Origin of the sequence: Microtetraspora sp. AC03309, from assembly GCF_020826795.1 — a bacterium.
Classification (GTDB): Bacteria; Actinomycetota; Actinomycetes; order Streptosporangiales; family Streptosporangiaceae; genus Microtetraspora; species Microtetraspora glauca.
This window is the reverse complement of sequence record NZ_JADDIL010000062.1, coordinates 1-55963: the sequence shown is the minus strand read 5'-3', so window position 1 is coordinate 55963 and position 55963 is coordinate 1. Positions and strand designations below refer to the sequence as shown.

54 protein-coding genes and 1 riboswitch (1 of these 55 cut by a window edge) are annotated in these 55963 nt (G+C 70.5%); of the genes, 24 read left to right on the top strand and 30 right to left on the bottom strand.

The features are described 5' to 3' along the window. Positions 1–89, top strand: partial view of an RpiB/LacA/LacB family sugar-phosphate isomerase gene (locus IMZ11_RS30550; protein ID WP_308066873.1) — the final stretch only. It extends 418 nt beyond the left edge of the window; only the last 89 of its 507 coding nucleotides appear in the window; its start codon lies beyond the left edge, outside the window; it ends in the stop codon at positions 87–89. Between the two features lie 10 nt (positions 90–99). Beyond that, complete coding sequence (locus IMZ11_RS30545) at positions 100–2163, top strand: molybdopterin-dependent oxidoreductase (RefSeq protein ID WP_228645888.1); 2064 nt, start codon at positions 100–102, stop codon at positions 2161–2163. 92 nt (positions 2164–2255) lie between these two features. Here the strand turns inward: IMZ11_RS30545 and IMZ11_RS30540 are convergent, their stop codons facing one another. Next, a complete protein-coding gene (locus IMZ11_RS30540) occupies positions 2256–2702 on the bottom strand; it encodes a GNAT family N-acetyltransferase (protein ID WP_228645887.1) in 447 nt (148 codons plus the stop codon). A gap of 104 nt (positions 2703–2806) precedes the next feature. Between IMZ11_RS30540 and IMZ11_RS30535 the strand changes: the two genes are divergently transcribed. Next, the gene (locus IMZ11_RS30535; protein ID WP_228645885.1) at positions 2807–3259 is read left to right on the top strand and encodes a hypothetical protein; all 453 of its coding nucleotides are present in this window, start codon (positions 2807–2809) and stop codon (positions 3257–3259) included. A 53-nt stretch (positions 3260–3312) separates the two neighbouring features. Here IMZ11_RS30535 and IMZ11_RS30530 read toward each other — a convergent pair whose 3' ends face one another. The 3 genes from IMZ11_RS30530 to IMZ11_RS30520 all read right to left on the bottom strand — a co-directional run bounded on the left by IMZ11_RS30530 (position 3313) and on the right by IMZ11_RS30520 (position 5091). Further along, positions 3313–3672 carry a VOC family protein gene (locus IMZ11_RS30530; protein WP_228645883.1) on the bottom strand — a complete coding sequence of 120 codons (360 nt, stop codon included), beginning with the start codon at positions 3670–3672 and terminating at the stop codon, positions 3313–3315. A gap of 163 nt (positions 3673–3835) precedes the next feature. Continuing rightward, positions 3836–4162, bottom strand: a complete 327-nt coding sequence (locus IMZ11_RS30525) for a multidrug efflux SMR transporter (RefSeq protein WP_228645882.1) — start codon at positions 4160–4162, stop codon at positions 3836–3838. A gap of 41 nt (positions 4163–4203) precedes the next feature. After that, positions 4204–4266: riboswitch (guanidine-III (ykkC-III) riboswitch) on the bottom strand. A gap of 24 nt (positions 4267–4290) precedes the next feature. After that, positions 4291–5091, bottom strand: coding sequence for a bifunctional 2-polyprenyl-6-hydroxyphenol methylase/3-demethylubiquinol 3-O-methyltransferase UbiG (locus tag IMZ11_RS30520; protein WP_228645880.1), 801 nt, complete (start codon positions 5089–5091; stop codon positions 4291–4293). Positions 5092–5344: 253 nt separating this feature from the next. Here IMZ11_RS30520 and IMZ11_RS30515 point away from each other — a divergent pair, with 253 nt between their 5' ends. Continuing rightward, positions 5345–7180, top strand: a complete 1836-nt coding sequence (locus IMZ11_RS30515; protein WP_228645879.1) for an acyl-CoA dehydrogenase — start codon at positions 5345–5347, stop codon at positions 7178–7180. 164 nt (positions 7181–7344) lie between these two features. Next, positions 7345–7569, top strand: coding sequence for a hypothetical protein (locus IMZ11_RS30510; RefSeq protein ID WP_061260018.1), 225 nt, complete (start codon positions 7345–7347; stop codon positions 7567–7569). Positions 7570–7582: 13 nt separating this feature from the next. Here IMZ11_RS30510 and IMZ11_RS30505 read toward each other — a convergent pair whose 3' ends face one another. The 6 genes from IMZ11_RS30505 to IMZ11_RS30480 all read right to left on the bottom strand — a co-directional run bounded on the left by IMZ11_RS30505 (position 7583) and on the right by IMZ11_RS30480 (position 13151). Continuing rightward, positions 7583–7876 carry a Dabb family protein gene (locus tag IMZ11_RS30505; protein ID WP_061260019.1) on the bottom strand — a complete coding sequence of 98 codons (294 nt, stop codon included), beginning with the start codon at positions 7874–7876 and terminating at the stop codon, positions 7583–7585. 66 nt (positions 7877–7942) lie between these two features. Further along, entirely contained in the window at positions 7943–8953 is a 1011-nt protein-coding gene (locus tag IMZ11_RS30500) for a TIGR04500 family putative peptide maturation system protein (protein WP_228645877.1), read from the bottom strand. 239 nt (positions 8954–9192) lie between these two features. Further along, positions 9193–10566 carry a dihydrolipoamide acetyltransferase family protein gene (locus tag IMZ11_RS30495; protein WP_228645875.1) on the bottom strand — a complete coding sequence of 458 codons (1374 nt, stop codon included), beginning with the start codon at positions 10564–10566 and terminating at the stop codon, positions 9193–9195. A gap of 15 nt (positions 10567–10581) precedes the next feature. Next, positions 10582–11556 carry an alpha-ketoacid dehydrogenase subunit beta gene (locus tag IMZ11_RS30490; protein WP_228645873.1) on the bottom strand — a complete coding sequence of 325 codons (975 nt, stop codon included), beginning with the start codon at positions 11554–11556 and terminating at the stop codon, positions 10582–10584. Further along, a complete protein-coding gene (pdhA, locus tag IMZ11_RS30485; protein ID WP_228645872.1) occupies positions 11553–12656 on the bottom strand; it encodes a pyruvate dehydrogenase (acetyl-transferring) E1 component subunit alpha in 1104 nt (367 codons plus the stop codon). The genes IMZ11_RS30490 and pdhA overlap by 4 nt, the downstream gene beginning before the upstream one ends. Before the next feature lie 342 nt (positions 12657–12998). After that, positions 12999–13151 (bottom strand): hypothetical protein, encoded by a 153-nt coding sequence (locus tag IMZ11_RS30480; RefSeq protein WP_228645870.1) that lies wholly within the window; start codon positions 13149–13151, stop codon positions 12999–13001. Positions 13152–13205: 54 nt separating this feature from the next. On the opposite strand from IMZ11_RS30480, the gene purS reads away from it, so the two are divergent. The 4 genes from purS (at position 13206) to purL (ending at position 17306) form a co-directional block, all read left to right on the top strand. Next, on the top strand, positions 13206–13451 hold the full coding sequence (gene purS, locus IMZ11_RS30475; protein WP_228645868.1) for a phosphoribosylformylglycinamidine synthase subunit PurS: 246 nt from the start codon (positions 13206–13208) through the stop codon (positions 13449–13451). A 122-nt stretch (positions 13452–13573) separates the two neighbouring features. Then, positions 13574–14050, top strand: a complete 477-nt coding sequence (locus IMZ11_RS30470; protein ID WP_228645867.1) for an ATP-binding protein — start codon at positions 13574–13576, stop codon at positions 14048–14050. A gap of 270 nt (positions 14051–14320) precedes the next feature. After that, positions 14321–15004 carry a phosphoribosylformylglycinamidine synthase subunit PurQ gene (gene purQ / locus IMZ11_RS30465; protein WP_061260027.1) on the top strand — a complete coding sequence of 228 codons (684 nt, stop codon included), beginning with the start codon at positions 14321–14323 and terminating at the stop codon, positions 15002–15004. A 49-nt stretch (positions 15005–15053) separates the two neighbouring features. Continuing rightward, positions 15054–17306, top strand: coding sequence for a phosphoribosylformylglycinamidine synthase subunit PurL (gene purL / locus IMZ11_RS30460; protein WP_228645865.1), 2253 nt, complete (start codon positions 15054–15056; stop codon positions 17304–17306). Positions 17307–17377: 71 nt separating this feature from the next. Here the strand turns inward: purL and IMZ11_RS30455 are convergent, their stop codons facing one another. Further along, a complete protein-coding gene (locus IMZ11_RS30455) occupies positions 17378–19486 on the bottom strand; it encodes a M6 family metalloprotease domain-containing protein (RefSeq protein ID WP_228645863.1) in 2109 nt (702 codons plus the stop codon). Positions 19487–19591: 105 nt separating this feature from the next. Between IMZ11_RS30455 and IMZ11_RS30450 the strand changes: the two genes are divergently transcribed. Beyond that, positions 19592–20758, top strand: a complete 1167-nt coding sequence (locus tag IMZ11_RS30450; protein ID WP_228645862.1) for a CdaR family transcriptional regulator — start codon at positions 19592–19594, stop codon at positions 20756–20758. Between the two features lie 221 nt (positions 20759–20979). Here IMZ11_RS30450 and IMZ11_RS30445 read toward each other — a convergent pair whose 3' ends face one another. After that, positions 20980–21774, bottom strand: coding sequence for a collagen-like protein (locus IMZ11_RS30445; protein ID WP_228645861.1), 795 nt, complete (start codon positions 21772–21774; stop codon positions 20980–20982). A gap of 184 nt (positions 21775–21958) precedes the next feature. Between IMZ11_RS30445 and IMZ11_RS30440 the strand changes: the two genes are divergently transcribed. Continuing rightward, complete coding sequence (locus IMZ11_RS30440) at positions 21959–23434, top strand: MFS transporter (RefSeq protein WP_308066872.1); 1476 nt, start codon at positions 21959–21961, stop codon at positions 23432–23434. Between the two features lie 22 nt (positions 23435–23456). Here IMZ11_RS30440 and IMZ11_RS30435 read toward each other — a convergent pair whose 3' ends face one another. Then, on the bottom strand, positions 23457–24119 hold the full coding sequence (locus IMZ11_RS30435; RefSeq protein ID WP_228645859.1) for a TetR family transcriptional regulator: 663 nt from the start codon (positions 24117–24119) through the stop codon (positions 23457–23459). Positions 24120–24198: 79 nt separating this feature from the next. On the opposite strand from IMZ11_RS30435, the gene IMZ11_RS30430 reads away from it, so the two are divergent. Further along, the gene (locus IMZ11_RS30430; RefSeq protein ID WP_228645858.1) at positions 24199–25620 is read left to right on the top strand and encodes an MFS transporter; all 1422 of its coding nucleotides are present in this window, start codon (positions 24199–24201) and stop codon (positions 25618–25620) included. Between the two features lie 70 nt (positions 25621–25690). Here IMZ11_RS30430 and IMZ11_RS30425 read toward each other — a convergent pair whose 3' ends face one another. Beyond that, on the bottom strand, positions 25691–27772 hold the full coding sequence (locus IMZ11_RS30425; RefSeq protein ID WP_228645857.1) for a PhoX family phosphatase: 2082 nt from the start codon (positions 27770–27772) through the stop codon (positions 25691–25693). A 256-nt stretch (positions 27773–28028) separates the two neighbouring features. Between IMZ11_RS30425 and IMZ11_RS30420 the strand changes: the two genes are divergently transcribed. Continuing rightward, complete coding sequence (locus IMZ11_RS30420) at positions 28029–28469, top strand: sterol carrier family protein (RefSeq protein ID WP_228645856.1); 441 nt, start codon at positions 28029–28031, stop codon at positions 28467–28469. 72 nt (positions 28470–28541) lie between these two features. Here IMZ11_RS30420 and IMZ11_RS30415 read toward each other — a convergent pair whose 3' ends face one another. Next, on the bottom strand, positions 28542–30584 hold the full coding sequence (locus tag IMZ11_RS30415) for a DUF4190 domain-containing protein (protein ID WP_228645855.1): 2043 nt from the start codon (positions 30582–30584) through the stop codon (positions 28542–28544). Between the two features lie 165 nt (positions 30585–30749). On the opposite strand from IMZ11_RS30415, the gene purF reads away from it, so the two are divergent. Both purF and purM read left to right on the top strand, forming a co-directional pair. Beyond that, positions 30750–32186 (top strand): amidophosphoribosyltransferase, encoded by a 1437-nt coding sequence (purF, locus tag IMZ11_RS30410; RefSeq protein ID WP_228645854.1) that lies wholly within the window; start codon positions 30750–30752, stop codon positions 32184–32186. A 46-nt stretch (positions 32187–32232) separates the two neighbouring features. After that, positions 32233–33258: a phosphoribosylformylglycinamidine cyclo-ligase gene (gene purM / locus IMZ11_RS30405; RefSeq protein ID WP_228645853.1), complete on the top strand. Its 1026-nt coding sequence runs from the start codon at positions 32233–32235 to the stop codon at positions 33256–33258. A 218-nt stretch (positions 33259–33476) separates the two neighbouring features. Here the strand turns inward: purM and IMZ11_RS30400 are convergent, their stop codons facing one another. After that, a complete protein-coding gene (locus IMZ11_RS30400; protein WP_061260039.1) occupies positions 33477–33707 on the bottom strand; it encodes a DUF3073 domain-containing protein in 231 nt (76 codons plus the stop codon). A 151-nt stretch (positions 33708–33858) separates the two neighbouring features. Beyond that, a complete protein-coding gene (locus IMZ11_RS30395; protein ID WP_308066871.1) occupies positions 33859–35013 on the bottom strand; it encodes a Glu/Leu/Phe/Val dehydrogenase dimerization domain-containing protein in 1155 nt (384 codons plus the stop codon). A gap of 202 nt (positions 35014–35215) precedes the next feature. On the opposite strand from IMZ11_RS30395, the gene IMZ11_RS30390 reads away from it, so the two are divergent. Together IMZ11_RS30390 and bldC are read left to right on the top strand one after the other, a co-directional pair. Continuing rightward, entirely contained in the window at positions 35216–36088 is an 873-nt protein-coding gene (locus IMZ11_RS30390) for a hypothetical protein (RefSeq protein ID WP_228645852.1), read from the top strand. A gap of 321 nt (positions 36089–36409) precedes the next feature. After that, the gene (gene bldC, locus IMZ11_RS30385; protein WP_013133571.1) at positions 36410–36613 is read left to right on the top strand and encodes a developmental transcriptional regulator BldC; all 204 of its coding nucleotides are present in this window, start codon (positions 36410–36412) and stop codon (positions 36611–36613) included. A 179-nt stretch (positions 36614–36792) separates the two neighbouring features. Here the strand turns inward: bldC and IMZ11_RS30380 are convergent, their stop codons facing one another. Continuing rightward, entirely contained in the window at positions 36793–37428 is a 636-nt protein-coding gene (locus IMZ11_RS30380; RefSeq protein ID WP_228645851.1) for a TetR/AcrR family transcriptional regulator, read from the bottom strand. A gap of 248 nt (positions 37429–37676) precedes the next feature. Between IMZ11_RS30380 and IMZ11_RS30375 the strand changes: the two genes are divergently transcribed. The 4 genes from IMZ11_RS30375 to IMZ11_RS30360 all read left to right on the top strand — a co-directional run bounded on the left by IMZ11_RS30375 (position 37677) and on the right by IMZ11_RS30360 (position 41773). Continuing rightward, complete coding sequence (locus IMZ11_RS30375; protein WP_228645850.1) at positions 37677–38780, top strand: LacI family DNA-binding transcriptional regulator; 1104 nt, start codon at positions 37677–37679, stop codon at positions 38778–38780. Between the two features lie 107 nt (positions 38781–38887). Beyond that, on the top strand, positions 38888–39136 hold the full coding sequence (locus tag IMZ11_RS30370; RefSeq protein ID WP_061260042.1) for a hypothetical protein: 249 nt from the start codon (positions 38888–38890) through the stop codon (positions 39134–39136). A gap of 126 nt (positions 39137–39262) precedes the next feature. After that, positions 39263–40087, top strand: a complete 825-nt coding sequence (locus IMZ11_RS30365; RefSeq protein ID WP_228645849.1) for an N-acetylmuramoyl-L-alanine amidase — start codon at positions 39263–39265, stop codon at positions 40085–40087. 54 nt (positions 40088–40141) lie between these two features. Then, on the top strand, positions 40142–41773 hold the full coding sequence (locus IMZ11_RS30360; RefSeq protein WP_228645848.1) for a beta-N-acetylhexosaminidase: 1632 nt from the start codon (positions 40142–40144) through the stop codon (positions 41771–41773). Between the two features lie 111 nt (positions 41774–41884). On the opposite strand, the gene IMZ11_RS30355 is transcribed toward IMZ11_RS30360, so the two are convergent. The 7 genes from IMZ11_RS30355 to IMZ11_RS30330 form a co-directional block, all read right to left on the bottom strand. Next, positions 41885–42946, bottom strand: a complete 1062-nt coding sequence (locus IMZ11_RS30355) for a quinone-dependent dihydroorotate dehydrogenase (RefSeq protein ID WP_228645847.1) — start codon at positions 42944–42946, stop codon at positions 41885–41887. A gap of 190 nt (positions 42947–43136) precedes the next feature. Beyond that, positions 43137–43658: a hypothetical protein gene (locus tag IMZ11_RS30350; RefSeq protein ID WP_228645846.1), complete on the bottom strand. Its 522-nt coding sequence runs from the start codon at positions 43656–43658 to the stop codon at positions 43137–43139. A 35-nt stretch (positions 43659–43693) separates the two neighbouring features. Next, on the bottom strand, positions 43694–44182 hold the full coding sequence (locus IMZ11_RS46790) for a gamma-glutamyltransferase (protein ID WP_374463000.1): 489 nt from the start codon (positions 44180–44182) through the stop codon (positions 43694–43696). A gap of 75 nt (positions 44183–44257) precedes the next feature. Beyond that, positions 44258–45013, bottom strand: a complete 756-nt coding sequence (locus tag IMZ11_RS30345; RefSeq protein WP_228645845.1) for a hypothetical protein — start codon at positions 45011–45013, stop codon at positions 44258–44260. A 147-nt stretch (positions 45014–45160) separates the two neighbouring features. Continuing rightward, positions 45161–45475, bottom strand: coding sequence for a MarR family winged helix-turn-helix transcriptional regulator (locus tag IMZ11_RS30340; RefSeq protein WP_228645844.1), 315 nt, complete (start codon positions 45473–45475; stop codon positions 45161–45163). 283 nt (positions 45476–45758) lie between these two features. Continuing rightward, positions 45759–46628, bottom strand: a complete 870-nt coding sequence (locus tag IMZ11_RS30335; RefSeq protein ID WP_228645843.1) for a DMT family transporter — start codon at positions 46626–46628, stop codon at positions 45759–45761. Between the two features lie 73 nt (positions 46629–46701). Next, the gene (locus IMZ11_RS30330; protein WP_228645842.1) at positions 46702–47679 is read right to left on the bottom strand and encodes a leucine-rich repeat domain-containing protein; all 978 of its coding nucleotides are present in this window, start codon (positions 47677–47679) and stop codon (positions 46702–46704) included. Positions 47680–47735: 56 nt separating this feature from the next. Between IMZ11_RS30330 and IMZ11_RS30325 the strand changes: the two genes are divergently transcribed. Then, on the top strand, positions 47736–48599 hold the full coding sequence (locus tag IMZ11_RS30325) for an SAM-dependent methyltransferase (protein ID WP_308066870.1): 864 nt from the start codon (positions 47736–47738) through the stop codon (positions 48597–48599). Positions 48600–48617: 18 nt separating this feature from the next. Beyond that, entirely contained in the window at positions 48618–49529 is a 912-nt protein-coding gene (locus IMZ11_RS30320) for a LysR family transcriptional regulator (RefSeq protein ID WP_061260046.1), read from the top strand. 37 nt (positions 49530–49566) lie between these two features. Here the strand turns inward: IMZ11_RS30320 and IMZ11_RS30315 are convergent, their stop codons facing one another. Genes IMZ11_RS30315 through IMZ11_RS30295 form a run of 5 tightly spaced genes read right to left on the bottom strand, consistent with a single transcriptional unit; the run spans position 49567 to position 54547 of the window. Continuing rightward, positions 49567–50340 (bottom strand): serine hydrolase, encoded by a 774-nt coding sequence (locus IMZ11_RS30315; protein ID WP_061260047.1) that lies wholly within the window; start codon positions 50338–50340, stop codon positions 49567–49569. Positions 50341–50359: 19 nt separating this feature from the next. Further along, positions 50360–51955: an amidohydrolase family protein gene (locus IMZ11_RS30310; RefSeq protein ID WP_228645840.1), complete on the bottom strand. Its 1596-nt coding sequence runs from the start codon at positions 51953–51955 to the stop codon at positions 50360–50362. Then, a complete protein-coding gene (locus tag IMZ11_RS30305) occupies positions 51952–52728 on the bottom strand; it encodes an amino acid ABC transporter ATP-binding protein (RefSeq protein WP_061260049.1) in 777 nt (258 codons plus the stop codon). The genes IMZ11_RS30310 and IMZ11_RS30305 overlap by 4 nt, the downstream gene beginning before the upstream one ends. Next, positions 52725–53672, bottom strand: coding sequence for an amino acid ABC transporter permease (locus IMZ11_RS30300; protein WP_228645839.1), 948 nt, complete (start codon positions 53670–53672; stop codon positions 52725–52727). Before IMZ11_RS30300 ends, IMZ11_RS30305 begins: the two co-directional genes overlap by 4 nt. Beyond that, on the bottom strand, positions 53663–54547 hold the full coding sequence (locus IMZ11_RS30295) for an ABC transporter substrate-binding protein (RefSeq protein ID WP_228645838.1): 885 nt from the start codon (positions 54545–54547) through the stop codon (positions 53663–53665). Before IMZ11_RS30295 ends, IMZ11_RS30300 begins: the two co-directional genes overlap by 10 nt. 211 nt (positions 54548–54758) lie before the next feature. Between IMZ11_RS30295 and IMZ11_RS30290 the strand changes: the two genes are divergently transcribed. Continuing rightward, the coding region (locus IMZ11_RS30290) for an SLC13 family permease (protein ID WP_228645837.1) at positions 54759–55963 on the top strand (1205 nt) is incomplete at its 3' end.

Genomic DNA, 55963 nt, shown 5'->3' with positions numbered 1-55963 from the left:
TCGACGCGTGGTTCTCCACGGGGCCGAGCACCGCCGAGGACGACCGGGCGAACGTCGACCGGCTGATAGATCTTGAGGGGGGCTCGTAAAGTTACCGCCATGGAATTGCGCGTTCTGGGTGCCTGCCCGCTCGACTGCCCCGACACGTGCTCGTGGGAGGTGACGGTCAGGGACGGCCAGGCGGTCGGCCTGCGAGGAAACCGCGATCATCCGTTCACCCGGGGCGCACTCTGCGTGAAGGTCAACCGCTACCTGGAGCACACGCGAGCGGCCGACCGGATCCTGCACCCGATGAAGCGGGTGGGGCCCAAGGGCTCCGGCCGGTTCGAGCGGATCAGCTGGGACGAGGCGCTCCGAACGATCGCCGACCGGCTGACGGGCATCGTCGCCGAGCACGGCGGCGAAGCCATCTGGCCGTACCAGGGCACCGGCACGCTGGGGTTCATCCAGGGTGAGGGCGGCCTGGCCGGGCGGCGGTTCTGGAACGTCCTCGGCGCGTCCCAGCACGACCTGAACATCTGCTCACGCGCGGGGAACCTCGGCGTCACGTACGTCAACGGCACCCCCGGCGGCATGGACCCCGAGACGTTCGCGCTGTCCAAGCTGATCCTGCTGTGGGGAACCAACACCCTGACCAGCGGTCACCACATGTGGAAGTTCGTCCAGGACGCGAAGGCCAACGGCGCGCACGTCGTGGCGATCGACCCCATCAGGACCCGCACCGCCGACCAGGCCGACGAGCACCTGCCGATCCGGCCGGGGACGGACGGCGCCCTCGCCCTCGGGCTGCTCAACGTGGTCCTGGAAGAGGGGGCCGAAGATCGGGAGTACCTGGAGAATCACACCCTCGGCTGGGACGAGTTCAAGGCAGAGATCCAGAAATATCCTCCGAGCAGGGTGGCCGAGATCACCGGCCTGCCCGAGGCGGACATCCGCGCACTCGGCGTACGGCTCGCGCACACCAGGCCCACCGGCATCCGCGCGACGATGGGCATCCAGCGGCACGAGGGCGGAGGTGCCGCGATGCGCGCGATCGCCTGCATCCCCGGGGTGACGGGCGACTGGCGGCATCCGGGAGGCGGCGTGTCCTATTCCACGTCCGCGCACTTCCCGCTGCGCGTGGACCCGCGCGACGACCTGCTGGAGAAGCCGGTCCGCACGCTGACGATGACCCGACTGGCCGACGGCCTGGACGAGTCCGTGAAGTGCCTGTGGGTCTATGCCGCCAACCCGCTCGGCTCGACCTCCGACCAGAACCGCGTACGCGAGGCGATGCTGCGCGAGGACCTGTTCACGGTCGTGATGGAGCAGTTCCCGACCGACACCGTCGACTACGCCGACATCGTGCTGCCCGCGACCATGCAGACCGAGCACATGGACCTGCACGCGGGCTACGGCCACATGTACGTGATGTGGAACGAGCCCGCCGTCGAGGCCCCCGGCGAGTGCGTGTCCACGACGGAGACCTTCCGCCGGCTGGCCCGGCACATGGGCCTGACGGAGCCCTCGCTGTACGACTCCGACCTGGAGCTGGCCGAGCAGCTCCTCAGCGGGACGCCGGGCATCACGCTGGAGCGGCTGCGCAAGGAGGGCTGGGCGCGGCTCGCGGTCGACGACCCGTTCGTCCCCTTCACCGACGGCTTCCCCACGCCGTCCGGCAGGCTGGAGTTCGTCTCCGAGCGGGCCGAGGCCGACGGTCTGCCCAGGGTCGCGGGATACGTCCCCTCGCTCAGCGCTCGTACGGCGTCGGCGACGAAGCTGACGCTGATCACGCCTGCCTCGCACACCTTCCTCAACACGATCTTCAGCAACAACCCCGAGCTGCTCAGACGGTCCAAGGGGCCGCGGGTCATGATCAATCCGAAGGACGCGGAGGCGCGCGGGCTCACCGACGGGCAACTCGTCAGGGTGTTCAACGACAACGGGGAGTTCTCGGCGTACGCGGAGATCAGCGACCGGGTCAAGCCGGGTGTGGCCGCGGCGCCGAAGGGCCACTGGCCCAAGCTCAGTCCCGGTGGCTCGAACCCCAACTCCGTGGTGGACGAGCGCGACGCCGACATGGGCCGCGGCGCCGTCTACCACGACAACCTCGTCGACATCGCCCCGGCGCCGAAGGGGTCGCGGCCAGGCGATCCGAGCCCACGGCCCGTCTCCGAACGTTGACCGGACATCAGCGCCCAGATGGCGGCTCCTGACATCCCGATTTCCCCATCAAAGGTTGGGCGCGGGGCCGCCAGATCCGAGCGGGAACCACGTCAGAGGCGGAGTTTGAAGCCCTCGTGGGAGGGGGTGAAGCCGAGCGAGGCGTAGAAACGGTGCGCGTCATTCCGCGCCTTGTCGGTCGTGAGCTGGACGAGGCCGCAGCCGCGCTCGCGTGCCCGCTCGACGGCCCACTCCATCATCCGGCGCCCGATCCCCCGGTTCCGGTACGGCACGGCCACCCGGACCGCCTCGACCTGGGCCCGCTCCGCCCCTCGCCGCGACAGCCCCGGGATGAACGTGAGCTGGAACGTCCCGATCACCTGGCCGTCCTCCTCCGCCACGAGCAGCTCGTTGCGCGGATCGGCCTCGATGGCCTCGAAGGCCGCCATGGGGTCGACTCCCTTGCCCGGCTCGCGGGCCGCGGCTATGGGGTCGTCGTCCAACATCGCCAGGATGGCCGGGACGTCGTCGCGCCGGGCCGTACGGAAGGAAACGGACATACGGCCGAGCCTAGCGGCGACGGAGGAGGGCAGAGGGGCGGCTCAGGGTGCGCTCAGGGGCTTCCCCGATGCCACGGAGGCGTGCCGGATTGCAGCCTTGAGATATGAACGAACTGACTCGACGTGACGAGATGTCCCTGGCCGGTGCGGCTCTGCGCGGCGCGCCCTGGAAGGCCGCCGCGGTCTCGGGCGGAGCGGTCGCGGGCACCAGCTTCCTGATGGGCCTCGTCCTGCCGGGACCGCCCGACCTGACGTGGGCCCTGTGCCTCGGCATCAGCGTCTTCACGCTGGTGTCCGCCATCGGCGCGATCTCGAAGCCGGACCAGGGCGATCGGGTCACCCAGCAGGCGCGGCGCTGGTCACTGCGCCACCCGTGGCGCTTCGCGCTCTATCCGGGCGTCGGCGCCGCGGTGCTGATGTATCCGGTGCAGCTCGTCATCGACAGGGAAGGCGTTTTCGGCGCGGCGTGGGACGCGCTCTGGGGTGGCGCGCTCGTGTACCTGGTCACCGGGCTGCTCGCGCTGACCATGCGCGGCCGGGCGCGGGGCAACGGCTGACGCCGGTCCTCGGGCGTCCTCTTTCGATGAGTGACGCCCTCGGGCACGGCGCCTCAGGCGTTGCGCTCCGCCGCGCTCCTGCAGATGCAGAACTCGTTACCCTCCGGGTCGTGCAGCGTGACCCAGCCGGTGCCGTCCGGGTTGCGGTGGTCCTCGTACGGCTTGGCGCCCAGCGCCAACAGACGCTCGACCTCCTGGTCCCGGGTCGCCCCATCCGTACCGGTCACGTCGAAGTGGAGCCGATTCTTGATCGTCTTGCCTTCGGGGACCTGGATGAAGAGCACGTGGGGAGGCCCGTCCGGCCGGCCGAGCATGACCTCGTCGTCACCGGGCTCGGAATCGACCAGCGGCCAGCCGAGCGCCTCGCTCCACCACTGGGCGAGCTCATACGGCCGGGCGCTGTCGACAGTCATCGTGTGGATCTCAATCATGTCGCCCAGCCAAGCGCGACACCACCAAAGCTGTCAAGCCGGTTGGCCGCCGTCGAGACGGGAACACGCCCCGGAGGGTTCCGGCGGGCGGGGGGAACCGGCCGGGCTCGCGGGGGCGGAAGAGCCGCCGCGCGACGGAGCGGGGTCAGTGCGCGGCGCCGCCCGCGAGGTTGAGGCCGATGACCCCGATGAGGATGAACACGATCGAGACGATCTTCAGGAGGGACGCGTTGTCCCCCAGCAGGGCGATTCCCAGGATCGCGGTGCCGATCGCGCCGATCCCGGTCCAGACGGCGTAGGCCGTACCGACCTCGAGGCTCTTGAGCGCGAACGACAGCAGCCCGAAGCTGAGGATGGAGAAGACGAAGAATCCGCCCGACCACCACGCGTGCGAGAAACCGTCGCTCATCTTGAGCGAGTACGCCATGGCGACCTCGAACAGGCCGGCGATGATGAGCAGGATCCAGGCCATGGTTCCCCCTTGGGACGAGACGTGACTTCCTGGTGACAGGGAGTGCGTCGTCTTCGCTTTCCGGGTACGGCGCGTCTCGTCCGGGATGGCCATAAGGCCCATCAGGTGAAAACGTAACACATCTCCGCTTATTTCCCGGTATCCCACCAGATCGTGACGAATCGGCGTGGCGGAAGCGGCCACAGGCCGAATTCCTCGACCATTCTCGCCACCTCCGGAGCCCGCGCCGGGTCCAGGCAGAGCCGGCGGCAGGCACCCGCGGACATCTCCTCGATCGACTCGAAGGGCGCGTCCGGCGCCGTGTGCGCCTCCGACTCCGCCACGAAGCCCATCTCCCTGACGATGGACGAAACGTCGTCCGACGTCGGGCGATCCGGCCTGGTCAGGCCGTGAAAATGCTCCCAGAGCGGGTTCAGCCAGCTCATCGGGTGGACCAGAGGCAGCTCGAGCACCACCCTGCGGCGCGCGTGCGCGTCCAACGCGGCCAGGAAGGGCACCAGATCGGGCACGTTGAAGACGACGTGCGCGCAGACGACCACGTCCGCCGCGGGTGTGCGCTCCGCCACGTCGGGCCAGCGGCCCTCGACCAACCGGATCGTCCCGCATCCCGCCTCGCGCCCGCGCTTCGCCAGCGCGTCCAGCATGGCCCGGTTCTCGTCCACGGCGATCAGCGTCGCCGGGCGCAGCGGAAGGCTCGCCGCGCCGGTCCCCGCGCCGACGTCGAGGACGGATCCCTCGTCGGGCAGCGCCTCACGCGCCCGCTCGTAGGTCGGCCCCTGAGGAGCGGCGAGGAGCGTGTCCGTCCTCCTCGCGAAGCGCGCGACGTGATGGGTCCACGGACTGGCCGGCGCCTTCGCCACGATCTCGTCCGGGATGCCCCAGGAGATCAGATCGGCCCGCCAGCGGGCCGCTCGCTCGTCAAGGCTCACAGCTCCCCACAGTACTGTCGCGCTCTGTTTCCATTGGCGCTCGCTGCGCCCTTGAGACGACTCGTGCCCTCCTCGCCGCGCCCCTCGCTGTGTCTATCGGCGCTCGCTGCGCTCGCGCGGGCTCACGGCCGTCCACGTTGTGGGACATACCACCTCATTGCTTGCATATTGTCTGTTACTGGCGGGTAGCATTCCTCTAGAGTTACTGACCGGTACGTAACCCCGACGGCCTTGGTTTCTAGGAGCGCACGAGATGGGCCACTACAAGAGCAACATCCGCGATCTCGAGTTCAACCTGTTCGAGGTGTTCGGACGCGGGGAGATCCTCGGCGGCGGCCCGTTCCAGGACATCGACCAGGACACCGCACGCAGCATCCTCGACGAGGTGAACCGCCTGGCCACCGGCCCGCTGGCGGAGTCCTTCGAGGACGCCGACCGGCACCCGCCGGTGTTCGACCCGGCCACGCACACCGTCACGATGCCGGAGAGCTTCAAGAAGTCCTACCAGGCCTGGGTGGACGCCGAGTGGTGGCGGATGGAGCTGCAGCCGGAGCTCGGCGGCACCCCCGCCCCGCGCAGCCTCGTGTGGTCGGTGGCCGAGCTCGTGCTGGGCGCCAACCCCGCCGTCTGGATGTTCGGCAGCGGCCCGGCGTTCGCCCGGCTCCTGTTCGAGCTCGGCACCGACGACCAGAAGCGGTTCGCCGAGCTCGCCGTCGAGCGCAACTGGGGTTCGACGATGGTGCTGACCGAGCCGGACGCCGGTTCCGACGTGGGCGCGGGCCGGGCCAAGGCCGTACGTCAGGAGGACGGCACCTGGCACATCGAGGGCGTCAAGCGCTTCATCACCAGCGCCGAGCACGACATGGTGGAGAACATCTTCCACCTCGTGCTGGCCCGTCCCGAGGGTCACGGCCCCGGCACCAAGGGCCTGTCGATGTTCCTCGTGCCCAAGTTCCTGGTCGATCTGCCGACAGGCGAGCTGCGCGAGCGCAACGGCGTCTACGTCACCAACGTCGAGAAGAAGATGGGCCTCAAGGTGTCCACCACCTGCGAGCTCACCTTCGGCGAGAAGCACCCGGCCATCGGCTACCTCGTCGGCGACGCGCACGACGGCATCCGCCAGATGTTCATGGTCATCGAGCACGCCCGCATGATGGTCGGCACCAAGGCCATCGCGACGCTGTCCACGGGCTACCTCAACGCGCTGGACTACGCGAAGAACCGCGTCCAGGGCGCCGACCTGACCAGGTCGGGCGACAAGAGCGCCCCGCGCGTGGCCATCACCCACCACCCCGACGTGCGCCGCGAGCTGATGCTCCAGAAGTCGTACGCCGAGGCCATGCGCGCGCTGGTGATCTACACGGCCACCTTCCAGGACGCCGTCCAGATCGCCGAGGCCGAAGGCCGCAGGGACCACGCCTCCGAGGCGATGAACGACCTGCTGCTCCCCCTGGTCAAGGGCGTCGGCTCCGAGCGGTCGTACGAGCTGCTGGCCCGATCGCTCCAGACGCTGGGCGGCTCCGGGTTCCTGCAGGACTACCCGATCGAGCAGTACATCCGGGACTCCAAGATCGACTCCCTGTACGAGGGCACGACGGCGATCCAGGGCCAGGACCTGTTCTTCCGCAAGGTCCTCAAGAACCAGGGCGCCGCGCTGGGGTCGCTGCTCGGCGACATCGTCGCGTTCGCCGGCTCCGAGGCGGGCAACGGCCGGCTCAAGACCGAGCGCACACTGCTCGGCGAGGCGGCGGCCGACGTCAAGGCCATGGCCGACACGATGGCGGGCTGGGCCATCGCGTCGCTGGAGTCGCCGCAGGAGGTCTACAAGGTCGGCCTCAACACGACCCGCTTCCTGATGGCACTGGGCGACCTGGTCCTGTCCTGGCTCCTGCTGCGCCAGGCGGAGGTGGCCCTTGCGGCCCTCGGCGCTCCTGAGGCGCCCGACCAGGCCGACACCGCCTTCTACACCGGCAAGGTGGCCGCCGCGTCGTTCTTCGCGCAGACCGTCCTGCCCCGGCTGGCCGCCGAGCGCCGCGTGCTCGACGCCACCGCCCAGGACCTCATGGACCTGCCGGAACAGGCCTTCTGAGCCCGTACGGCCGCGCACCCGCGGCCGGTGAGACAGCCGATCGCGCGTCACCTCTCCGAGAGGAGGCGCGCGATCGTCGTGTATCCGCCGACGGGCGTGGTGAGATCACCCGGAGCCGGGTATGACGGATGGCATACGCGTTGTTTACCGTCCGGAGGTCTGCGATGGGCATCGGGGTCAGCCTCTTCTTCCTCACCCTCGGGGCGATCCTGAAGTTCGCCATCGACCCCGATGTGCTCGGGCGATCCGTGCACATCGACGTGATCGGCGTGATCTTCATGGTTGTCGGAGGCGTGGGCCTGCTCCTCAGCATCGTGCTCGGCTCCCGCAGGGGCGCCACGTCCGAGAACCACCTGATGGAGCACGAGAACCACCCGCCGAACCCCTGAGGCCGGCCCGCGGTCAGACCTCGTACTGCACGGCGGCGCGGGAGGCGAGGATCGGCTTGATGTGCTCGGCGATGATCGCCAGATGCGCCGGGTGGTCACGGTAGGCCAGATAGTCGTCGACGGAGTCGAAGTCCGCGACCACGGCGAACTCGTGGTTGCCCGCGTTGATGCCCGCGTCCGGGCCGACGGCGTAGCTTCGGATCTGGGAGATGATCCCGGGCAGGGTGTTCAGCCGCGCGGCGACCTCCGCCTTCTGCTCGCCGGTGGCGTTCTCGGTCCAGGTGAACAACACGACGTGCCGAATCATGATCTCCCCTTCGCGGTGTGACTGCCCGGTCAGCCTAGACCGCCACGCCACGACCGGTTCGTCCGGTCACAACCAGTGCCACTCGATCGACGCCGCCCGCCGGCGCGCGGCCAGCCAGTCGGCGAACGCCGCCGCGCCGGCCTCGGCCATGGTCGCCGCATCGTCCCCGGCCGGCCGGCGTTCCACGACCATGCCGGTGAGATAGCCGTCTCCGTGGCGTACCGGCCCGATCATCGTCTCCTCCGGCGCGTCACGCAGCGGGCCGGGCAGGTCCCTGGCCCGGCGCTCGCCCAGCGTCACCTGGGCCTCGCCGTACCCGAGCAGGCCGCCGAGGCCGCGCAGCAACTCGCCGTTCACCGGCTGGGCGCCGGTCGCCCAGAACGCGCGCACCAGGTCGAAGTCGGGCCGGTGCGTGTCGAGGTAGGCGGGGGCGAGCTCGGCCTCCTTGCGGCGCCGGAACCGCCGTCGCCGGGCGGCCCCGGCGATGAACGCCTCGAACTGGGGTCCCGACATGCCCATCTCGGCGAGCCAGGCGAGCGTGGCCGCGCGGTCGTGGAGCCGCCACGCCCGCCTGATCTCCTCGGCGGCCTCCGCGAGCTCCTCGTCGCCCACCGGTTCGTGGTCGGTGAGCACCTCGTTGTGGACGAGGCACTGGTCGATGATCTCGTCGTGCACCGTCTGGTCGCGCCGCGCGAGCGTACGCGTCATGGCCAGCGCCTCGGCCACGGGGACGTGCACCCGGTCGACGCTGAGCAGGTAACCGGCGGCCCAGTGGGTGGAGTGGTCGATCAGCCAGGGGACGCCGTCGTCCACGGGGACGCTGACCGCGACAGTGCCGCCGCGCGGATGGTTCACCAGGAGGTCGTAGTCCACGACCGGGCTCCCGGGACGTACGTCGACGACGAGCTGCGCCTGCGCCGCCGGGTGCCGGGTCGACCATTCGGCCACGGCGTTCCGGGCCTCCTGTACGGCGGTGCGGCGCCGGTGCAAGCCGCGCAACAGTTCCACGCCTTCGGAGAGGACCTGAGCGAAGTCGTCGACACCTGCTCCCAGCATCAGGGGTAGGGGGATGCTCACGTCTCTCCTCGGATGGGCCGGTGTCGCGCGGCGAGGCCGTCCAAAGGGGGCTGGGTGAAACCCCGCCGCGCGAGTCCGCGTGGCACTCAGGTGGGCGGGCTCTGATCCGCACCGATCCCGTCCACCTGAGCACCTGGCAGAACGCTAGGCCGTCGTGCTTGAGACTCACTGGTTGCGATCTTGGAGGCGACTTGGGGTGCTGGGCGCCCGCTGGACGTCGCCTCCTCACGCACCCGGCGTCAGGCCCAGGCGAGCATGCGCAGCGGGTCCTCCAGCATGGCGCCCACATCGCGCAGCACGTACGACCCCTGCTCACCGTCGATCACGCGATGGTCGAAGGACAACGCCAGCGTCGTGACCTTGCGTACGGCGAGCTGCCCGTCGACCACCCACGGCATGTCCCTGATCTGGCCGATCGCCAGGATCGCGGCCTCGCCGGGGTTGAGGATCGGTGTGCCCGCGTCCACCCCGAACACGCCGATGTTGGTGATCGTGATCGTGCCGCCGGTCAGCTCGGCGGGCGGGCACTTCCCCGCCCGCGCCCGCTCGGTCAGCTCTGTCAGAGCCCGGGCCAGCTCGGGCAGCGACATGGCGTGCGCGTCCTTGACGTTGGGCACGATCAGCCCGCGCTCGGTCGCGGCGGCGATGCCCAGGTTCACGTATCGCTTGACGATGATCGCGTCGTCGGTCCAGGTGGCGTTGGCCATCGGGTGCCGCTTCACAGCGGTGAGGAGGGCCTTCGCGACCAGCAGCAGGGGCGAGACCTTCACCCCGGCGAAGTCCGGCAGCTCGCGCAGCCGGCGGACCGTCGCCATCGTCTCGGTCACGTCCACCTGGAGCCACTCGGTGACGTGGGGGGCGGTGAACGCGCTGGCGACCATGGCCTGCGCGGTCGCCTTCCGCACCCCCTTGACCGGGATGCGTTCCTCCCCACCGGCCGGTACGGCCGCCGCCTGGTACGGCACCGCCGCCGGGGCGGCGACGGCGGCCTGCACGTCCTCACGGGTGATCGATCCCTGGGGGCCGGTGCCCGCCACGGCCGACAGGTCCACGCCGAGGTCCTTGGCCAGCTTGCGTACCGGCGGCTTGGCCAGCACCGACACCCGGCCGACCTGCGGAGGAACCGCGACGGGGGCAGGAGCGGGGGCGGCCACGGGCGCCGGGGTCGGAGCCGGTACGGATGTCGGTACGGACGCGGGGACAGGCGCCGGAGGCTGCTTTCGGGGGCGGCGCGTGGTCGTGCCAGGCTTCACGCCGTATCCGACCAGCACCGGCTTGCGCTCCTCCTTGGGAGCAGGCCCACCGTGCATGCCCGGCTCCACCGCGCCCTCGGGGGGCGGGATGGGCGCCCGGTCCTCGGCCGATCCCTCCTCCGCGGGAACGTCCACGGAGATGATGGGAGTGCCGACGTCGACGGTCTCTCCCTCGGCCACCATCAGCGCGGAGACGGTGCCCTCGTAGGGAGAGGGCAGCTCCACCACGGCCTTGGCCGTCTCGATCTCGACGATCGTCTGGTTGATCGTGACGGTGTCACCGGCCGCGACGTGCCACTTGACGACCTCGGCCTCGGTCAGTCCCTCGCCCACGTCGGGAAGCCTGAACTCACGCAGCATGAGAATCCTCCCTCTCTAGTAGGCGAAGACGCGGTCGATCGCGTCGAGGACACGATCGAGGTCGGGCAGGTAGTGCTCCTCCAGCCGGGAGGGCGGGTAGGGCGTGGAGAATCCGCCGACGCGCAGCACCGGCGCCTCCAGGTTGTAGAAGCAGTGCTCGCTGACGCGGGCCGCCAACTCGGCGCCGAAGCCGCTGAACACCGGGGCCTCGTGGACGACCACGCAGCGGCCGGTACGCCGGACCGACTCGGTGATCACGTCCATGTCGAGCGGGTTGAGCGAGCGCAGGTCGATGACCTCGACGTTCCGCCCGTCCTCCTCGGCCGCGGTCGCGGCGGCGAGGCAGGTCTTCACCATCGGGCCGTAGGCGAGCAGGGTCACGTCGGCGCCCTGCCTGACCGTCCTGGCCTTGTCGAGGGGCAGACCGGGGGCGGCGAGATCCACCTCGGCCTTGTCCCAGTACCGGCGCTTGGGCTCGAAGAAGATGATCGGGTCGTCGCAGCGGACCGCGTCCTGGATCATCGTGTACGCGTCGGCGGGGTTGGAGCAGGCCATCACGCGCAGCCCGGCGGTGTGCGTGAAGTACGCCTCGGGCGACTCGGAGTGGTGCTCCACCGCGCCGATACCGCCGCCGCAGGGGATGCGCACGACGACGGGCAGCTTGATCGCGCCGAGCGAGCGGAGCGGCATCTTGGCGAGCTGCGTGATGATCTGGTCGGCGGCCGGGAACACGAACCCGTCGAACTGGATCTCGCACACCGGGCGGTAGCCGCGCAGCGCCAGCCCGATGGCCGTGCCGATGATGCCGGACTCGGCCAGCGGGGTGTCGATCACCCGGTCCTCGCCGAAGTCCTTCTGCAGGCCGTCGGTCACGCGGAAGACGCCGCCGAGCTTGCCGACGTCCTCTCCCATCACGATGACCTTGCCGTCCGCCTCCATCGCTCGGCGCAGGCCCTCGTTGATCGCCTTGCCCAGGGTCAGTGTGGTCATCGCTCGGCTCCCGTCTCGAAGCCCGCGAGGTAGGCGAGGTACTGCTCGCGCTCCTCGTCCACGAGCGCGTGCGGCGCCCCGTACACGTGATCGAACAACGCCTCCGGGCCGGGATCGGGCAGTTCGAGGCAGCGTCTGCGCACGTCCTTGCCGAGGGCGTCGGCCTCGGCGTCGACCTTGTCGAAGAACTCCTGGTCGGCGAGCTGGTTCTTGAAGAGGTACGCCTTGACCCGCTCGATCGGGTCCTTCAGCTTCCACGCCTCCAGCTCGCCCGCGACGCGGTAGCGGGTGGGGTCGTCGGAGGTGGTGTGCGCGCCCATGCGGTAGGTGAACGCCTCGATCAAGGTGGGCCCCTGGCCGCTCCGCGCGTCCGCCAGCGCCTTGCGGGTCACCGCCAGGCAGGCGAACACGTCGTTGCCGTCCACCCGGATGCCGGGGAAACCGAACCCGGAGGCGCGCTTGTACAGCGGGATGCGCGTCTGCTTCTCCAGCGGCTCCGAGATCGCCCACTGGTTGTTCTGGCAGAAGAACACCACCGGCGCGTTGAACACCGACGCCCAGATGAACGACTCGTTCACGTCGCCCTGGGAGGTGGCGCCGTCACCGAAGTAGACGATCGTGGCGGCCTCCGCCCCGTCCCGCTGGACGCCCATGGCGTAGCCGACCGCGTGCAGCGTCTGGGAGCCGATGACGATCGTGTACAGGTGGAAGTTGTGCTCGTACGGGTCCCATCCACCGTGGTTGACCCCGCGGAACATGCCGAGCAGCTTCACCGGGTCGACGTCGCGGCACCAGGCCACGCCGTGCTCGCGATAGGTGGGGAACGCCATGTCGGCGTCGGTCAGCGCGCGGCCGGAGCCGACCTGCGCGGCCTCCTGCCCGAGCAGGGAGGCCCATAGTCCGAGCTCGCCCTGCCTCTGGAGGGCGACCGCCTCCAGGTCGATGCGCCGCACCAGGACGAGGTCCCGGTAGAGCGAGCGCACTTCCTCGGCGGTCAGGTCGATGTCGTAATCGGGGTGCTCGACCCGCTCGCCCTCGGGGGTGAGCAGTTGGATGAGCTCCGGGGGTGCGTCGGCACCGCGAGGGGCTTCGGCTGTCACGTGCCACTCCTGTGCGTCTAGGGCCATACGCGTGTGGGGTCACCACCCGTCCACGGCCGGGTCCTCACGCGGTCGGCGTCCATGGTGTGAATACCGCTCGCGTATGCGGACATCGTGGCAGAGGCCACTCCCCGCCGCGCAAGCCCCTTCTCGACGCCCACCCTTCCACGTTCCCCGAACCCCTGGGGCGAACCATGGTCATCAGGTGGGCGCGAGAGGAATCCCGGCAGGTCTCAGCCGGCGCGGTACACCACCCGGCCGTCGATCATAGTCAGCCACGCGTCCACACCTGCCAGGTCGTCCGCACCGAGTGAGTCGACGTCCCGGTCGAGGACGACCACGTCAGCCGGCTTTCCGGGCGTGAGGAGAGCCGATCCTGTCCTCCATCCGGAAGGCGTACGCGGCGTCGATCGTGTGCTCGCGCCGGGAGACCTGGCCGCCCGCCCTCGTCGCGGAGGAAGGCGCCGCCCGCCGGGGCGCCGGGGGTGAGACCACGCGCCTGCGGATACGCTTGACCGCGATACCGGACACCAGGCCAGGAGGACATCAGTGGCGCGCGTCATCGTCGACGTCATGCTCAAGCCGGAGATTCTCGACCCGCAGGGCCAGGCCATCGCCGGCGCGCTGCCCCGGCTGGGCTTCTCCGGGGTCCGGGACGTACGTCAGGGCAAGCGGTTCGAGGTGGAGATCGAGGGCGAGGCCGACGAGGCCGCCCTCTCCGAGGTCCGAAAGATGGCCGAAACCCTTTTGGCCAACACCGTGATCGAGGATTTCACCGTTCGCGTCGAGCAGTAAAACAGCACATTTCACACATCAAAAGACCGACAAAGCACCTAAGACGTAACATTGGCGCGACCACTGAATAACAGGCGCGTCATTTTGCGGTTAGCCCGGATTCCTCGGGGAAGCCTTTCACGGTGACCTTCAACACCGGGAGGGGTCCGGTGGACATCGAGTTCTCGCTGGCTTTACCCAGGGATGCGATCGGCATACCCCTGGTCCGCCGCGTGCTCGGCGAGGCGCTGCGGTCGCTGGGCGTGACCGAGAGCTGTGTGTCCGATGTCCTCCTGGCGACCTCGGAGGCGTGCGCCAACGCCGTACGGCACGGCGGGCCCGCGGAGCGTTATCGCGTGACGGTCGCCATCGGCGAGGGCCGTTGCGAAGTGCGGATCATCGACTGCGGCCACGGGCTCAACACCATTCCCCGGCAGTACCCTCCCGGAGACGCGGAGCACGGCCGGGGCATCCTCATCATGCAGTCGGTCGTGGACGAGATCTCCTTCGACATCACGCCGGGCCGCGGCACCACCGTCAGGCTCAGCAAGGAGCTCTCCTGGGACGAGGACGCCGTCGCGCGCTTCCTGACCCTGGACCGCCAGCTCGCCGCCGTCTGACCCCGGACCACTGACCCCGGACCACTGACCCCGGACCGCTGACCCCGGACCGCTGACCCCGGACCGCTGACCCTGGACCGCCGGTTCGCCGCCGTCCGATCGGGCCGTCCGCCCCCGGCTCGGGCCGCTCGCGCGGAGATCGCCCGCCTCAGCTAGGGCGGTTTTGGCTTCACCCGATAACCTGAGGCGTACCGCCACAGACCGCCGCCCGTGAAGAGGCGGTGGCGTGCGCGCGCCCATGCCTTGGAGGGGAACCGTGGGGGACCTGTCATGAACGCTGCCCGAGTGGGCGTCGTCACCTTTCCCGGAACACTCGACGACCAGGACGCGGCCCGTGCCGTACGGCTCGCGGGAGCCGAGGCGGTGCCGCTCTGGCACGCCGACCACGACCTCAAGGGGGTGGACGCGGTCTTCCTTCCCGGCGGGTTCTCCTATGGCGACTACCTCCGCTGCGGGGCGATCTCCCGCTTCGCCCCGCTGATGGACGAGCTGATCCCGGCCGCCCGCGCGGGCCTGCCGGTCCTCGGCACCTGCAACGGCTTCCAGATCCTCTGCGAGGCGCACCTGCTGCCCGGCGCGCTCACCCGCAACGAGGGCCTGCACTACATCTGCCGTGACCAGGGCATCCGCGTGGAGAACACCTCCACCGCCTGGACGTCCGACTTCGAGGCCGGCCAGGAGATCGTGCTGCCGGTCAAGCACGGCGAGGGACGTTACGTCGCCGACGCGGACACCGTCTCGGCCCTGGAGAGCTCCGGGCGGGTCGTGTTCCGGTACGTCGGCGGCAATCCCAACGGCTCCCTCAACGACATCGCGGGGATCGCCAACGAGGCGGGGAACGTCGTGGGCCTCATGCCCCACCCCGAGCACGCGGTCGAGGACCTGACCGGCGCGCCGAGCGTGGACGGCCGGGGCTTCTTCACCTCCATCCTCAAGAAGCTGGTGAACGCGTGACGTCACTCCCCACAGCTGAAGCCCGGGGTCTCCACGCTGGAGGTATTCGATGACTGACTCCGTGAAGCGGGCCGCCGAGACGCCCGACGAGCCCATGCCGTACGCCGAGCTGGGCATGAAGCAGGACGAGTACCAGCGGGTGTGCGAGATCCTCGGCCGCCGGCCGACCGGCTCGGAGCTCGCGATCTACTCCGTCATGTGGAGCGAGCACTGCTCGTACAAGTCGTCCAAGGTGCACCTGCGCCAGTTCGGCACCAAGGCCCCGAAGTCGGATGCCCTGCTGGTCGGCATGGGCGAGAACGCGGGCGTCGTCGACGTCGGCGACGGCTGGGCCGCCACCTTCAAGATCGAGTCACACAACCACCCGTCGTACGTCGAGCCGCACCAGGGCGCGGCCACCGGCGTCGGCGGCATCGTCCGCGACATCATGTCGATGGGCGCCCGGCCGGTCGCGGTCATGGACGCACTGCGTTTCGGCGGCGCGGACCAGCAGGACACGCGGCGGGTGCTGCCGGGCGTCGTCGAGGGCATCAGCCACTACGGCAACTGCCTCGGCCTGCCCAACATCGGCGGCGAGGTCGTCTTCGACCCCTGCTACATCGGCAACCCTCTCGTGAACGCGCTCTGCGTGGGCCTGCTGCGCAAGGACCAGATCAAGCTCGCCACCGCTCCCGGCCCCGGGAACAAGGTCGTGCTGTTCGGCGCGCGTACCGGCGCCGACGGCATCGGCGGCGCGTCCGTGCTGGCGTCCGCGACGTTCGAGGACGAGTCGCAGGCCAAGCGGCCCGCCGTCCAGGTCGGCGACCCGTTCATGGAGAAGCTGCTCATCGAGTGCTGCCTCGAGCTCTACCAGGCCGACGTGGTCGTCGGCATCCAGGACCTCGGCGCGGCCGGCGTGTCCTGCGCGACGACCGAGCTGGCCGCCAAGGGCACCGGCGGCATGACCGTCGACCTCAACCTCGTCCCGCTGCGCGACCCGACGCTGCGGCCCGAGGAGATCCTGATGAGCGAGTCGCAGGAACGCATGATGGCCGTCGTCACGCCCGAGGACATCCCGGCGTTCATGGCGATCTGCCAGAAGTGGGACGTGCCCGCGACGGTCATCGGCGAGGTCACCGACACCGGCAGGCTCGTGATGACGTGGGACGGCGAGACGATCGTCGACATCCCCCCGGGCACCGCCGCCGACGAGGGCCCGGTCTACGAGCGCCCCTTCCACGAGCCCGAGGGCCAGGCCGCGCTCAACGCCGACGGCCCGGAGCGGCTCCCGCGTCCCGAGGACCTGCGCGAGACCCTGCTCCGGCTGCTCGGCTCGCCGAACCTCGGGTCCAAGGAGTGGGTGACCTCCCAGTACGACCGGTATGTCCGGGGCAACACCGTCCTCGCCCAGCCCGCCGACGCCGGCATGCTGCGGATCTCCGAGGTCATGCCCGGCGCCGAGGAGACGACCCGGGGCATCGCACTGGCGACGGACGGGAACGGCCGCTACGCCAGGCTCGACCCCTACGCCGGGGCCCAGCTCGCCCTCGCCGAGGCGTACCGGAACGTGGCCGTCACCGGCGCGGCGCCGCTCGCCGTCACGAACTGCCTCAACTTCGGCTCTCCCGAGGACCCCGAGGTGATGTGGCAGTTCGCGGAGGCCGTGCGCGGCCTCGCGGACGCGTGCAAGACCCTCGGCGTGCCGGTGACCGGTGGGAACGTCTCGTTCTACAACCAGACGGGTTCCACCGCGATCCACCCCACGCCCGTGGTGGGCGTGCTCGGCGTGATCGACGACGTCGCCAAGCGGGTCAGGTCCGGATTCCCGGCCGGGGACCTGCGCGTGGTGCTCCTCGGAGACACGCGCGACGAGTTCGGCGGCTCCGAGTGGGCCCACGTGACGCACGGCCACCTGGGCGGGCTTCCGCCCGCCGTGGACCTGGAGGCCGAACGCGGGCTCGCGTCGGTCCTGGTCGCGGCGGCCGAGCAGGGGCTGTTCGAAGGCTCCCACGACCTGTCCGACGGCGGTCTCGCCATCGCCCTCACCGAGGCGTGCCTCGCGCGGGGCGTCGGCGCCACGGTCTCGCTGCCCGGCGACGACGCGTTCGTCGACCTGTTCAGCGAGTCCGCGTCCCGTGCGCTCGTCTGCGTACGGCCGGAGGCGTTCGAGGCGCTGGCCGAGCTGTGCGGCCGGTACGAGGTCCCCTGCTACGGCCTCGGCACGACCGGCGGCACCTCGCTGGCCGTCGAGGGCGTCTTCGAGATCCCGGTCGCGGAGCTCCGCGAGACCCACGCCGGAGCGCTGCCCGCCATCTTCGGCTGACGCTCACGACATGCGGCGAGAGGCCCTCCCGGACACACCGTCCGGGAGGGCCTCTCGCCGCTCGTGGTTGGTTACAGTCCGACCACCCGGCAGGTGGCGGACATCGTCTTGGTGGGGTCGCTCTCGGAGGTGGCCGTGAGCGTGACGGTGGCGTGGCGGCTGCCCCCGTCGGCCCGCTGGGCGTGAACGGTGACGAACTCGTGGTCGCCGAAGCCGACGGACGCGAGCGCGTTGGGCGTGATCGTGGTCCAGCCCGCCCCCTCGACCTCGGCCTTGAGCCGGTAGACGTCGCTCGTCAGGTACGCGCTGACGTCCTCGGGGTGCTGCCCCTGGGAGGCCGCCGCCTTACCGGTGTTGAACAGCGGGAACCGGCAGGTCGACACGCCCTTCTGGGCGGCGGGGACGCCGGCGCCCGGCAGGAGCTTGACGCCGCGCTTCTGCGGGCCGACGCCGTCCAGCGAGCGGATGGCGACCGTATAGGACAAGATCCCCTTGGCGTCGCGCCGCACGTCGATCACGTAGAAGTGCAGGCGGTTGGCCTGGTCCACATACTCGTACTGGCTGCCCGAGTCGGTGCCCGCGTGGAAGAGCGCGTCGGAGAGCTGGCGGTAGTCGCCGATGGTGATCGGGACCTTGGTGCCGTCCGGCAGCACGTAGTCCGTCATCCCGATGTCCTGCGGGTTGGCGTCGATCACCCACTCGAACGGGGCGCTGTCCTGGTTCTTCGTCTTGGTCAGGAGCACGCCGGCGTCGGGGGTGAAGGAGTCGGTCCCCATGCGGTCGACGACTTCGACGGTGTAGTTGTCGTAGTTGCCGCCGTCGCAGAGCGGGTCGGTCCGCGTGTCGCACGAGCCGGTGGACTTGTCGCCGGTGTCGAAGGAGATGTTGACGCCCATCAGGCCGTTCTTGCCCGGTTCGGCGGCACGGGCCGTCACCGTGGCGACGACGAGACCGGAGTCGTCGAGCGCGTCGCGAGACAGGCGCAGCACGTTCCGCTCGTCCACCATCTGCAGCTTGATCTTGTTGCGCAGCATGTGCTGGGCGCCCATCGACGCGCCGGCCGTGGGCGGGATCAGCCAGCGGCTGTGCGGGCCACCGGGCCCGTTGAAGCTACCGCGGCTGAGCATCTCCCAGATGCCGGTGTACGCCCGGCGCATCGGGGTGCCATAGGGGTTGTTGTAGTTGTCGGCGATGCCCATGATGTGGCTCAGCTCGTGGGCGTAGACCCCCATGCCGGAGCTCTCGGTCTGGACCGAGTCGACGCCGAAGCGGGCGTTGGGCCAGAACGTGGAGCCCGAGGCCCAGGAGGTCCAGTCCACGTAGCGGGTCTTCGACCAGTTGGGCAGGTTCGGATCCGGCGGGCCGAACTCGTCGGTGACGTCCTCCTTGGTGGGGAACTTCATCATGCCGAACTCCTGCCAGGTGGACGACTCGTCCTGCCCGGCGCTGACATAGAAGACGAAGTCGAAGTCGTCGGCCACCCCCTGGCCGACGTCGGCGAGCCAGGCGGCGTTGCCGTCCGTACGCAGGTTCTTGGTGCAGGTGTCCCCCGCCGGGCAGGCGTCGCGCTGGTACTCCATGGCGTACTCGTGCGACTTGCCCGGCATGGTGTACGGCCCGAATCCGGTCAGCTCGACGCCGTAACGGCCGCCGGAGTCCTCCATCCAGTACTCGTGGATGGTGTGTCCCTTGTTGAGCTGGTTGGGGGTGTTCAGGAAGTCCTGGTAGAACCGGGCCACCTGGTCACGGGGAATGTTGTTGGCCTCGGCACTGGGGTTGCCGAAGACCGTCGAGCCCTGGGGCCGGGTGACGACGAACGACTGGTTGGGGTAGTCGAGCAGCACCAGCGCGCCCTTGAAGGTGCGCGCGGACCCCTTGACGGCCGGGTCCGCCCAGTTCGTGCCGGGAACCTTCGTGTAATCCGCCCACGTCATGTGGTCGGGGTTCTTCCAGTTCTGCGGGTCGATGGGCGCGACGACCCGCGAGGGGCGGCCGCGTAGCGCCTGCGACTCGTCGGGCTGGTCCCGCTGCCAGGGCTGGGTCTGGGGCCAGTGGTCACGCCGCCACGGATGCTCGGGATCTTGGGAGGGATCTGCGGACGCGGGCGTCGCCGCCAGGGCCGCCGGGGCCAGCACGATGGCCGCCAGCAGGCACTGGAGCAGCTTCTTGGGGGCTTTCACGATTCAAGACGCTATATACCGCCTTGACGCAGATCATCGGTCACATGTAGGGAAGACCGACGGACACTCCTCCTACAGATGTTGAAATGTCCAGATGGAGGCCAGGTGGCGGATCTGCAGCGCATCGTGGACGAGCTCGCCCTGCGCCTCGGCCGGCCGCTGCTGCTCGAGGACGGCCACCAGCGCGTGATCGCCTACAGCGTGCAGGACGGGCCGATGGACGACGTCCGCCGCGACTCGATCCTGCGCCGCCACACCACCCCGGAGGTGCGCGCCTTCCTGCGGGCGGCCGGCATCCACGAGGCGACCGGCCCGCTGCGCACGCCCGGCGCCGCCGAGCTGGGGCTGCTGCCCCGGATCTGCGTCCCCGTACGGCACGACGGCCGGCCGCTGGGCTTCCTCTGGTTCGTCGACGTCGGCCCCGTCATGACGGAGGCGGAGATCGCCGTCGCCACAGCGGCCGTGCCCGCGCTGGCCCTCGCTCTCTTCCATGAGAGCCTGGCCTCCGGTCTGGCCTCGCGCCGGGAACTCGAAGCCGTCACGGGTCTGCTGCGCGGGGAGGCCGAGGCCGCCCGGACCCTGGTCGAGGCGGGCGCCTTCCCTCCCGCCGCCCCGGTCACGGTGGCGGTCGCCAGGCCCCTGTCCGCCGAAGCCGACGAGGCGCTGCGACTGACGCTGGAGCGCGGGCTGCTTGCCGTACGGCGGCGCCTGTCCGGGCACCATCCCCTGCACCTGGTGCGCTACGACCACGGTGTACTGCTCACCGCGGGCACCACCGCCTTCCCCGAGGAGATGCGCGCGGCTCTGGGGGCGCCGATCCTGATCGGGATCGGCGGGCCGCGCCCCTCGCTCTCGCGTGCGTCCGAGTCGTACGAGGAGGCGTTGCACGCCGCCGAGGTCGCGGCGAAGGTGCCGGAACTCGGGCGCTCGGCGGAGTGGACCCGGCTCGGTGTCTACCGCATGCTCACCGGGATCCCCGGTGGCAACCTTCACCCGGGCCTGGAGAAGCTGCTGGACGACGCCCAGCACCGGCCGCTGCTGGAGACGCTGGAGATCTACCTCGATCTCGCCGGCAACGCGCAGGCCACCTCGCGCCGCCTGCGCCTGCACCGTACGTCGCTCTACTACCGGCTCCAGCGGGTCGAGGAGCTGGCGGAGACCGATTTGAGGGATGGCGTGGAGCGGCTGAGCCTGCATCTCAGCCTCAAGCTGGCCCGGCTGTCCGGCCGCTACCACCCCTCGTCCGTGCTCTCACCGGAGGGGACCGGGTGATCCGGCCGGCGGCAGCGCCCTTCGCGCGCGGAGAGCCCGATCCGGCCCGCCGCCCGAAACCGTCGCCCATGAATGAAGGCCCTTCCGGCACCCGATGTCCGGAAGGGCCTTCACACGTTTCCTGGCTGTGGCGGCGGGCCGCCACCCCGCTCACGTCCGCCGGGGTGAGCGGCGGGGCCTCGTGGTGCCCGCCGCGCTCACTCGCTCAGACGCCGCTCAGGCTAGACGCAGATGGCGTACGCGGTGCCCGTGGCGTTCTTGCCGGAGACTTCCCAGCCGGTCGGCGTGGAACCGCTGGTCGCCGGGGAGGGGGCGCTCTCGTAGATCTGTCCGGAGGCGCTGCCGCTGCTCAACGTGTAGCCACCGCCGGTGGCGACCTTCCCTGTGGGGCAGGAGACGATCTTGGAGTCGCTGTGGCCCCCGAAGGCGAAGGACTGCGCCACGACCTTGGGCGCGACCGATCCGCCGGTGCCGGGGTCGCCCTTCGGACCCTGCGGCCCGGCCGGACCGGTGTCACCCTTCGCGCCCGTGGCGCCGGTCGCGCCCTTCTCGCCCTGCAGACCGCGCGGACCCGTGTCGCCCTTCTCTCCCTTGTCACCCTTCGCGCCCGGGGTGCCGTTCTGGCCGGCCTCGCCCTTCGGCCCCTGGGGACCCGTGGCGCCGGTGTCTCCCTTCGGACCCTGCGGCCCGGCCGGGCCGGTGTCGCCCTTGTCACCCTTCGCGCCCTGGAGACCGCGCGGCCCCTGCGCGCCGGTCGCGCCGGTGCCACCGACGCCCACGGGACCCTCGGGACCCGTCTGGTTCCAGTAGGTCTTGTACTCGGTCGGCTTGCAGGTGGTCGTCGCGTTGACGATCCGCACGTAGCCCGTCTTCTTGTTCACACAGCCGTAGATGACCTTGGAGGCCGAGGACGCGGAGGAGGCGCTGGCCATGCCGCCCACCACGAACAACGATCCGGCGAGTGCGCCGATCGTCAGAACACCGATCGTGCGTCCACCCGGCAACTTGATAGCCACGGAGGCATCCCTTCTGAAAGCAAGAGTGAGTGCTCGAAAACTCTTGGTGCTGAGGGGACGTTTCGAACGTTCCACAGGATGACCGGCCAAACATCACAAGTCTGTTTCAGTCTCTGTCGTACCGGTGGATACCGCCTCCGGTCCCGCCATACGGGATCGCCCTGTCATCACACGTACGCCGTACATGAGAATCGCGGGCATGGTGAGCGTCCCGCTAGAGCCCGATATGCCGGATTACGCCCCTGCTCTTCGGTACGCCTGGCGCGTCTGTTCCGTCACCTCCCTCGGGATGCTGCTCATCGGCATGAGCGGCAGCACCCTGAACGTGGCCCTGCCCGCGGTCGTACGGCACTTCGACGCCGGTCCGCTGGCGTCGAACTGGATCCTGCTGGCGTACATGCTGACCAACACCGCGACGCTGGTGTTCTTCGGCCGGGTTTCCGACCTGCTCGGCAAGCGAGAGGTCTACCTCGTGGGGTTCGCCCTGTTCACGGCCGGCTCGCTACTGTCCGGTCTCGCGCCCGACGTGGGTCTGCTGATCGCGTTGCGCGCGGTGCAGGGCATCGGAGCGGCGATGATCATCGCCAACGGGACCCTCATCCTGACCGACGCCTTTCCTCCGGACCGGCTGAGTCAGGGCATGGGCTTCTACTTCGGCGTGCTTTCGGTGGCCCAGCTCGCGGGGCCGACACTCGGCGGGCTCATCGCCGACACCCTCGGCTGGCGATGGATCTTCTGGATCAACGTGCCGGCCGGGCTGTTCGCCCTGCTCTGGGGGATGTTCACCCTGCGCAGGCTGCCCGTGTCCGGCCCCCGCCAGTCGCTCGACGGGGCGGGCAACCTGATCGTGTTCGCCGCGCTGTCGGCGACGCTGTTCGCGGTCAGCGAGGGCAGCCTGGTCGCCGGGCTGATCGCGCTGGCACTGGTGCCGGTGCTCGTGGCGGCCGAGCGCCGGGCCGTCAACCCGGTGTTGAACTTCCGCCTGCTCAGCGAGCGGGTGCTCCTCATGGCCAACCTCGCGACACTCTGCAACGCCGTGGCGCGGGCGTCGCTCATCCTGCTCGCCGGCCTGTATTTCCAGACCGCGCGGGGAGCCGACGCGCTGGCCGCCGGTCTCGGCGTGCTCCCCGTGGCGCTCGGGATGGGCCTCGGCTCGCCGGTGTCGGGCACGCTCGGCCGCCGGGTCGGCCCGTACGCCCTGGCCCTCGGCGGCAGCGTGCTCTGCGTCGCCGGGCTGCTGATCCTGCTCCTCGGGTCCGGCCCCACCACGCCGTACTGGATCCTGGCGGCGGGGTTGTTCATGACCGGCTGCGGCAGCGGAACGTTCCTCACCGGCAACACCACCCAGGTCATGAGCGGGCTGCCGCCGGAGAACATGGGCGTGGTCAACGCCTTCCGCCTGATGGCCATGAACACGGGGGTCGCGGTCAGCATCGCGCTCACGCTCGGGGTCCTGACCAGCGCGGTCAGCCCGGAGCTCCGCTCCCAGGTGTACGCGGGGACGCTCTCACGGCTGAGCCCCGTGGCGCTGGACCAGCTCATGACGGGCTTCTGGCGCACCTACGCCGTGCTGTTCGGGCTGGCGGTGCTCGGCACGGTGTTCTCCGCGCTCGCCCGCGCGCCCCGCCGCGGCGGGACCGTCGTGCCGGACGTCTCCTGACCCTCCCGCCCGGCCTGATGGCCTAACGCCGCGCGGCGGCCAGCGCCTCGACGCCGCCCAGCAGCAGATCGAGGCCGAACGTGTAGTAACGCTCGACATCGATCTCCTCCTCGACGGTCTTGGCGTACTCGACGATTCGCGGGTACCGGTCGGCGGGCATGGACTCCAGGGCCAGCCGCTTCTGCCGCCGCCACTCGGCCGCCTGCTCCTGCGGCACGCTGGGTGGGCAGCCGGGCTCGTGGTCGACGAGCGTCATCGCCCCGTGCAGCAGGTACGTGGCGACCAGGTATCCCTCCTGGAGGGTGAACCCCGCCTGGCGGAGCAGGTCGAGCGCCGTGTCAGTGGCCCGGGAGAAGCTGGCCAGCTCGTCCTTCACGACCATCCCGAACAGGCCGGGCATGAAGCGGTGCCGCCGCATCACCGCGACCAGCGCCTCGACCATCGCCCGTACGCGCACGTTCCACGGCGCCGCCGGGTCGAACTCCGGCGTGACCTCCGCGAGCAGGTGGTCGGCCAGGCAGTTCAGGAGTTGGTCCTTGTTCTTGACGTGCCAGTACAGCGCCATCGGTGTGACACCGAGCTCCTGGGCCAGGCGCCTGACGGTGACGGCTTCGAGCCCCTCGGCGTCGGCGAGTAGGACGGCCCGCTCGACGAGGGCCTCCCTGGACAGCTTCTCGGATCCCACTTGACAACTATACGACGTACAAGTTCTCCTATGCAATGTACATGTACGCCGTACAAGTACGCCGTATAGGAGAGACAGCATGCAGAGAAGATGGTGGGCATTGGTCACGGTCGCGCTCGCGACCTTCATGACCTACCTCGACAACAACGTGGTCAACGTGGCGCTGCCGACGATCCAGCGCGACCTGGGGCTCACGATCTCCGGACTGGAGTGGATCGTCAGCTCCTACATCCTGGTGTTCGCGGGGCTGCTGCTGGTCGGAGGCCGGCTCGCCGACGTCCTGGGCGTGCGGACCACCTTCTTCGCCGGCCTCGGCGTGTTCACCGTGGCATCCGTGACGGCCGGTCTGGCGGGCAGCCAGGAGACGCTGATCGCGGCCCGCGCGTTCCAGGGGGTCGGCGCGGCCATACTCGCCCCGACCGCGCTCGCCATCCTCCGTGCGATCTTCCCCGATCCGCGCGAGCGCGCCACGGCCGTCGGCATCTGGAGCGCGGTGGGCGCCCTCGCGCTGGCCGTCGGCCCGCTCACCGGCGGCCTGCTCAGCGAGAACGCCCAGTGGGGCTGGATCTTCCTGATCAACGCGCCGATCGGCGCCCTGACCGCGATCCTCGGCTTCCTGACGATCCGCGTGCCGCGGGCCGAGCGTCGCCGTACCGGCCTGGACCTGCCCGGCCTCGTGTCCTCGGCGGTCGGCCTCTTCGCGCTGACCTACGCGCTCATCGAGGGCGAGTCGCGCGGATGGGGTTCGGCGCCGATCCTCGGGGCGTTCGGCCTCGCGGCGGCCGGTGCGATCGCCTTCGTGGTCGCGGAGTCCCGTGCCGGCCAGCCCATGATCGACCTTTCGCTGTTCCGCGTACGCGTCTTCGTCGGAGGCATGCTGTCCCAGGGACTGTGGTCGTTCGGGGTGTTCGGCATCTACTTCTTCACCGCGCTCTACCTGCAGAGCGCCCTCGGGTTCAGCCCCATCGAGGCGGGCGCGGCGTTCGTGCCGATGGCCCTGCTCACGGCGGCCGTCGCGGCCACCTCGCCCCGGATCGCCGCGCGGTTCGGCACCGCGCCCACCGTGGCCACCGGGCTCGGCGTGATGGCCGTCGCGATCGCTTGGTTGTCCAGCGCGGGCGAGAACAGCGGCTACCTCGACCTACTGCCCTGGTTCCTGCTGTACGGCGCGGGCGCGGGGCTGCTCGTGCCGCTGACCAACGTCGTCCTGAACGTCATGCCCGCCGACCGGGCCGGAGTGGCCTCAGGCGTGCTGAACGTCTCCCGCGAGGTGTTCGGGCTGCTCGGCATCACGATCCTCGGGGCGATCATGACCAACCGGCAGAGCTCCCTGACCGGGGCGCCCATGCACACCTTCCTGGAGGCGTACCGTTTCACCCTGCTCATCGCCGCGGCGATCATCCTGGTCGGCGTGCCGGTCAGCCTCTACTCCCTGCGCACCCGCCGTACCGCGCCGGCACCGGCGCCGGTCGAGGCCCCCGTCGCCGAGCCCGTCGGCTGACCCCGTACGAGCGAGCCCGGAAACCCGTACGGCCGGCGCCGCGCCGCGCCGGCCGTACGGAGGACCGCCGTCAGGAACCGATCTTCTTGCCCTGCTTGTGCCAGCTCACCACGACGGACGGACGCGGCTGCGTCCCGTCGGGCCACCTGCTGGACGGGTTGTCCGGAGTCGCGCCGTTGATCTCACCGGGGTGCTGCACGGCGACGAAGACGCTGCGCTGGTCGGGGCTGATCAGCGGGCCGCAGGTCTCCGCGCCGAACGGAACCGTGAGGAACTGCCGCACGTGGCCGCGGTCCGACCCGCGCAGCGGCATCGCGAACAGGCCGTCGTTCGCGGCCAGCGCGTTGCCGTCAGTGGAGATCCAGAGGTTGCCCTCCGCATCGAAGGTGATGTTGTCCGGGCACGAGATCGGCGAGACCTGCGTCTTGTCGAACCCGGCGAAGTACGTCCCCGGGTCCTTGGGGTCGCCGCAGACCAGGGGGACCGACCAGGCGAACGTGGTACGCCCCGCGTCGTCACCCGCCTCCACGATCTCGATGATGTGCCCGTGCTTGTTGCCGATCCGGGGGTTGGCCTCATCGACGTTGGCCGCCGCGCGGTTGCTGTTGTTGGTCAGCACGACGTAGACCGCCCCGGTCACCGGGCTGCGCTCGACGTCCTCCGGCCGGTCCATCTTGGTCGCGCCGACCTTGTCGGCCGCGAGCCGCGTGTAGACGAGCACCTCCTCGGCCGTCATGCCCGGCACGTGCGACGTCGAGCCGGTCACCAGCGGGATCCACGTGCCCGAGCCGTCGAAGGCGCCGTCGGACGGCAGCTTGCCGGAGCCGTCGATCTCGGCCGCGGGGCTGTCCCCCGTGAACTTCGCGACGTAGAGCGTCCCCTCGTCGAGCAGGCTCCGGTTGTGCCGGTCGAAGCCGTGGATGTACCGCTTCGTGGACACGAACTTGTAGAGGTACTCGAAGCGGCCGTCGTCGCCCATGTAGACGACCAGCCGGCCGTCCTTCGCCAGGGTCGTGGTCGCGGCCTCGTGCGCGAAACGTCCCAGGGCGGTCCGCTTCACCGGAGTCGAGTTCGGGTCGAACGGGTCGATCTCCACGACCCAGCCGAACCTGTTGACCTCGTGCGGGTGCTTGGCCAGGTCGAAGCGCTCCTCGACGCGGTCGAACCGCCGGCTGCCGCTGGGGATCGCGCTGGTGGTGCTCAGCCCGTACCTCGTCAGGTACGGCTTCTGCTCCTCGGGCACGCCGTTGGCACCGACGAAGTACTGATTCCAGTTCTCCTCGCAGGTGAGAACGGTGCCCCACGGCGTCGTGCCGCCCGAGCAGTTGTTGAGCATGCCGTACACGGTCTGGCCGGACGGGTCGGCCGCGGTCTTCAGCAGGTCGCCTCCGGCGGCGGGGCCGCTGATGGTGAAGCGCGTCTGGGCGGTGATCCGCCGGTTGTAGCGACGGCGGCCCTTGGTGACCAGTTCCCAGCGTCCGGAGGAGCCGTTCTTGCGGATCTCCACGACCGATCCGCCGTGGGCGGCCAGCGCGATCTTGATCTGCTCGACCGGCGCGGCGCCACCGTCGGTGTAGCCGCGGAACATCAACGCCTCGTTGGTGTACTCGTGGTTCACCCACAGCAGGCCCCGGTTCGGGCCGAGCGGGAAGAACGTCACGTAGTCACAGTTGTAACCGAACTGCCTGGCCTGCGCCTCGGCGGTCTGGTTGTCGAAGTCGAACGCGGGCGCGTCCTCCGTCACCGGGTCTCCCCAGCGCACGACCACGGAGGACTCGTAACCGTCGGCCACGACAAGGGCGTCCTGGGTGTTCGGGACGACGGGGGTGAACGCCAGCCCGCCCTTCCCCGGCTTGCCGTGCTTTCCGAAGGCCGCCGCCGAGGCGTCGGGCTCCGCCGCGGCCGGTACCGCCGCCGCCATGCCGGCCGCGCCCGCCGTGACGACCAGGGCGCCGAGCGCGCCCGCCCTCAGCGCGCCACGGCGCGAGACGGCGGCCGCGGCGAGGTCGCCGAAATATTCGTTGTCGGTGGTGTTCGGCACGTCGTGATCGCAGGCGTTGCCACAACGGAAACGGCAGGTCATCGCGCTGCGGCCACCCTTGTGCGGGGCGTCGAGCAGCGGAAGGACCCGGCGCGGCGACGGATTCGCCACAGCTCCTCCATGGGGGTTTCGAGCGGTAGTCGAGCACTCGGGATGGCTCTCCGTCGGAAGGTACGGCTGCCGCTCGAACCCGAGGTGAACCCCAGTTACCCAACTGATGAACCCCTACGCGCGCGCCCCCATCCGACGACCGACCCAGGGAGGCGGTCACGACCGGTGCGGCAGGACCGGTCGCGGCCAGCGTGGGAAGAGCGGTCACGACCGGTGCAAGGAGGCCGGTCGCAGCCGGTGCGGGGAGAATGGGCGGATGCCGCCGCGCAAACTCGACCCAGCGAAGGTCCGTGCCGCCCTCGACGCCCAGCTCTCGGCCCTGGGGGAGCCTCCGTTCGCCGGACCCGACTCGGCCGCTCCCGGAGCCTGCGTGGCGGCCGTGCTCGGGGCGTACGCGGGCGGCCTCACCCCTCTTCGGGACACCGCGCGCTTCGCCGTACGGCACCTGCTCGACGAGCTGGCCGCGCTCGCTCCGGGCCGAACGGTTGAGGTGCGGGTTCCGCCGTACGCGGCGGTGCAGTGCGTCGAGGGGCCGCGCCACACGCGGGGCACCCCTCCGAACGTCATCGAGACCGATCCGCGCACCTGGCTGGAGCTCGCCACCGGTCGCGTCTCCTGGGACACCGCGCTGGCCTCGGGCCGGATCGCCGCCAGCGGGTCGCGCGCCGACCTGTCCGGTTACCTCCCGCTTCCCTGATCCGGGGGCTCCCCGGGCCCGTGATCGCCCCGGCCCCGCCCGCGATCGACGCCAGGCGGGGTCTTCCGTGTGTCAGGGGCGCGTCAGCGGGGTGACGCCGGAGAGGGCGGACCCGCTCAGCTTCTCCTCGATGCAGCGCTGGGTCGACGCCTGGGTGGGATGCGTCCTGATGTCGAAACACTCGCCAAGCCCCTTGGCCTGGAACCAGTTGTAGAACACGACCCCCAACACGGCGGCGAGGACGAGCGTCACGACGCTGAGGACGATGCCCGTGACGGCGCGGCTCTTGCTGGAGCCGGTCGCGAGCGCGACGACGCCGAGGATCACGCCCACGACCGCGGTGACCGTACCGATGCCGCAGACGAACAGCAGGACGATGCTGACGATGCCGAGCACCATCGCGGCCGTGCCCAGCCCGCCGCCCCGCTTCGGCGGCTGCTGGTAGTACCCGGGGCCGCCGCCGTACCTTCCCGGCTCGCCGGGATAGACCGGCCGGTCGCCCGAGGGCGGCTGCCCGCCCCCGTCAGCCGCGAGGTTCCCGCCGTTGCCGGGAGGGATCCGGTCGCCGAAGCGTTCCGGGGAGGGCCGGCCCTCCTCGGGCTGTCGCGGAGCGCCCGGAACTCCCTCGCCGGGCTCGCCCGGACGGCCCTGCGGCTCTTCCGGGCCCTCAGTGCCCGAGTCCTTTCCGTAGACCCGGACGTAGTCCTCCCCGCCGTCTCCCCAGTTGACCGGCTCGTCCTGGGTGCTCGTCCTGAGCACCTGTACGTGGCCTCCGCCGTTGGAGCCGGCGCCGTTGCCGGTGGCCCGGTCCTCTCCGGCGGACAGCCCCAGTTGGGCGAGGGGCCCGGTCGTCGCGGCGACCTCGGCTGCCCCGGGAGTGACTCCTGGGAACCGCGTGGTCCCTTGCGGCATCCCGCAGTGTTCGCAGATCGCGGAGTCCGCCCCGGTGACGGGGCTCGTCGTCGGCGGCCGCCCCTGGGCGACGCTCTGGAAGGCGTCCGTGTCACGGAGCACCCCGGAGCCGCCCGCGGAGACGATCGGCGACTCCGAGCGCGGCGGAGTCGGTGGTGTCGGCGGCGTGGGAGGCGCCGGGGGCGCCGGGAGCGGCGGCGTGAACGGGCCCGGCGAGACGGGTGGAGCCCATCCGCTCAGAGGCACCGGCGTCGGGATGTCGGACGGATAGGCCACCGTGTAATCGTCGGAGCCGGTGGGGGAAACCCGCTGAGCGTCCATGGGCGCGCTCGCGTACGGACCTGTCTGGGGGCCCGAGTGAGCTCCCGGATAGTGAGTCGTGTGCGCACCGGTCTGGGGTCCCGCGTACGGGTCGCTCCACGATCCCGTGGAGGAGTCGGCCGAGGACTCGGGGTACGCCCCCGGTCCCTGCGGGCCGGCCTGCGACGGAATGTGCGAAGGCGCCTGCGACAACCCCGGAGACGCCGACGGGGACGGCGGAGCCTGCGGCGGCGGAACGTGCGAAGGCGGGATCTGGGACGGCGGAACGTGCGAAGGCGGGATCTGGGACGGCGGAACGTGCGAGGGCGGGATCTGGGACGGGATGGCCGTCGGTGGCACGCTTGCCGCCCCTCCCTCCCCGCCGGGGTCCGTCACCGGACGCTCAGAAGACGGGGTCGTGCGGGCGACAGGAGGGTAGTCGCTCGCCAGTGGATCCTGTGCCGCCCACGCCTTGAGGCTCTCCCAGGTGGTCTCCGGCTCCGCCCACGACCGGTAGCCGGGGTCCGTCGCCGCGAGATCGTCGGAGAATCCGCAGTCGGTCCACTCGCCGAGGTCCGGCTCGCCCGGCTCGGCGCGGCGCCGGTCACTCCGGTCCCCCCAGCCAGCGGTGCCACTCAGGTCACCCGCGCCCGGGGTGGAGACCGGCCGGTCGTCCGTACGCGACGCTTCGCCGGCGATTTCGCCGAAAGCTGACGGCCGGTTTTCGCCGGGCTGGGCCGGGGTGGGCTCCCGGTATCCGGAGGGCTCCCACCAGGATCCTTCAAGATCGGGTTCGTCCCAGGAGTTCACTGGAAGGACCAGCCTCTGCTCGTCCGGGCGGGTCTCGTTTTCGGGCCGCTGGTCGCGCGCGGGCTCCCACGCGGGGTTCTCAGGTGTCGTCACGGTCGCTCTCTCCCGGACCAGAGTTGGGCATGCCGGAGACCCAAGGCTCTCCCGGAGGGCGGCGGCGCAACCCGGGCGACACGGCAAAGCCCAGTCGATCGTTTCCCCGAGACTTTCCGTACCCGCGTGCGCGAGCAGGGAGAAGGCCGAAATAGACTCAAGCATGTGCTGAAAGGCGACGGCCGACTGAGCCATGACCTCGATTCCCTGGATCGCGCACCCAAGGACGCCTGTGGCGTGTTCGGCGTGTGGGCCCCCGGGGAAGATGTCTCCAAACTCACCTATTACGGGCTGTACGCGCTGCAGCACCGCGGGCAGGAGTCCGCGGGCATCGCGGTCAGCGAGGGCAGCCGCATCCTCGTCTACAAGGACATGGGCCTGGTGTCCCAGGTCTTCGACGAGTCCATCCTCGGAACCCTCCGCGGTCACGTGGCGATCGGGCACTGCCGTTACTCCACGACCGGATCGAGCGTCTGGGAGAACGCCCAGCCCACGCTGAGCTCGACCGACCAGGGGGGCCTCGCGCTCGCCCACAACGGCAACCTGATCAACACCGGGGAGCTCTCGCTGCGGCTCCCGCCGGACGTCATCAGGGCGACGACGGACACCGAGGTGTTGACGGCGCTGCTGGCGCAGGATCGCGCGCAGTCGATCGAGGAGGCGGCCGCCGAGCTGCTTCCCCAGGTCAAGGGCGCCTACTCCCTGGTCTGGATGAACGAGACGACCCTGTTCGCCGCTCGCGATCCGCAGGGCATCAGGCCGCTGGTCCTCGGCCGGCTTGAGCGCGGATGGGTGGTCGCGTCCGAGACCGCCGCGCTGGACATCGTCGGCGCCACGTTCGTCCGCGAGATCGAGCCCGGTGAGCTGCTGACGATCGACGAGCGCGGGGTCCGTTCCCGCCGCTTCGCCGCCGCCGCGCCGAAGGGCTGCCTGTTCGAGTACGTCTACCTCGCCCGGCCGGACACCACGATCGCCGGCCGTGGCGTACAGGCGACCCGGGTCGAGGTGGGCCGCCAGCTGGCCCGCGAACACCCGGTCGACGCCGACCTCGTCATTCCCACGCCGGAGTCCGGCACCCCCGCGGCCATCGGTTACGCCGAGCAGAGCGGCATCCCGTACGGCCAGGGCCTGGTGAAGAACTCCTACGTCGGCCGGACCTTCATCCAGCCGTCGCAGACCATCCGCCAGCTCGGCATCCGCCTCAAGCTGAACCCGCTGCGCGAGGTCATCCAGGGCAAGCGGCTGATCGTGGTCGACGACTCGATCGTGCGCGGCAACACCCAGCGGGCCATCGTCAAGATGCTGCGCGAGGCGGGCGCCACGGAGGTCCACGTGCGGATCTCCTCGCCGCCGGTCGCATGGCCGTGCTTCTACGGCATCGACTTCGCCACCCGGGCGGAGCTGATCGCCGGGTCGCTGTCCGTGGAGGAGATCCGCGCCTCCTTGGGCGCCGACTCTCTCGGCTACATCTCCCTTGAGGGGCTGACCCAGGCGACCACGATCCCGGCTGAGCGGCTCTGCCGCGCCTGCTTCACCGGCGAGTACCCCATCGCGATCGACCAGGACCAGGTCGGCAAGTACGTCCTGGAAGGGCAGCTGTGACCGGTCGCCGGAAGAACGGCCGGGCACGATTGACGAAGGGGAACACATGACCAGCTACGCCGCCGCGGGTGTGGACATCGAGGCGGGTGACCGGGCCGTCGAGCTGATGAAGTCCCGGGTCGCCCGGTCCCGGCGTCCCGAGGTGGTGGACGACGCCAGCGGGTTCGCCGGGTTGTTCGACGCCTCGGCCTTCCTGCGCTACCGCCGTCCGCTCCTGGCGACGTCCACGGACGGCGTCGGCACCAAGGTCATGCTGGCGCAGCGCCTCGGCAAGCACGACACGATCGGCATCGACCTCGTCGGCATGGTCGTCGACGACCTGGTCGTGTGCGGCGCCGAGCCGCTGTTCATGACCGACTACATCGCCTGCGGCAAGGTGGTGCCCGAGCGCATCGCCGACATCGTGGGCGGCGTGGCGGAGGGGTGCCGACTCGCGGGCTGCGCGCTCGTCGGCGGCGAGACGGCCGAGCACCCGGGAGCCATGGGCCCCGACGAGTACGACCTGGCCGGTGCGGGCACGGGCGTCGTCGAAGCGGACGAGCTGCTCGGCCCGGACCGTGTACGGCCCGGCGACGTGGTGCTCGCCCTGGCGTCGAGCGGAGTGCACTCCAACGGATACTCCCTGGTCAGGCATGTCATCAAGACCGCCGGCCTGGACCTTGAGCGGCAGCTTCCCGAGCTGTCCCGCACGCTCGGCGAGGAGCTGCTCGAACCCACCCGCATCTACTCCCTGGACTGCCTCGCGCTGATCCGGGAGGTCGAGGTGCACGCCTTCGCGCACATCACCGGCGGCGGCCTGGAGGCCAACCTCGCCCGGTCCCTGCCCGGTACGGCCGACGCCGTGCTGGACCGGGGTTCGTGGACCCCGCCCGCGATCTTCGAGGTGCTCGCCGGACACGGCGGCGTGGCTCAGGCCGAGATGGACCGGACGTTCAACCTCGGCGTGGGGATGTGCGCCGTCGTTCCCGCCGATCAGGCCGACCGGGCGGTGGCCGTGCTCACCGAGCGGGGCGTGCCCGCCTGGGTGCTCGGAGAGGTCGTCCCCGGCACCGGCGCCGCGCGGTACCGCTGAAGCCGCCGAGCCCTGAAACAGCCGAACCCGGTGAAGCCCGTTCCTGGTCAGGCGCCGCGCCTGGCCAGGCGGTCCTTCACGCACCGGCGACGTGCCGTACACGCCAAAAGGCGCCCCGGCATCACCGGGGCGCTCGATCGGACCCTTGACAACGTGAAGTCACCCGGCGTGGTCTGGCCATCGCCGGGTGGTGTCACCTCGCCCGCTGTCAGGAACGGCTAACGGCGTCGGGACGAGTCTTTGCCGTCGCCCTCGTCATCGTCGACGGCGTAATCGGCGTACCGATCAGCCAGCTCGTCGTAAGGGTCTTGCTCGTCACTGTGGCCGGAATCGCCCTCGTCCACGACTCCGAGCTCCGCGCGCAGACGCTCAAGATCAGTGCCGCCGCTGTTGTACTTCAGCTGGCGGGCGACCTTGACCTGCTTGGCCTTGGCTCGGCCGCGCCCCATTGGCTCGACCCCCTCATGCGGGGTCGCACCGGACCCCTCGTCGCTAACGCACCGCGCACTGGCGCCACCTGACTTTAGGCGCCAGTCTCTCGTTCGCCTATAACCGTACCTGTTTTGCGCGCCGCTCGGTACGTCGTATGGGCGTCGATGGTCAGCGGCGGAGCCAGATGCCCCTAAGCCGCCCGACTTCCGACATTCTGCGCTCGGCCAGCCTATCGGCTGCCGCTGCCGGCGGAACGCCTTCGTCGGCGGCCAGGGCGAAGATTTTCGCGGTCGTGTCGAAGATCTGAGCCGCCCTTGCCCTGGCCCGCTCCATGTTGAAACCCTCGATTTCGTCGGCCACCTGGATGACTCCACCGGAGTTCACCACATAGTCCGGGGCGTACAGGATGCCGCGTTCCACCAGCTGCTTTCCGACCCCGGCGTGGGCGAGCTGGTTGTTGGCACCGCCGCAGACGATCCCCGCGCGCAGGAGCGGGACCGTCGCGTCGTTCAGCGCGCCACCGAGCGCGCAGGGCGCGTAGACGTCGATGTCGGACGCGATCAGCGTCGCGGCGTCCGCGACCACGTCCGCGGCCGGATGGCGCCGCCGTACGAGGTCGACGGCCTCCTCGTTGACGTCGCAGACCACCACCTCGGCGCCGTCCTCGATCAGGTGGTCGACGAGCCGGCGGCCCACCTTGCCGACTCCCTCGACACCGACCCGCCGGCCGCGCAGCGTGGGCGTGCCGTAGGTGTGCTCGGCGGCGGCGCGCATGCCCTGGAAGACACCGAACGCGGTGAGGATCGAGGAATCGCCCGCCCCGCCGTGCGCCGGGGTTCGGCCGGTCACGTACGACGACTCGCGTGCGACGACGTCCATGTCCTCGCTGTAGGTGCCCACGTCGCAGGCGGTGTAGTAGCGGCCGCCGAGCGACTCGACGAACCGCCCGTACGCCCGAAGGAGCGCCTCGGTCTTGTCCGTGGACGGGTCACCGATGATCACGGCCTTGCCGCCGCCGTGGTCGAGCCCGGCGAGGGCGTTCTTGTACGCCATGGCGCGGGAGAGGTTGAGCACGTCGACGAGCGCCGCCTGCTCGCTCTCGTAGGGGTAGAACCGGGTGCCGCCCAGCCCGGGACCGAGGGCGGTGCTGTAGATGGCGATGATCGCGTAGAGGCCGCTGCGCTCGTCCGAGCAGAACACGACCTGCTCGTGTCGCGGGCCTCGCCTGGTGGGGGATTCCGTCGTGGACTCGTTCCGGTCCGCGCCGGTCGTGACGTTGATGGGCCTGCTGTCCTTGTGGGAGAGCCCGAAGACGTCGATCACGGTGGTGACTCCTGACCGCCTCTGTCCGCCGCCTCGTCGCGGCGGATCCGCAGGCCCGCCCAGGGGGCTCGGCGTCGCGCCGGGTAAGGCGGCGCCGGAGTTCGCGAGCGGGCCGCTCTCAGCCTAACCACGCCGAGCTGTACGATCATGAAAAGCCGAGACGGCTCTCCCATGTTCCCCGGCCTCATGGCACGATTCAGGTGTGCTGCCCTATGCCGCCTACCTCCGCGTCTATGAGCCGCTGGCCGCTTTCTCCCCCCGGGATCAGAGAATCTGGACCGCATACGCCGAGTCCCGGGACCGGCCGCGCCGGGCGGGGGCCTTGCGCGTCGAGCACGGCGAGGCCGTACACAGGCTCCTCCGGGTTCCCCCGTCGCCCGCTCCGGAGCAGGAGAGCCCCAACGCCTACCTGCGCAGAGTGGAGGACGTCCTCTACGTCTGCCCCTGGCAGACCAGGCTGCGGTCCTGGCTGGCGTTCGCCTCGTTCCGCGGCGGCACGCCGGTGAAACTGGCCGACCGGTTCGTGCCGCGGGCGATCGCCGAGCGGACCGCCGACGACTTCGATCGTTTCAAGCGGGCCGGCACGTCGTTGCGCACGTACATCCAGACCAGCACCTGGCACGTGCCGACGGCGTGGTTCGTCCCCTTCGACTCGACGGAGCGGTGGCTCGTGCTCGGCGGGGAGACGCCCGAGAGCGGCGACCCGGGCGCGCAGGCCGTGGCCGCCCCCGCGCGCAACATGCTGTACGTCACGTCGATGGCGCAGGCCCGCCGGCGGGTGGCCAGGGCTCTCGGGGTGATCAAACGGCACGCCCCGGACACGGCCGCTCTCGGCGAGTTCGAAGAGATCGGCAGGTGGCTGGAGGAGTTCCACCCCCACTCGCTGGTGGAGTTGGACTACGGCGGGCTGGTCCACCTCATGGACGACGAGACGCTGGAGGCCGACCAGTCGGTCGCCGAGCTGGCCGCCGCGCTCACCGGTTTGGACAACGGTCAGGAAGAACTTGCTTTCGCGATGTACCAGCGTGTCGTCCTCCGATGGAGGTCGATCCAGGCTCTCCAGTCTGCCAACTAAAGCCCATATCGCCACCCCCGACCTGCACTATTAGGTCATGGGATGTTCGATCTCACATCTGCGAACTGAGTAGTTTGCCGTTTTCACTGCGATACCACGAAGCGTGTCGCTAGAATCACCGAGCGTGACATCACCACGTGGTCGGGGCGTTGCTCCCTAAGGGCTCGCCAATCGCATTACGTGGCTGTATGGTCACATCGGGTGATACCGAAAATGATCCACGAAACCGCACTTATGGATCATTGGGGGACATCCGTGACAAGCGCCAAGATAAGTCGCAGGATCGCTGTCGCCGGTCCACACGGAGGAGAGGCCGCACACATGTCAGCTCGTACACCCGAGGCCGAGCCACTGCTCACCCCGGCGGAGGTCGCCACCATGTTCCGCGTCGACCCCAAGACCGTCACTCGGTGGGCGAAGGCGGGCAAGTTGACGTCCATCCGCACCCTCGGGGGGCACCGCCGCTACCGGGAGACCGAGGTCCGGGCGCTGCTGGCGGGGATTCCGCAGCAGCGCTCCGAGTAGGGGTCGGGCGTCGTCCGCCAGTCGAGGGGGGAGACGGCGCGCTCGCGTCAGACACGCCAGCGATGTGAGCGCGTCCATCACGGCACCACTCACCCGTGGCCGATACGGGTCACGGGAGGTGCCGTATCGGCGCCGCCCGCCCGGCGCCTTCGTCCCCGGCAGGCACCCACCGGCACCACCTAGGACGCCGGCCCCATCTCGATGAGCTCCCGTACGCGGTGGTCGTGCCGCCCGGCGACTTCCAGCAGGGCGACCATGTGGTCCACCAGCATGCGTTCCAGCTCGGCCCGCTCCATGTCGCGGTGCTCCAGCCAGTCGAGCCCCGCGGTCTCCACCGAGGCGATCCACGACCGGAGCGTGATCCGCAGCACCGGGCCCGGGTCGGCGACCCGCATCTCGTCCGTGATCAGTCGGAGCAGGCGCCGCCGTACGCTCTCGACGATCTCACCGACCTCGCCCGCTCTGTTGGCGGGACCCCCCTTGAGCAGCGCCGCGAAGCCGGCCGCGTGCTCCTCGACGAAGTCGAAGTATCGGCTCAGTCCCTGAGAGAGCCGTTCCAGGGGCCGTTCCGCGCCCTCGGGGCGGAGCCGGGCCTCCAGTTCCTCTGCCGCGCTGCGCAGCGACGCGGCGTAGAGCTCCTGTTTGCCGCCGAAGTAGTGGTACACCAGCGCTCGCGAGGCCCCCGCGGCGGTGGCCACATCGTCGATCGAGACGTCTTCGGCCTCGTGCCTGCTGAACAACTCCAGCGCGGCGGTGATGAGCTCCTCACGGCGCCGATCGACGCTGAGCCGGCGACGCGCCGGTCGTGTACCCACCCTGTCCGGGACTTTCTGGTTCTTTTCGGCCTGGGAAATCACGCCCACACTCCGCAGACTAGCGGAGCACGGCGGTGACGATCACTCGATTTGATCATGAATGACAGGCCGTCGCGGCGGCGTGCCCGGTCCGCCCGCGGGGCCGGAGCAAAAGGGAAGTACGCGCGTTACAGCGAGAAACCCGTACCCTTCCGGCCTCTCGATCGTTTGGTCTGTCAGGTGCACGTCCGCGCATCGTGGGGAGAACCATGTCAGGACCGTCCATACAGACCACCGCCCGGCACGACATCGAGGTGTCCGTACCCGACCCCGGACTGCCCGATGGCTTCAGCCCGCGGCCACGGCCGACGATCCGAAACGTGGCCGAGCGTGCCGGCGTCTCGAAGTCGCTGGTCTCGCTCGTGCTCCGGGGATCGCCGCACGTCAGCGAACATCGCAGGGAAGCGGTGTTACAGGCCGCCCGGGAGCTCGGCTACCGCCCGAACGCCGTGGCGCGCAGCCTCGTCGAGGGCCGTACCCATCTCGTCGGCGCCCTGGTCGCCGATCTGCACAACCCGTTCTACGCCGAGTTCCTCGACGGCCTGCAGGAGAGCCTGCACGGCGACGGCCTCCGGCTGCTGATCGGCAGCGGGCGCTGGGATCCGGCGTTCGAGGACGAGGCCGTGGAGGCATTCCTGGAGCTGCGCGTGGACGGCCTCGTCCTGCTGGGCGTGGCCCCGTCCAGCAACACCCTCGCCGAGGCCGCCGCCTACACGCCGACCGTGGTGGTGGGCGAGCGCGACGTCGAACTCGACGGCGTGGACATCGTCGTCGACGACGACCAGCTCGGCGCCAGGCTCGCGGTCGACCACCTGGTCGAACTGGGACACCGGCGCATCGCGCACATCGAGGGCACGCCCTCCTCGGCGGCCAGATGCCGCTGCGAGGGCTACCTGGTGGCCATGCGCCGCCACGCGCTCGCGCCGTACATCATGGTGGAGCACGGTGACTTCACCGAGGAGGGCGGACGGCGGGCGGCGAGGGCTCTGCTGGAGCGCGAACCTCGGCCCACCGCCGTCTTCGCCGCCAACGACATCGTCGCCATGGGCGTGCTCACGGCCGCCAGCGAGCTCGGCCTGCGGGTTCCGGAGGACCTGTCCGTCGTCGGATACGACAACACCCATCTGGCCGCGGTGAACCACGTGTCGCTGACCAGCGTCGACCAGCCGCGCCGGGCCATGGGCCGGTCCGCGGCGGCCCTGCTGAGCGAGCGCATCACCGAACCGGGCAAGGTCGGCCGGCTGCGCGAGGTCACGCCTCAGATCGTCGTACGGCACAGCACCGGGCCCGCTCCAAGCAATGTCCAAAGCTAGGTCAACCGGCGTGGCGCCGACGCGCGGAGGGTGTTGACTCTGCGCATGACGCCGACCCCCGGCGGGTCGCTCGGTGGGCGGCCGGAAAGGCGACAACGGGGGGATTCATGCGTGATCCGGAACTGGTCTCCTGCGCGCAGCGGGCCGCTGCCGAGCTGGAGCGGGCCTGGGCGCACTGGCTGGAGACACGAGGGCGGAGCGGCGACGTGGGCGGCGAGTCCGTGGCCAGCTACGTCGCCCACTCGATCGACCATCCGTGGGGGCGTCCCCGGGTGGTCCTCGGGCTGGACGCGGAGGACGCCCGCGAGCTGGCCGCCCTCCTGGAGAAGCAGGAGGTCGCCGAGCCCGCCTGGTGATCCCTTTCACGGCATATCACCGACATAACGGTCTCGTCACGCCGGCGCTCGCGTAAGTTGGTGAGCTGACTTCTGCGAAGGGATCCGAGCGTGATCAGACGACCACTTACCGCAACGATTCTGGCCTTGTCCGGGCTGGGAGTCGCCGCGTGCGGTGGCACGGCGGGCTCGACCGTCGCCGACCAGGCCGGTGCGGCCCCCGCCGCCGCGCCGCAGAGCCGTACGGCCGGTGCCGCCATCACCGCCGGGCAGGTGTCCGAGCCGGTCGCCGCGGCGCCCAGTCCGCCGGGGAAGCCTCTCGCGGGCAAGGTCATTGTGATCGATCCCGGTCACAACGGCGGCAACTACAAGCATCCTGAGGTCATCAACAAGCAGGTGAACGTCCTCACCAAGCGCAAGCCCTGCGACACGACGGGCACCGCGACCAACGACGGGTACAGCGAGGCGGCCTTCACGTGGGACGTCTCGACCCGCCTGGCCAAGGTGCTGCGGGCCGAAGGGGCGACGGTCAAGCTGACCCGCAAGAACAACACCAGCGTCGGCCCGTGCATCACCCAGCGCGCGGCGATCGGCAACCAGGCCAAGGCCGACGCGGCGATCTCGATTCACGGCGACGGGGCGCCCGCGAGCGGCCACGGGTTCCACATCATCATGCCCAAGAAGATCGACGGGCCGGTGGATCCCGTGGTGAACGACTCGCGGAAGCTCGGCATCGCGGTCCGGAACGCGTTCCGCGCGGGGACCGGCCAGGCGTACTCGACCTACATCGGGAAGAACGCGCTGGACTTCAGGAACGACCTCGGCGGGCTGAACCTCTCGAGCGTTCCGAAGGTCTTCATCGAGGTCGGGAACATGCGCAACGCGGGCGACGCGGCCCGGATGAAGAGCGCCACGTTCCGCCAGCAGGCGGCGGACTCGCTGGCCAAGGGCGTCACGAACTACCTGTCCTGATCCTGTCGCTCCCGGCTCATGGGCGCGGGATGGGCGATTTGGCATGATCTAGGCATGGATCAGCTTCTTCCTCGCCCACGGCTGGCCGAGACCGCTCCCGGATCGTTCGCGTTCGCTCCCGGGGCCGCCGTGTCGGGTCCCGCCGACCTGGTCGATCCCGTACGGCTCGCGCTCGCGGTCCTCGATCTCGGGCGTGGGGACGCGTCGGCGGCGGTGCGGGTGACGCGGGACCCGGGCCTGGGCGCAGAGGCGTACACACTCGCGATCACGCCTGACGAGGTGCGGATCGCGGCCGCCGACCCGGCGGGGGCGTTCTACGCGGGGCAGAGCCTGCGGCAACTGCTGCCCGTGGAGGCGTTCCGGTCGGTCCCGCTTCCGGGAACGGAGTGGCGGGTGCCCTGCGGGCGGATCGAGGACTCCCCCGCCTTCTCCTGGCGCGGGGCGCATCTCGACGTGTCCCGAAATTTCCTGCCGAAGCGGGAAGTGCTGCGGATGATCGATCTGCTCGCCCTGCACAAGCTGAATCGACTCCACCTGCACCTGGTGGACGACCAGGGGTGGCGGCTGGAGAGCCGGGCCTTCCCGCTGCTGCACGAAGTGGGCGCGCACCGGTCCCAGACGGTCACCAGCTTCTACGGGGAGGAGCCCACCTACGACGGCGTACCGCACGGCGGCTACTACACGCTGCGGGACCTGTCCGAGATCGGCGCGTACGCGCGGGCCAGGGCGGTCACCGTGGTCCCCGAGATCGACGTGCCGGGGCACGCGTCGGCCATCCTGGCGGCGTACCCGTCGCTGGGGGCGACGCCGGGCGAGGCGCACCGGGTGCTGGACCGCTGGGGCATCTCCCCCGCGATCCTCTCGCCGCTCCCTGCCACCGTGGACTTCCTGGCCACGGTCTTCGACGAGATCATCGACGCCCTGGGCACCGTGCCGTACCTGCACATCGGCGGGGACGAGTGCGTGCTGGACGCCTGGGCGGCGTCTGCCGAGATCACGGCCTACCAGGCGGAACTGGGCCTCGGCTCGACCGCCGACCTGCACGCCTGGTTCCTGCGCCGGTTGGCCGACCTGCTGGCCGAGCGCGGCAGCCGGGCCGTCGTCTGGGACGAGGCGTTCGTCAGCGGGATGTTGCGCGAGGACACGCTGGTCATGCCGTGGCGGGGCGCCGGGGTGGCCCGGCGCGCGGCGGCCGCCGGGCACGAGGTGGTCGCGACGCCGGTCTTCCCGATGTACTTCGACTACGCCGAGGCGGCCTCGGCCGAGGAGCCGCTGGCCATCGGCGAGACCATCACGGTCGCGGACGTGGCGGCGTTCGAGCCCGCCCCCGCGACGTGGGACGACGCGGAGCGCGCCCGGGTCGCCGGCCTGCAGTTCCAGCTCTGGAGCGAGCGCATCCCCGACGGCCGGACGCTCGACTACCGCGCCTGGCCGCGGGGCTGCGCCGCCGCCGAGATCGGGTGGACCGGAGGGCCGGCGCCGTCGTCGTTCCCGGACCGCCTGGCCCGCCATCTGGAGCGGCTGGACGCCTTCGGCGTGGAGTACCGCCCGCTGGAGGGGCCCCGGCCGTGGCAGCGCGGCGGCGGGGCGCGGCGCCATCGGCCGGGCGTCATCGAGATCCACGACGTCATGCGGCACCTGGACGAGTTGACGCTCACCGCGGACTCCACCCGGCCGAGCATGTGACAGGTGGCCCCGGGCGCCGGCGACGCGGCCGGCCGCCCGGTGGCCTCAGTGGATCGTGGTTGCCCGGTCTCAGGCGACGCGTGAGCCTCAAGCGCGCGTGACGTGAGGGCCTCAGGTGACGCGGTCGGCCGCCCCGACGACCTCGGAGATCGAGCGGTAGCCGTGGCGGCGAAGCCGCCGGGAGAGCCCTCGGTGGATCCGCGACGCCCACAGCGGGCCCTCGTAGATCATGCCGGTGTATCCCTGGACGAGGGTCGCCCCGGCCAGGATGCGCTCCCACACGTCGTCGAGGTCCTCGACGCCGCCGACGGAGACCAGCGTCAGCCGGTCTCCCACCCGGGCGTGCAGCCGGCGCAGCACCTCCAGTGACCGCGCCTTGAGCGGGCGCCCGGACAGGCCGCCCGCCTCGTCGCTGACGACGCCGGGCCGCCCGATCGTGGTGTTGGTGGCGATGATGCCGGACAGGCCGAGCTCGACCGCCAGATCGGCCACGGCGTCGACGTCCTCGTCCGCCAGATCGGGAGCGATCTTCACGAGCAGCGGGGTACGGCCCGCCACGCTCTTGACGCTCTCCAGGAGGGGCCGGAGCAGCTCGACGGCCTGGAGGTTGCGCAGGCCGGGAGTGTTGGGCGAGCTGACGTTGACGACGAGGTAGTCGGCGAGGGGGGCGAGTTCCTTGGCGCTGGCCATGTAGTCCTCGGCGGCCCGCTCCTCGGGCACCACCTTGGTCTTGCCGATGTTCACGCCGACGACCGCGGGGAGGCCCCGCGGCCGACGCAGCCGTGCCGCGGCGGCGCGGGCTCCGGCGTTGTTGAAGCCCATCCTGTTGATGATCGCGCGGTTCCCGACCAGCCGGAACAGGCGCGGGCGAGGGTTCCCCGGCTGGGGGCGCGCGGTGATGGTCCCCACTTCGACGTGGCTGAATCCGAAGGCCGCGAGCGCCTCGAACGCCTCGGCGTTCTTGTCGAATCCGGCGGCCAGACCGAAGGGGCCGGGGAAATGCACTCCGAACGCGCGGACGCGGAGTGCCTCGTCACGGGGGGCCAGCCGCCGGTGCAACACCCGCTTGGCGATGGGAAGGACCGCCAGGAGGTGGAGCGCCCTGACGGTCAGATGGTGGATGTCCTCCGCGTCGAAGCGGCTCAGGACCTGCGTGAACACGAATCGATACATCACCGGTCAGGGTAGCGGTTCGACCCTGGTCGCTGGTCCGCGGGCGGGCCCGCGGCGCCGACCCGACACGGCCAGGGCGATTCCGCAGAGCTCGCCGCCCGGGCGGTGAGCCCGGGGCGACGAGTGATCCGGCCGTACGGCCGATCCGGTGACGCGTGAAGCCGGAACCTCGGAACCGAGGTCACCGGCTCTAGCCCACCTTCTTGCCGTCCGGGCTCACCGCGAACCACTCGGCGCCGAAGTCCTTGAGCTTCTGGCCCTTGGTGTCGCCGGGCTTCTCGTCCTTGGCGAAGTAGTACAGCGGGTGGTTGTTGTAGGTCACCTGCATCTTGCCGTCCGCGCGCTTGTGCGTGCCGAGCAGGTTCGCCTTGATGCCCTCGCCGGCCTCGGGCTTACCCTGCGAGACCACCGGAGGCCAGGCCTCCGCGCAGGCGCCCGTGCAGGACGACTTGCCGTTCTTGTCCTTCTCGAAGAGGTAGACCGTGTGCTCGTTGGTGCCGACGACGATCTTTCCGAGGCCCGAGGTCATGACCGCGAGCTTGGCCGGGCCCGTCTCCGCGGGCATCGGCGTCATCATCTCCGAGGGAGACATGCCGGGCGACGTCTCCTCACCGGCGACCGGGCTGGCTCCGCTGGTGTTGTCCGTGCCGGCACCGCAGCCGGTCGCCAGAACGCCGAGCGCGAGCGCACCCACGTACAGCAGTTTCTTCATGTTCGGCCTCCAAGGCAGTAGGCGAATACGGCTATCTAGGAGACACGCCGCCGGGCCTTTTCACCGGCTAGACACGAAGTACTGAGAGATGCCTTTACAAGTCTTTTGATTTGCGGCTCGTGGCCGTTCCATACGGAGCGCCGAAACATTGCGGCTTGCGCGTACGGGACGGATATATCGGAAAACTCATGTTCACCGGCGGCGAGAAATCGCGACGCCGACCAGACAGACGAGCCCCCCGGCGAAGGTGAGCGGGCCGGGAACCTCTCCGAGGAGCGCCCAAGATCGTGTGGGGTGGCCGACGGCGCGGGCCGTACTCCGCGGGATGGCCGGGCGTGAGCGAGAAGCCGATGCCGCGGTTGGCCGAACTCGGCGAGGATCTCCAGAGCCAGCAGGAGCGGGTAGCCCTGGGAGTTCGGCGGAACAGTCCAGATCCGGCGCCCGAACACCTCGGTGCTCAGCGGCTCCACCCAGTCGGCGTACGACCGGGCCAGGTCATCCTCGGTGTACTCGCCGCCGCCCATCTGGGCCGGCACCTCGCCTTGTCGAAGGCGATGGCGTCGCGGTCACCGCACGGCAGTACGGCGAGGTCTACCGTCTCACTGAGACTGAGGCCACCAGGTAGGCCAGGGGTAAGCAGTGATCTTGCCGACCCGCGTCGCCGTCAGGGACTGGTGGTAGAAGGTTACGTGCTTGCCGACAGCATCGGTGCTCCTCCCCTGTGCGAAGCACTTCAAGGACAGCGGACCAGGGCTGTCGAGGACGACGGTCCTGGTGTAGGCCATGGCTCCCTCCTGTCCTTCGCCCACCGCGACCCGATTCCAAGGCGTGACCTTCCCCGCGGGGGTCTCGACGCCGCACTCCGCGTCGAATGCGAATGGATCTTCTCCTTGAGTTTGCTGCCTGATCTGCAGATCTACATGAAGGACGTAGGAGCCTGCGGGCACCTCCTTGATCAATGCCGCCGTCTCCGGCGTGGCCGGGTCCTTGATCGTGTGGCGGAGGCCTGCCTTGCCGATGGCCTGGTAGGTCTCACCGGCTCCCGGTCCCTCCGGTCCTGCCGGTCCCGCCGGTCCTGCCGGCCCCTGTGGCCCGACGGCGTTCCAGGACAGGGTCTGCTCCTTATCAGCACACGTGGCAGACGAGGACGGCGTGCTGCCGGGCAGGTTGACGGCCGGGGCATTCGACGGGGGAGCGCTCTTGGGCAGGCGCAGGACACTGTCCTCGCCGGCACAGGCGACGATCTCCCCGCTCTCCGATGCCGCGGTCGCCACCGCGAGCCCCCCGCTACCGACCAGCAACCCGGCCACCACCCCCGCCGTCAGCCACGCACCGCGTTTCGCTCTGCCGTCCATCTGGCCACCCCCTCCTTGAGCAAGGACAACTGCGTCCTGTTTCTTTCGTCGGATCCACTGGCGTCCTGACGCCCGCTGGTGATCCTTTCCGCAGGGGCTTGCGATGTGCTTGTGAGATCTTGCGACGGGGTGCCGGGACCTTGAGATTCACTGGGCCTGCCCAACCGCCGCGGGTTTGGCCGGGACCCCGGCCGAGCGGTCCGGGCTACGGGCGGAGCCGGCGGGCGAGGAGTTCGCGCAGCGCGCCGGTCTCCTCGCCGAGGCCAGGAACTCCTCCGGCGCGTCGAGAAGGCCGAGCGTCCGGGCGGACACGGCCTCGCGAGCGGCGCGGCCCGCCTCGACCGCGGCCCTGCCGTACAGGGTCAGCTCGATCATCCGCGCCCGCTGGTCGCCGGGGTCGGTCCGGCGTGCCACGCAGCCGATGCGCTCCATGTCGGCCGCGACCTTCGGGGCGCCGTTCATGAGTCCCTGGTGAGGGTTCCCTCGTCGGCGATCATCCCGAGGTCGTCGGTGCGGCGGTAGGAGAGCGCGTCGCCCTTTCGGGTGAGCACGACGTCGCCCGGGACCCGGGACGTCCTCCAGCCGGAACATGAGCGCGGAGCCGGACGCCGCGGTCAGCCGCAGCGTGCCGTCGCAGGAGTTGGCCGGCTCCTTCCACCTGCCGGACGGCTCGTGGCCGTTCCATACGGAGCGCCGAAACATTGCGGCTTGCGCGTACGGGACGGATATATCGGAAAACTCATGTTCATCGGCGGCGAGAAATCGCGACGCCGACCAGACAGACGAGCCCCCCGGCGAAGGTCAGCGGGCCGGGAACCTCTCCGAGGAGCGCCCAGGCCATCAGGACGACCAGGGCGGGCACCACGTAGGTCGTCGCCCCCATGTTCCCCGCCGTCGTACGGGCGAGCGCGTACGCCCATGTGGTGAAGGCGAGCGCGGTCGGGAACACGCCGAGGTACACGACGTTCAGTACGGCGGGCAATGGGGCGTCTCCAATTTGGGACACGAGCTGCCCGGCGAACGGCAGGCAGCCCAGGGCCCCGACGAGGCAGCCGAAGGTCGTCACCTGGAGCGCGGAGGCGTGCCGCAGGGCGGGCTTCTGGGAGACGACTCCCCCGGCGTACGTCACGGCGGCGACCAGGCAGAGCAGGACGCCGAGGACGGAGGAGCGGCCTCCACCGGACATGGAGACGCCCACCACGACGGCCCCGGCGAACGACACCGCCATGCCGGCCATGAGGCGCGGCGGGAACCCCTCCTTGAGCAGCCAGCCGCCGAGGAGGGCGATCAGGATGGGGCCGACGTTGACCACCATGGCGGCGGTGCCCGCGTCCACCTCCTGCTCGCCCCAGTTCAGCACGACCATGTAGAGCCCGAACCACAGGATCCCGGAGGCCAGGATGCCGGGCCAGGCGGCCCTGGGCGGCCACCCCTCGCGGCGGGCCAGCAGGATGACGAGGAGGGTCACGGAGCCCGCGGCCTGCCGTCCGAGGGCCAGCGCGCCGGGAGCGAAATGGTGCGCCGCGCTCCTGATCGCGACGAAGGCGGACGCCCACAGGAGCACGCTGACGATCACTGCCGCGAGCGTGCGGTGATCGACGTTCCGATCCCTCATGATGTGGTTCATACGCGGACCCTAGGGGACCGACATTTCGGGCTGCACCGATTTATTCGGGCGTCGGTCACCGTCACAGGAGGACGACGCATCCCCGATCGCGCAGATCCCCGAGCCAGGCGGGATTCCGGTCGAGCTTGGTCCAGCGCAGGTCGAGTTTCTCCAGGCACGGCAGGTCGGCCAGGCTCTCGGGCAGCTCTCGCGGCCGGGTGGCGCGCAGGTCGAGATGGGTGAGACGGGTCAGCCTCCCGATCGTGTCGGGCAGCCGCCGGATCGGGTTGTTCCGCAGGTCCAGGTGACGCAGCGCGCTCAGGTCGCCGATGGACTCGGGCAGCTCCGTGAGGCGGTTGTTCATGGCGTGCAGCTCGCGCAGGCGGCCCAGCCGTCCGATCGTGTCCGGCAGCCTGGTGATCTGGTTGTTGTAGATCCGCAGCTCGCGCAGCGCCGCCATGTCCCCGATGGCGTCCGGCAGCTCCGTGAGGCGGTTGTCGGTGAGGTTGAGGTAGTCCAGCCGGTCCAGCCGCCCGAGCCACCGCGGGGCCGTCGTGAACCCGTTGTCGCTCAGGTAGAGGTAGTCCGTGAGGTTCGGCAGGTCGCCGATGCTGTCGGGCAGGCCGCCGAGCCGGTTGTGACCGAGGTCGAGCATCCGCAGTTCCACGAGGTCGCCGACGGCTTCGGGGATCTCGGTGAGCAGGTTCTCCGCGAGGTTGAGGGACCGCAGGCGGGTCAATCCCCAGATCGTGCCGGGCACCGACGTGAGGGCGTTGCCGCCGACACTGAGATGCTCCAGCGAGCCGAGCCGGCCGAGCTCCTGCGGGATCGCGTCGAGGCGGTTGCCGTAGAGCGTCAGGACCTCCAGGCGGGGCAGCTCCGCGAGGGCGGCGGGCAGGACGGTCAGCGCGTTGCCGTCCAGGTCGACGCGGCGCAGCGAGGTCAGCTCCCCGACGGAGGGCGGCAAGGCGGTCAGCCCGCTGCTCGGGGCGTGCAGGGCGACAGGCACGCCGTCCTCGAATCGGAGGGCGCCTTCGGGCAGCGACGCGAGATCCTTCACGCTGTGCGACTCCTCACCGAAATGTAACGATGATCCCAGTTTTATCTGCGTAAATCATGATCTATCGGCTAGCGTGTGGGATCACGACGAGCAGGTGCGGGATGGACCAGATGAGCACGGAACAGGCGCCCCCAGGGATCAATCCGAGCATTCCGAGTGTGGCCCGGATCTATGACTATCTCCTCGGCGGCAAGGACAACTTCGCCGCCGACCGGGCGGCCGCCGAGAAAGTCATCGAGCTCACGCCCAACGTCAGGGAGGGCGTCCAGGCCAACCGGCGATTCCTGAGCCGTGCCGTACGCTTCCTGGCCGGGACCGGGATCCGCCAGTTCCTCGACATCGGCGCGGGCCTGCCCACGCAGGAGAACGTGCACCAGGTGGCGCTGCGCGCCGCCCCCGAGTCCCGCGTCGTGTACGTCGACAACGACCCGATCGTGCTCGCTCACGGGCGTGCCCTCCTGGAGGACAACGCGCAGACCATCGTCGTGGACGGCGATCTCCGCGATCCCGGGGCCGTCCTCGACGACCCGCGGGTCGTGGGGCACCTCGACTTCGACCGGCCGGTCGGGTTGCTCATGCTCGCCGTGCTGCACTTCATCCCCGAGGACGAAATCGCCGAGCGGGTGGTCACGGCCCTGCGCGACCGGCTCGCTCCCGGGAGCGCCATGGTGATCAGCCACCTCTCCTACGGAGACCTCGACGAGGAGGCGCTGCGCGAGGGCCGCGAGCTGTACGCCACGACCTCGGCCGGCAACGCGACGCCCCGGACCCGCACCCAGATCCTGAGATTCTTCGACGGATTCGAACTCGTGGAGCCCGGCCTGGTCTCGACCGGCGACTGGCGCCCCGAGGAGGGCGAGCCCGCGCTGCCCAAGCTGCCGGGCGTCGACGGGTTCAGCGGGGTCGGGCTGCTCCGATAGTGCACCCATACTGGGTGGATGCTGAGCAGCCACCGCCTGCGGGTGCTTCTCGAGGTCTACCGGACGGGGAGCATCGCCGGAGCCGCGCGTAATCTGCGGCTCTCCCCTTCCGCCGTGTCCCACCAGCTCTCCCGGCTGGAGGAGGAGGCGGGCGTCGGCCTGGTCGAGCGCGCCGCGCACAGCCTGCGGCTCACCGCGGCCGGGCGGCGGCTCGCCACCCGGGCGCACGAGGTGCTCGACCTCATCGAGGCCGCGGAGAAGGACCTGCTCGCCCAGGCGAGGGCGGACGCGGGACAACTCCGCATCGGGTTCTTCGCCTCGGCGGGCTACCGGCTGCTGCCGCTCGCGCTGTCCACCTTCACCGCCCGGCATCCCGCCGTCGAGCTGGACCTCGTGCTCGGTCAGCCGCACGACCTGCTGCCCGACGTGGAGCGGGGCGCGCTGGACGTGCTGGTCGTCTTCGAGCACGCGCTCGACCCGTGGAAGCCGCCCAAGGGCGTGGAGGTCACCCACCTGTTCGACGAGCCCCAGTTGCTCGTGCTGCCGCTCGGCCACCCGGCGGGACAGCGGCCCCGGGTGCGCCTCGCCGACCTGGCCGACGAGCCGTGGATCACCACGTACGGCACGGACACCCCCGTCTCGGTGCTGGAACGTGCCAGCGCGCTTGAGGGGTTCAGCCCGACGATCCGGTGCCGCAGCGACCACTACGAGGTGACGCTCGGCCTGGTGCGCGCGGGGCTGGGGGTGGCGCTGGTGCCGAGCCTCGGCGCGCACGGCGCCAGCGGCATCCAGGTCTGCCAGGTGGACGCGCCCAAGCTCTACCGGAGGATCGGCGCGGCGGCCCGGCCGACGAATCCCAACCCCGCGCTCCGGTCCTTCCTGGACTATCTCCGCGACGCCTCGTCCCGGTTGCGCATCGCGCTCCGCTGACGGCCGCCTCCGGTGGTCGGCGCCGACAGCACCGACGTCAGTGCGCGAATCCGGCGATGACGCGGCCGGCCTCACGGACGGCCAGGACCAGGTCGTGCTCGCGCCCCGCGGGACCGTGGGCGAGCACGGCGTAGCCGACCCGCCGGGTCCCGACGAGAAGGCCGACGTCGGCTCGGGTCCCGGCGTCGGTGCCCGTCTTGTTGGCCACCCACACCCCGGGGTACGGCACGGCCTCCGGGATCTCGCGGTCCTCGGGCTCGTGCGGGAGCAGCGCGGGCACCAGGCTCCGGTCGGTGTTGTGCGCCATCCAGCCGAGCATCAGCCGCTTCCACGGATCGTCGCCGTCCAGGCCGACGGCGAGCGCGGCCAGATCACGGGCGGTGCCGAGGGCGAAGGCCGGCGGGTGGACGGGCAGCCGGGGCTCCCGGATCCGGTCCAGGATCCGGGTCCTGCCCAGCCCGAGCCCGGCCGCGACCGCGTCCACCCGGTCCAGGCCGAGCCTGCGCAGCAGCGCGTTGGTCGCGGTGTTGTCGCTGACCGACGCGGTGAGCAGGGCCAGGTCCGCGATCGTCCACCGCCGCGCGGACAGCCCGATCAGCAGCCCGGATCCCCGGGCGTAGTCGTCCTCGGTCAGCTCGACCGGCTCGTGCGGGTCGAGCTGACCGGCGGTCACCCCCTGGGCGACCGCCGCGAGCAGCAGCAGCTTGCCGGTGCTGGCGAGCGGGAGCTCGACGTCCTCGTTCACACCGAGCAGGCCGGGCACGCATACGGCGAGCGTCCCCGGGCAGGACGCGGCGATCTCCTCGATCATCACAGTTCCTTCCAGGCCGTCACAGGGCCAGCACCCTGCCCGGCCGCGCGCCGGTCTCCACGCCAGCACGGACGACGATCTCCCCGCCGACGACGACCGCGTCGACACCGGCCGGAGGCAGCAGGGGGTCGGCGAACGTGGCGCCGTCCGCCACGGTGTCCGGGTCGAAGACCACGAGGTCGGCGTGCGCGCCGTCGCGGATCACGCCGCGCCCGGTCAGGCCGAACCTGGCCGCCGCCATCCCGGTCATCTTGTGCACCGCGCTCTCCAGTGTGAGCAGGCCCAGTTCCCGGACGTAGTGCCCGAGCACGCGGGGGAACGTCCCCGCCCAGCGCGGGTGCGGCCGGCCGCCCGGCTTGGGCACGCCGTCCGAACCGATCATCGCGTACGGCGCGGCCAGCACCCGCCGGACGTCATCCTCGATCATGGAGTGGCTGATGATCGTCACCTCGCCGCCCTCCGCGAGGAGAAGGTCCGCGACCATGTCGAGGGGGTCGGCCGACGCGGTCGCGGCCAGGTCGGCGATGGTCCTGCCCTCGGTCTCCGGGTGGCGGGGCGCGCAGGCGACCGAGATCCGGTCCCAGCCGCCGTTGCCGACGGTGTTCTCCCAGCCGGGCACGCCCTCGGCGATGGCGCGGCGCATCCGGTCGCGCTCCTCCGGGCTGCCCAGCCTCCGGGTGAGCCCGGCCATGCCGCCGTCGTTCGCCCACGGAGGGAGCATCGCGGCCAGCGCCGTGCTCCCCGCCGTGTACGGGTAGACGTCGCAGGTCACGTCCATTCCGGCGGCCCGCAGTTCGGCGATCCTCGGCAGGGTCCGTTCCGTGCGGCCCCAGGCGTACCGGCCGGCGGTCTTGTGGTGCGAGACGTGCAGCGCGGCGCCGCTGCGGCGGCCGATCTCGACGGCCTCCTCCAGCGCCTCCTCCACCCGGGACATCTCGTCGCGCAGGTGGGTGACGTACGGCTTGCCGTGCCGGGCGGCGACTGCGGCCAGCGCCACCACCTCGTCGGTGCTCGCGTACGTCCCGGGGGTGTAGATCAGGCCGGTGGAGAGCCCGGCGGCGCCCTGGGACAGGGCACGGTCGAGGAGGTCGCACATCGCGACCAGCTCGGCGGGCGTGGCGGGCCGGTCCACGGGGCCGAGCACTCCGGCGCGCAGCGTGCCGTGGCCGACGAGTGAGGAGAGGTGGTTGGCCCTGGGAACCCGGGCATGCGCCTCGGCGAATCCCTCGAAGTCCTCATATATGCCGACATCGCCGCCGAAGGACACGCGGGCGTCCGCCCGCATGGCGGCCAGCCGCTCCGGCAGCGCCGGGAACAGGCTCGATCCGCAGTTGCCGCAGATCTCCGTGGTCACGCCCTGGAGCACCGAGGCGCGTACCAGCTCCCGGTCGCCCTGGCCGAGCAGGCTGACGCCGTCGGAGTGCGTGTGCACGTCGATGAATCCGGGGGCGACGGCCCGCCCGCGAGCGTCGATCACCTCCGCGGCGTCGACCGCGGCGCCCGGAGGGAGCACGGTCAGCCGGCCGCCGTCCGCGGCGACGTCCGCCTCCCTGCCCGGCCGGGCCGTACCGTCGAACAGGACGCCTCCGCGGACCAGCAGGTCGAAGCGGCTCACAACACCTGCCCGAGGAAGGCGCGGAAACGGTCGTTCCGGGGATTGGCCAGGACCTCGCGGGGGTTGCCCCGCTCCACGATCACACCGCCGTCGACGAAGACGAGCTGGTCGCCGACCTCCCGGGCGAAGCCCATCTCGTGCGTCACCACCATCATCGTCATGCCGGTCGCGGCGAGGTCGCGCATGACCGCGAGCACTTCCTGGACCAACTCGGGGTCGAGCGCGCTGGTCGGCTCGTCGAACAGCATCAGCTTGGGCCGCATGGCCAGACTGCGGGCGATCGCGACGCGTTGCTGCTGGCCGCCCGAGAGCTGGGCGGGATAGTGGTCGGCGCGGTCGGCCAGGCCGACCCGCTCCAGCAGCTCCTCGGCCTGCCGCCGGGCCTCGGCCCGCGACGTGCGCAGCACGGTGATCGGCCCCTCCATCACGTTCTCGATCGCGGTGCGGTGCGGGAACAGGTGGAACCGCTGGAAGACCATGCCGATGGGACGGCGCTGCCGGCACAGGTCCGCCGGAGGCAGCAGGTGCAGCCGGTCACCGCGTTCGGCGTACCCCATCAGGTCGCCGTCCACCCAGATCCGGCCGGAGTCGATGGTCTCCATCCGGTTGACGCAGCGCAGCAGCGTCGACTTGCCCGAGCCGGACGGGCCGACCACGCACACCACCTGGCCGTGCGGGACGTCGAGGTCGATGCCCTTGAGCACCTCGACCGCGCCGAACCGCTTGCGCAGGGAGCGGATCTTGACCATCGGCTCGGCCTGCCCCGCCGTCATGCCGGCTCCTTCGCGAACGGCCGCAGGTTGCGGCGGACCCGCGCCCCCAGCGCGGCGTGACCGCGCTCGAACCGCTTCTCGATGAAGTGCTGACCGACGCTGGCGATCGTGGTGAGCACGATGTACCAGATCGACGCCACGATGAGCATCGCGATGACCTCGAAGTTGCCCAGGTAGATGCGCTGGGCGACGGTGAGCAGCTCGGCCCCGGCGATGACCGAGACCATCGACGTGGTCTTCAGCATGGAGATGAACTGGTTGCCGGTCGGCGGGATGATCACACGCATGGCCTGCGGCAGCACCACCCGGCGCAGCACCTGCCGATGCGACATGCCGAGCGCCTCGGCGGCCTCGCGCTGGCCCGGATCGACCGAGCGGATGCCGGCCCGCACGATCTCGGCCATGTACGCGCCCTCGTTGATCGCGAGGCCGAGCAGCGCCGCGGTGAACGGCGTGATCAGCTCGTTCGCCTGCCACTCGACCAGCTTCGGGCCGCCGAACGGCACGCCGATCCCGAAGGACGGGAAGACCAGGCCGATGTTGAACCAGAAGATCAACTGCACCAGCAGGGGCGTGCCGCGGAAGAACCACGTGTAGAGGGCCGAGGTACCGCGGAACACGGGGCTGTCGGACAGCTGCATGACCGCGGCCAGCACACCGAGGACCAGGCCGATCGCCATGGAGAGCACGGTGAGCTGGATCGTCACCCACAGGCCGCCGAGGATCCTGCCGTCACCGAGGAACGAGACGATCACGTCCCAGTGGAGGTTCTCGTTGACGATGACCGTGTACGCGAGCCAGACCAGGAAGAGGAGGGCGACGGCCGCCCCGATCAGCCGACCGGGGCGCGGGGGCCGCACCGCGTCGATCGGCAGTTCGACCGGCGGCTCGACCGCCGGCCCCTCCTGCGATCCGGGAGCGGCCCCGGCCGGTGTCACTTCCATGGCGTCGTGTTGACCAGGACCTCGGACACCGCGTTGGCGCCGACGCCGTACTCGTCCAGCACGGACTTGTAGCCGCCGTCGGCCTGGAGCTCGGCCATGGCCTTGGCCACGGCGTCACGCAGCCCGGTGTTGCGCTTGTCTATCGCGATGCCCCACGGGCCGGCGTCGTACTGCTCGGAGAGCACGTCGTACTTGCCGGTGTCCTTGGCGTACATGTGGGCGACGGGAGAGTCCACGATGGTGGCGACCGCGCGGCCGGAGTCGAGTGAGAGCAGGCCGGTGGGGGCGTCCTCGCTCTGCATGATCTTCATCTTGGTGGTGCACTTCTCGTTCTGCTTCTCGCCGATGGCGAGGTTGGAGCTGCCCTTGGCGAGCACCACCGTCTTGCCGCAGAGGTCGTCGAGCGTCTTGATGCCCTCGGGGTTGCCCTTCTTGACCATGATGGCGCCGCCGGCGTTGAAGTAGTCGACGAAGTCGACCGCGCCGCGCCGCGCCTCGGTGTCGCTCATCGAGGACATCACGACGTCCCAGCGGCCACCCTGCAGGCCGGGGATGAGGCCGTCGAAGGCGGCGTTGGTGATCGTGAACTTGAGCCCCAGCTTCTCCGCGATGGCGGCGCCGAGGTCGGGGTCCACACCGGTGAGCTCCTGGGTGCCCTTCTTGTACATCTCCATCGGCGGGTAACCCTCGGACGTGGCCACCCGCAGCTCGCCGGTCTTGCGCACGGCCTCGGGCACCAGATCCTTGGCGGACTTGTCCGCCGTCGCCGCCGCGCCCTCGCCCGCGGTGTCTCCCGACGACGAACGCCCGCAGCCGCCCGCGAGCGCGGACACCACCAGCGCGCCAGCAATGGCAACAAATAGGCGATTTGCCATGGATCCTCCTGATTTGCGAACGATTGAGCATATGCTGGCGATGCCATGTCACAGGCCCAAGAGTCGTGAACGCTTGCGGGTCTGAGCACCGAATTCTTCGTTGCTTCCTCTCCGCACCGGCACGGCTCCGGGTGCGCCCTCCGGGCCCTGACGCGTGATCAGACGGGACGGCCCTTGTAGCGTCCTCCTGCGCGCGGCGAAGGAGGGATCGATGGCGGAGGCGACGTCGGTCGTTCTGCTTCTCCTGGTGCTCGGCTTCGCCATCGTCCGGCCTAAGGGGCTCCCGGAGGTCGTGGTCGCGGCCCCGGCCGCCGGCGTGGCGATCGCGCTCGGCCTGGTATCCCCGCAGACCGCCTGGGCGGAGGCGCTGCGCCTGCTTCCGGTGGTCGGCTTCCTGGCCGCCGTGCTCGCGCTGGCTTACCTGTGCGACCGGGAAGGGTTGTTCGAGGCCGCCGGCGCGCTGATGGCCCGCGGGCGAGGCGGCCTGCTGTTCCGGGTGTTCGTGGTGGCCTCCCTGGTCACGGCGGTGCTCAGCCTGGACGCCACCGTCGTGCTCCTGACCCCCGTGGTCCTCGCCACCACGTCCCGCCTGCGGGTACGGCCCGCTCCGCACCTCTACGCGTGCGGTCACCTGGCCAACACGGCGTCGCTGCTGCTCCCGGTCTCCAACCTGACGAACCTGCTGGCGTTCACGGCCAGCGGGTTGTCGTTCGCCCGCTTCGCCGCGCTCATGGCGTTGCCGTGGCTGGGCGCGATCGCGGTGGAGTACGCCGTCTTCCGCCGTTTCTTCGCCGCCGAACTGCGGCCGCCGGAACACCGGCCGCGAAACGACGGGCCCGGTGTCCCGATCTTCGCCCTCACCACGGTCGCGCTGACGCTCGCGGGCTTCGTCGTCGCGTCCGCCGTCGGCGTCAACCCCGCCTGGGCCGCGCTCGCCGGTGGGCTCGTGCTGGCCGCGCGGGCCCTCGGACAACGCCGGGTGACCGTCCGCTCGGTGCTCCGCTCGGCCGATCTCCCGTTCTGCGGATTCGTTCTCGCGCTCGGAGTCGTCGTACGCGCCGTGGTGGACGGCGGGCTGGGCCGTGCCGTACGCCCGCTGGTGCCCGGGGGCGACTCGCTGCTCGGGCTGCTGGCCGTCGCCGCCATCGCCGCCGTGCTCGCGAACCTGTTCAACAATCTGCCCGCCGTGCTCGTCCTGCTGCCGATCACGGCGGCGAGCGGCGCGGGTCCCGTGCTCGCGACGCTGATCGGGGTGAACATCGGCCCGAACCTCACCTACGTGGGATCGCTCGCGACCCTGCTGTGGCGGCGGGTGCTCCACGCCCATGCCCACGAGCCCGATCTCGGTCGGTTTGTGCGGCTCGGCCTCCTCACTGTTCCCGCGGCACTGGTGGCGGCGGTGGGCGGGCTGTGGGC

What these genes read in the sequence shown, in the direction of transcription:
- IMZ11_RS30545 (WP_228645888.1), top strand. Translation starts at nt 100, where the DNA reads ATGGAATTGCGCGTTCTGGGTGCCTGCCCGCTCGACTGCCCCGACACG.
- IMZ11_RS30540 (WP_228645887.1), bottom strand. Translation starts at nt 2,702, where the DNA reads ATGTCCGTTTCCTTCCGTACGGCCCGGCGCGACGACGTCCCGGCCATC.
- IMZ11_RS30535 (WP_228645885.1), top strand. Translation starts at nt 2,807, where the DNA reads ATGAACGAACTGACTCGACGTGACGAGATGTCCCTGGCCGGTGCGGCT.
- IMZ11_RS30530 (WP_228645883.1), bottom strand. Translation starts at nt 3,672, where the DNA reads ATGACTGTCGACAGCGCCCGGCCGTATGAGCTCGCCCAGTGGTGGAGC.
- IMZ11_RS30525 (WP_228645882.1), bottom strand. Translation starts at nt 4,162, where the DNA reads ATGGCCTGGATCCTGCTCATCATCGCCGGCCTGTTCGAGGTCGCCATG.
- IMZ11_RS30515 (WP_228645879.1), top strand. Translation starts at nt 5,345, where the DNA reads ATGGGCCACTACAAGAGCAACATCCGCGATCTCGAGTTCAACCTGTTC.
- IMZ11_RS30510 (WP_061260018.1), top strand. Translation starts at nt 7,345, where the DNA reads ATGGGCATCGGGGTCAGCCTCTTCTTCCTCACCCTCGGGGCGATCCTG.
- IMZ11_RS30505 (WP_061260019.1), bottom strand. Translation starts at nt 7,876, where the DNA reads ATGATTCGGCACGTCGTGTTGTTCACCTGGACCGAGAACGCCACCGGC.
- IMZ11_RS30495 (WP_228645875.1), bottom strand. Translation starts at nt 10,566, where the DNA reads ATGCTGCGTGAGTTCAGGCTTCCCGACGTGGGCGAGGGACTGACCGAG.
- IMZ11_RS30490 (WP_228645873.1), bottom strand. Translation starts at nt 11,556, where the DNA reads ATGACCACACTGACCCTGGGCAAGGCGATCAACGAGGGCCTGCGCCGA.
- purQ (WP_061260027.1), top strand. Translation starts at nt 14,321, where the DNA reads ATGAACGCTGCCCGAGTGGGCGTCGTCACCTTTCCCGGAACACTCGAC.
- purL (WP_228645865.1), top strand. Translation starts at nt 15,054, where the DNA reads ATGACTGACTCCGTGAAGCGGGCCGCCGAGACGCCCGACGAGCCCATG.
- IMZ11_RS30440 (WP_308066872.1), top strand. Translation starts at nt 21,959, where the DNA reads ATGAGAATCGCGGGCATGGTGAGCGTCCCGCTAGAGCCCGATATGCCG.
- IMZ11_RS30430 (WP_228645858.1), top strand. Translation starts at nt 24,199, where the DNA reads ATGCAGAGAAGATGGTGGGCATTGGTCACGGTCGCGCTCGCGACCTTC.
- IMZ11_RS30420 (WP_228645856.1), top strand. Translation starts at nt 28,029, where the DNA reads ATGCCGCCGCGCAAACTCGACCCAGCGAAGGTCCGTGCCGCCCTCGAC.
- purM (WP_228645853.1), top strand. Translation starts at nt 32,233, where the DNA reads ATGACCAGCTACGCCGCCGCGGGTGTGGACATCGAGGCGGGTGACCGG.
- IMZ11_RS30400 (WP_061260039.1), bottom strand. Translation starts at nt 33,707, where the DNA reads ATGGGGCGCGGCCGAGCCAAGGCCAAGCAGGTCAAGGTCGCCCGCCAG.
- bldC (WP_013133571.1), top strand. Translation starts at nt 36,410, where the DNA reads ATGTCAGCTCGTACACCCGAGGCCGAGCCACTGCTCACCCCGGCGGAG.
- IMZ11_RS30375 (WP_228645850.1), top strand. Translation starts at nt 37,677, where the DNA reads ATGTCAGGACCGTCCATACAGACCACCGCCCGGCACGACATCGAGGTG.
- IMZ11_RS30370 (WP_061260042.1), top strand. Translation starts at nt 38,888, where the DNA reads ATGCGTGATCCGGAACTGGTCTCCTGCGCGCAGCGGGCCGCTGCCGAG.
- IMZ11_RS30360 (WP_228645848.1), top strand. Translation starts at nt 40,142, where the DNA reads ATGGATCAGCTTCTTCCTCGCCCACGGCTGGCCGAGACCGCTCCCGGA.
- IMZ11_RS30355 (WP_228645847.1), bottom strand. Translation starts at nt 42,946, where the DNA reads ATGTATCGATTCGTGTTCACGCAGGTCCTGAGCCGCTTCGACGCGGAG.
- IMZ11_RS30350 (WP_228645846.1), bottom strand. Translation starts at nt 43,658, where the DNA reads ATGAAGAAACTGCTGTACGTGGGTGCGCTCGCGCTCGGCGTTCTGGCG.
- IMZ11_RS46790 (WP_374463000.1), bottom strand. Translation starts at nt 44,182, where the DNA reads ATGGGCGGCGGCGAGTACACCGAGGATGACCTGGCCCGGTCGTACGCC.
- IMZ11_RS30345 (WP_228645845.1), bottom strand. Translation starts at nt 45,013, where the DNA reads ATGGACGGCAGAGCGAAACGCGGTGCGTGGCTGACGGCGGGGGTGGTG.
- IMZ11_RS30340 (WP_228645844.1), bottom strand. Translation starts at nt 45,475, where the DNA reads ATGAACGGCGCCCCGAAGGTCGCGGCCGACATGGAGCGCATCGGCTGC.
- IMZ11_RS30335 (WP_228645843.1), bottom strand. Translation starts at nt 46,628, where the DNA reads ATGAGGGATCGGAACGTCGATCACCGCACGCTCGCGGCAGTGATCGTC.
- IMZ11_RS30325 (WP_308066870.1), top strand. Translation starts at nt 47,736, where the DNA reads ATGATCTATCGGCTAGCGTGTGGGATCACGACGAGCAGGTGCGGGATG.
- IMZ11_RS30320 (WP_061260046.1), top strand. Translation starts at nt 48,618, where the DNA reads ATGCTGAGCAGCCACCGCCTGCGGGTGCTTCTCGAGGTCTACCGGACG.
- IMZ11_RS30315 (WP_061260047.1), bottom strand. Translation starts at nt 50,340, where the DNA reads ATGATCGAGGAGATCGCCGCGTCCTGCCCGGGGACGCTCGCCGTATGC.
- IMZ11_RS30305 (WP_061260049.1), bottom strand. Translation starts at nt 52,728, where the DNA reads ATGACGGCGGGGCAGGCCGAGCCGATGGTCAAGATCCGCTCCCTGCGC.
- IMZ11_RS30300 (WP_228645839.1), bottom strand. Translation starts at nt 53,672, where the DNA reads ATGGAAGTGACACCGGCCGGGGCCGCTCCCGGATCGCAGGAGGGGCCG.
- IMZ11_RS30295 (WP_228645838.1), bottom strand. Translation starts at nt 54,547, where the DNA reads ATGGCAAATCGCCTATTTGTTGCCATTGCTGGCGCGCTGGTGGTGTCC.